The organism is Mucilaginibacter sp. 3215 (assembly GCF_050433785.1).
GTDB lineage: Bacteria > Bacteroidota > Bacteroidia > Sphingobacteriales > Sphingobacteriaceae > Mucilaginibacter.
Window position 1 is genome coordinate 1 of the sequence record NZ_JBNPWO010000013.1, and the last position, 57,671, is coordinate 57,671.

The window sequence follows — 57,671 nt, forward strand, 5'->3', positions numbered from 1 at the left end:
ACAGGCAATAAGCACTATAACTCGGTCGGCCACACTGCACGGTTCAGCAAATCTATGTCATTTCACCTTCAGAGGCCACGGATTTAAACACTCAGGATGACAATCTTTTTTTGATTATGTTATTGCTTCGTGCCTCCAATGAAGTGGTGGTTGGGGAATACTAAAAAGCAAAAGGACCGGAAAAATCTTCCAGTCCTTTTGTTTATATATAAACTGCAAACTGCCCAATGGCAACTGCAAACTGCTCTTATAAAGAGCTCGGTGCTAATTCCAAATGGTATTTCACCAGGTTATCTATAGGTGAGCGGATGATGTTGCCAACAACCATACCATTTTCGGTAACCACTTCTTCAAGCACATTGCGGAAGTTATAACCTACCGAGCCAATGCAGTTGAAAGTATATTTTTGATAATCAGGGTAGTGGGTAACCAGGTTGCGGAAAAAATCTTCGAACGAGGTGCGTACCAGGTTGCGTGAGTATTCGATGTGTACGTTGTTATCGTAAACAAATTTGCTGAAGCTTGCGCAAAAACGGTTTGCACGTGGCTGGGTGTAAACCTGCTCGTTGATATCATCAGGAGTAAGTTTGTAAGTTTCCCAGAAAAGGGCACGTACAGGCTCAGGCATGTATCCGCGCAGGTAATCTGTTAACAGCTTTTTGCCAATGTAGCAACCGCTGCCTTCATCACCCAGGATGTAAGCGCCCGAATCGATATTGTGTACAACTTCTTTACCATCATAAATGCAGGTATTGGTTCCGGTACCTAATATAGCGGCAAAGCCTTCGGTGTTGCCAAGCAGGGCGCGGGCAGCAGCAAGCAGGTCATGACCAATATTAACCTTTGCGCCAACGAAAACCACTTTCATGGCTTCTTCAACAATCTTACGCATTTCGGGGGTTGAGCAACCTGCACCGTAGTAATTTACCTCGGTGATCAGATTTTTTTCAAGATCGGTAGGCAAACTTTCGTTTAGTGATTGTATAATATACTCTGTACTTGAAAAGTATGGGTTATAACCCTCGGTATTAAAGTAAACTTTTTTTCCCTCTTCGGTAACCAGGCACCAATTTGTTTTGGTTGAGCCACCGTCAGCAATTATGATCATAAATTTTTGTTTTTTTAAAAATCGGTTAAAAGTAGGATTAACTTATTGTAAAAAAAACACTTTGTATTTCAAAAAATGAAAATTGCGATTTTTACGTAGATTACAGCTACTTTTTAATATAAATTAAACTTTAACTGGCGATTTTATGCCAATGTTATCAATAATTAATCAGGTCAACTATACCTTTTTTTAAATGTAAAGGTTACAGATAAGCAGTTTCCTTCGCCATTTAAAAACAGAGTAATTTACAATTGTACGTAATGTTACATTATTTAGCAAAATATTGAGTTTAATTAATGCTAAAACGTGTATTTTGTATTACATAAAGGATAGTGAATTGCCAGGATGGATGTGCGTAGCTTTAATACCTGGTACGTTTTGATGTAACCAGCCTATCATAAATTCTGAACCGGGCTCTTCGCTGGCAATGTGCCCTAATACAATCAATGAAAGTTTATCGCCTTTGGCTTGCGCATCCCGCACATATTCGGCGGTTTCCCACTCCGAAATCTCGCCGCAAATCAGTACATCGGGCTTTTTGGTGCTCATTTCGGTGATCTGCCTTTTGCCGCCTGCAGCTCCGGGTAGCAGCAGCACCTTTTGGCAGCTTTGTGATGGATTGCCTATGTAGCGTACCTTTTCAATTTTAAGTTTCTTTTTCAACGTTTCGATGAGGGAGCTTAACGGGGTTGATGGGATACTGAGCAGGTTCCCGGTTTCGGGCTTATAGTAGCTTACCCAATCAAGCTGTTTTAGTAAGCCAATGCCAACGCCATCGGGTTTAAGGCTGTGTATGGTATCATGGTTGCGCCAAACGGCAATGTTGTGCTTATCCAGCAGTTGTTTTTTATATTGATATACATCATCGTTGGCCAGCCAGTTGGTTTCATCGGCATGGTTATAAAAAGTTGGCTCATGCGCTATAATGAAATTAGCGCCTAAACTAATGGCCTTCTCAATGATGCCAATCGTGGCAAACATGGTGGTTACTATGCCGGTAACCACAATATCGGGGTTACCCGATTTTAAGGTATCCACCGTATTTGGAAACGGGGCGCCCGGTACCTGTTTCATAAACAGGTCGATGATTTGCCCTACCGTGATGTTTTCATCGGGCTTAACAAAGGTTATGGCATCCGCGGCAAATGGAGCCGACAGCAATGCGGCGGTACCTGCTAAAGCGCCTAACTGACCGATAAATTTACGACGGTTAGGATTATGGTTAATTGGGGAGGAGGTTGATTTCATGGTAATGATTGGATTTGATCAAAGATAGCACAGGTAAGTTAATTTAAGGATTTGTAATAATTGTGTGACATATTTATATCTTCGCATAAATTTAACGACCCCTAATCCGTGCAAAAACTTGCTAAGCTTATCACTAACAAACCTTTTGTTTATTCTTTATGGTTTGGCCTAAGTTTGTTTCTGGTAATTAAAGGTGTTTTGGCCCACCAGGGGTTCAACAATTACACCATCTTTAAGTATAACTTTTTAAATACCATCCATCAACATAACCTGTATGCTTATCAGCCCGAGCATTATTATGACCTGAACCACTACGGACCCGTATTTTCAATTATCATGGCACCATTTTCTATCCTGCCCGATAGTATCGGGGTTATTTTATGGGTGCTGTTTAACGCGTTTATTCTGTTTGAGGCAATTCAATTATTGCCGCTAAAAAAAGATCAGTATGTTATTGTGCTTTTGTTGTGCGCCCATGAATTGATGACGGCATCGGCCAACGTGCAGAGCAACCCCATGATAGCGGCGCTGATCATTTTGAGCTTTAACTTTATCAAACGCGAGCAGGATTTTTGGGCTGCATTGATGATAGCACTCGGTGCCTTTATAAAGCTGTATGGAATAGTTGGGCTGGCTTTCTTCTTTTTCTCGGCAAATAAGCCAAAGTTTGTGTTAAGCTTTATATTTTGGTCGGTAGTGTTGTTTGTTTTGCCGATGGCCATTTCATCGCCTTCTTTTATCATCCAAACATATCATGATTGGTATGCCGACCTGGTGGTCAAAAACTCGGGCAATCAACATTCGGTAATGCAGGAAATTTGCTTTACCGGTTTTATCCGCAAAGCTTTTCATTATGATGACCTTAAAAATATGTATGTAATAGGGCCGGCGCTGGTGATGTTTGCACTGTCATACCTGCGCATAGGTGCTTATAAAGTTGTGGAATACCAGCGGCTCATCCTTTCATCGGTGTTGATCTTTGCCGTTATCTTCAGCAGTTCGGCCGAATCATCAACCTATATCATCGCTTTTGTGGGTGTTGCAGTTTGGTTTATGAATTTAAACCGACCGGTTACCGGCTTCGAGATCTTCCTGTTGGTTTTGGCGCTGTTGATAACAAGTCTTTCCCCTTCAGATCTTTTTCCCTCCTTTATCCGTACCCAATATATTGTTCCTTATAAACTAAAATCAATACCCTGCTTTTTGATCTGGCTTAAAATAATTTACGAAACGCTTACCAGGGATTTTGCGGGCGAAAAGAAAAGTGTATTGAATACGGCCGCAGTTTAGAGGATTACTGATATGAAAACAATTCTACAGGGGCTAATTTTTGATGTAAACCCCGGAAAACTTGCAGATTAATAAATAATTTTTATGTTTGTAACATCAAAGTTACATTTGAGGAACTTGACACCTTTATTTAAATCTGATTACGGCAGTTACATTTTGTAACAAATTAGCGTAAGGTTATTTAAGTAAAAAGCGGTGCCTAAAAGGTATTCAAATATAAGCTTTAATTACTATACCACCTATTACAATTAAAAATCCATAGTATAACTATGACTTACCTTGCCGATAAGAAGATCTCTATTGTTATACCCTCTCATAACGAAGAAAAAAACATTAGTTATTTAATTGAGCAACTTCGTGAAACACTTTCGCCCACGGGATATGCCTATGAGCTGATCTTTGTTGACGACGGAAGCCGCGATAATACCCTGAATGAGTTAAAGATCAATGCCGAGCTGCATTCCAATGTATTTTATGTAGAACTTTCGCGCAACTTTGGTAAAGATTATGCTCTTAAGGCCGGTATTGCTATGGCGCAGGGCGATGCCGTGATAACAATGGATGCTGATTTGCAGCACCCGCCGCAACTGATCCTGAAGATGTTAAACCTTTGGGAAAATGGCTATGATATTGTTTACACCTATCGCGAAGGCGAAAACCCTCATGGCAAGGGTTATCAGAAAGTTACGTCAAAATTGTTTTATAAAGGCCTTAACATGCTTTCGGATATCAAGATGGAAAATGGTACCGCCGATTTCAGGCTGATTGACGAAAAGGTTGTGAAGCAGCTTAAGCTTATTGATGAGTACGAGATTTTTTTTCGGGGGATAATTAAATGGGCGGGTTATAAACAGGTTGGGATTCCATATGTACCATCAAAACGGCATACCGGCGAGGCAAGCTACTCGTTTGCAAAGCTGGTTAAACTTGCTGTAGGCAGCATTGTGGCGTTCAGTGCAAGGCCGCTTTACATTGTATCATTAATTGGGTTACTGGTTTCGTCACTGGCCATTTTGTATATACCATACGTGCTGGTAAGCTACTTTTTAGGTTACGCGGTTTCGGGCTGGGCTTCAATTATTGCTACTATTGCCTTTTTTGGCGGTTTGCAGCTGCTTGTAATGAGCGTTATTGGGGTTTATGTTGGGAAGATATTTATGCAATCCAAGCACCGCCCGCATTATATTATCCGGTCATCAAATGTTGTTATTGTAGATAATGATTTTATTAGGATTTGATGTGGAGGAGTTTGATATGCCGTTTGAGTACGGTAAATCAATAACTTTTGACGAGCAGCTTGAAATTTCGACAAGGGGTACCAACACAATACTCGATTTATTAAAAGACAGAGGCATAAAGGTTACCTTTTTTTGCACAGCTAATTACGCCAATCATAAGCCCGAAGTAATCAAAAAGATGGTAGCCGAAGGGCATGAGATAGCATCGCACGGGTATTATCATTCAGATTTTAAGGCCGAACATTTAAGGCAGTCGAAGCTGGTCTTGGAGGATATTTCCGGAACTGAAGTAACAGGCTTCCGCATGGCACGGATGATGCCTGTTGATGAGGCTGAAATAGCAAAAGCCGGCTATAGGTATAACTCGTCTATAAACCCAACCTGGCTGCCCGGGCGGTATAATAATTTTGATAAACCACGTACCTGGTTTTATGACCATGATGTGCTGCAGATCCCGGCTTCGGTTTCGCCGTTGGTACGTTTTCCGCTGTTTTGGCTAAGCTTTCATAATTTGCCGCTATCTTTATTAAAACGTATGGCTTCGGCAACGCATAAAAAAGACGGTTATCTGAACTTGTATTTCCACCCCTGGGAATTTACCGACCTGCACGATAAAGAAAAGTTCGGTTTCCCAGGCTATGTTTCCAAAAACTCGGGCGAAGCTTTTGTACGAAGGATAGCTGATTTTATCGATTGGGCAATGGACAAGGGTTACACCTTTGGACGGACGGACGGATTTTGTGAAACAATTAAAAACAAAAATAAACAAGAGCCCGTATTACATTAACAAGCTGTTAAGCAGCTTATAGCAAATCAATTACCAAATTGATTGTTATTTTCAGCATAATTTTGCATATTTGCACCGCAAAAAAATATACAGTATACCACGGGTTAGAAACCCTGTTTATATTTGTAGTTTAGACGCGATGGTCCTATAGCTCAGCTGGATAGAGCAACAGATTTCTAATCTGTAGGTCTTTGGTTCGAATCCAAATGGGATCACTTATAAGAAAAGCCGTTTCAGTTAACAGGAAACGGCTTTTTTCGTACATGGGGGCACTTTTGAGGGCCTGCCATATCTTGAATCGACAGTCGTCGTATCAGCTTGTCCCGGAACATAGTGGTCAAGTTCAACAGAATCTCCACCCATCAACGAGTATTGTATCGACTTTGTAGCCCCTGTAAAAGTCATTACTAAGTGAGTTCATATGTGCTATTTCCCGGGTAAGCGAGTTATAGACTATACGAAAGTCTGGTTCTTTTTTCAGTAAAGCACAGCAGTCGGCGCAAGCCCGAATTGCTTTTTAAAGGCAAAGGAAAAATGGGACAGATTTTCGAAGCCCAGCTCAAGATAAATGTCTTTGGGCTTTTGGCTTTGCTGGTGGATGAGAAAGTAAGCTTCTTCCAATCGCTTTTTTGTCAGCCAGCGTCCGGGCGTGTCGTTATAGATTTGCTGAAAGTCACGCTTGAAAGCGGATAGGCTTCTGCCCGTCAGAAACGCGAAGCGCTCCAAAGGGACATTAAACCTGAAGTTCCGGGTCATGAAGGCTTCGATGTCTATCTTTTGAGGCGCACCGAAGTTGAACAATACGGCAGCAAGGCCTGGGTCGTTTTTGAGCAGGATCAATAGCAGTTCCTCTCGCTTGAGATCTGCAAAAGCTTCCTCGATCTCGGCCTCACCCCTATAATAGGGTTCGAGGGAATGGATGAAGCTGGTGAGCAGCTGATCGTCTTTGACCGGCCGGATGGAATCGTCTGACGTGGCGATGCCGGTATCTACCCTGTGCCGGACTAAAAACCGTTTTAGAAAAGCTTCATCCAGCACGATGACGATCTTTTTAAAGTCACCGTCCTGCTGCTGCTTGGTGTAGCGTAGCAAATGGTTCTTGCGGGCGATGCAGCTGTCGCCGGGATGAAAGTGGTAATGCTTGTCGCCACTGTATGCCAGCATAGAGCCTTTTAGGAGGTACAGAAAGAAATGATCGGATATTACCTGTTCGGGAGATATTCCGGGACCTAAATGACAGGATTGCAGACTACTGGCGATCATGCTCAAAAATACTTAATTCAAAAGACTATCCGCACTTGCCAATATCACTTCTTCCTTACTGCGAGGATGCCAATTCAATACCCGCTGTGCCTTTTCGTTGGAAATGGCAATATAGAAGGATTCATCCAGCGGTTTCAGGTCGGCGATATTTCCGGCGTATTCGGGTCTTTCTTTCCGGATAAGCTCAGCCACGTCGTAAAGGCTCATGACTCCGATGGCTGTTGCCAGGAAGCGCTCGCCCGCTGCGGCCGGATGTGTCATTGCTTTGAGGTGAATATCGGCTACATCACGCACATCCACCACGCCAAAAGTGAAGGGCAGCGTTTCTTTGATCTGGCCATCCAATATGCCTTTCACAAAGCCGATAGAGGTGGAGAAGTCTTTTCCCAGGGCAGGGCCGAATACGCCTACCGGGTTTATTACGGTGAGTCCCATGCCGTCGCCCTCGCTGTTGATCCAGTCCCAGGCAGCTTTTTCGGCAATCGTTTTAGATTTAATGTAGGCGCGGTCTGTCAGTTCGGGGTCTGTCCAGTCTTCTTCCGTAAAGGTGTAGCCTTTGGGATCTTTGCTGTAGCCAATGGCAGCAAAGGATGAGGTTAATACCACGCGCTTCACACCGGCATAGCGAGCTGCTTTCAATACTCGTAACGCGCCGTCCCGCGCTGGTATAATAAGCTCATTGGCATCTTCGGGTTCTTCGGCAGGAAATGGGGAAGCTACGTGCAGCACATAGGTGCAGCCATCAGCTGCCCGGTTCCAGTTTTGGTCATTAGTCAGGTCTGCTTCCACAAAGGCGAGGTTTTCAAAGGATTTGATTCCGGCTCCTCTGAGCAGGTTAATTACTTCATCTTTTCTTTTTAAGGAGCGAAGGGTTGTTTTAACAGTGTAGCCTTGTTGTAAGAGTTGAAGGATACAATAGATGCCAATGAAGCCTGTGCCGCCTGTTACTAATACGGTTGGTTGTTTGATGTTATTTTCCATGTTGAATTTTCTTTTAACAAAGATGGCGCTAATGCGGCTTGCCTGTTTTGTTTAGAAGTTCAACTTTGTTTTGTTTAAAAGTCCAGAAAATTTGATTTTGCTTTAATTTGCTGACATTTATCGGGTAGCCCGCTTGGTCGGGAAATGTTCAGGGATGGGAATACCGGCCTGCAGCACGTGACTGACATTTTTTAATACGACCTCGTCAAACCCGCTTTTGTCAACCATTTCCACAATTTTGAAGCTATAGAATTGCTTTTTTAATACATCACATTCAACAGATAGTGCCAGCGCCAGCAATTGTAGCTTCCCAGGAGGAAAGTCCTTTTTATCTGATTCTATCCTGCTTAAGTCGCTCCGGTTCATTCCAAGTTCTGCGGATAAATATTCTTGTGAAAACTTTAATGTTGTCCTATACTTTTTGATCAACCTGCCAAAGCTCAAAGCGGCAGGTGGGAGGCTCTCTTTCCCGGAAGCGACGGTGTTAGGGTTTAGTGGCTCAATAGGTGCGTAGCTGCCGATGATTTTGAAAAGATCGGCGAACTGCCTGGCAGGGCGGTTTATATCGGATGTTTTAAGCTCATATCTGATCTTTCTATTCTCGCGTCTGATGGTTACAAAGCCTGCTTTTTTAAGATCGGTTATATGCTTCGTTAATTGCCCTGGGTTAAAAGGAAGAGAAAGCAATACCTCTTGAGATAGTATGTTGCCATTCGCGATAAGCGCTTTGAAGATAGATACCCTGATTGGAAGCGCCAGCAACCTGGCAAAGTTGCAAAGTTCCAGATCTGCTTTATTGATATCCATATTTGAACCGGGCATAGATACGATATTATAGAATATAAATTAATGTTGTTCCGGTTCTGCTTCGTGGGAATCCGGTATGCCCAGTTCTTTCACGAGGCGACCATAATGTCTGGCGAATCTGCTCCACATATTTTCATTTAATGTATACAAAGATCTTTTTCCATCGATGCTAACCGAGATCAATTCGGTTTTGATCAACTCCTTCAAATGGTGGGATACTGTAGATTGTGCGAACGGTAGAAATTCCACGAGCTCGCCTGTGGTAATCCCAGGTTTCCTTGCAATGATACGGATAATAGAGATCCTACCGGGATGCGACAGTGCTATGGATACATCTGAGATGAACTGGTCGGGATAACTGAACTCTTCTGTTTTCTTTTGTGCCATCGCTGTTTACAATTATTTGATCGTGCTAAAATAGAGTTTGTTTTTTGAATGTTGGAAGCTTCTTAGTCTATTTAACGTTGTCTATAATATCGATTATTCAATATATTCTTTTTGATAATATAAAGTTAACATGGTCTTAATTTATCGCCGATAATTTTGAGCGTCATTTAAGATTATGCAAAAGTTTACTCGGCTCTTTCCTTTCATTATTTTAAGTTTTTTAATAAGCTCCAATTCATTTGCACAGTCATTGGGTAAAATTGCCGGTAAGGTAATCGACCAAAAGACTGGTGAAACACTCATAGGTGCGACAGTTGGCTTACAGAGCGGCAGCAAGGGCGCTGCCACCAATGTGGAAGGCCGGTATATATTGAGTGGACTTCAGCCGGGCAAATACAGTATCGTTGTTAAATACATCGGTTACCAGAGCAAATCGGTTTCTGATGTGGAAGTTCAGGCAGGTGCAGTAACCGCGCTGGATGTCGCTTTGACCCAATCTTCAACGCAGGCACTTAATGAAGTTGTTGTGAAAGCTACTTACCGCCAGGCTTCAGTAAACGCCCTTTACGCAAGGCAGAAGAATAGTATACAATTAAGTGATGGTATATCTGCCGATATGATCCGTAAATCCCCTGACCGGAATACTGGTGACGTTTTGAAACGCGTCAGCGGAACAAGCGTGCAGGAGGGTAAATTCGTTGTTATCCGTGGTTTATCCGAAAGGTATAATAACAATATGATGAACGGGACAACGCTGCCAAGTTCCGAACCGGATAAAAAAGCTTTTGCTTTTGACATCATTCCTTCAAGTCTTGTCGATAATATTATCGTGTACAAAACGGCGACGCCCGATCTGCCCGGCGATTTTGCGGGTGGTACGATCAATACTATTACCAAAGATATTCCCGACAGCAGGTTCCTGGAAGTGGCGCTAAGTGTTGGCTATAATTCCAAAACTACTCTTAAGAATAACTTTATCGATGCGAGGCCTAACGGGAAATATGATTTCCTTGGATTCGATGACGGTTCAAGAAAGCTGCCTGCGGCTTATTCTAATGTGAAAAAAGACTATACATCCGGGACAACAAGTGCCGAAAAAATCGCTATAGCGCAGCAATTTCCCAATACTTTTTATTACAAAGAAGGGCAAATGAGCCTTCCTAATATTGGTTTTCAATTTTCCACGGGCAATTCCAAAATCAATACAAATGGCAATCGCCTGGGTTATAACTTCAGTCTGAACTACAGCAATGGGCACCGTGCATCATTTGGTGACAGAATTGGTTATACCGGGTTCAATGATGCATCGAAAGAGCTTCCCCTGTACAGCTTTGACCGTAATACCTATACCAACTATAAAAGCCTTGGCGGTTTGCTGAATTTCGCTTATACATTCGGAAAAAACAAAATTGCCTGGAGAAACCTTTACAACAACGATTTTTCTGTTGACTTCGAGCAAACCAACAATGCCCTGAATTTTGAGGCCGGTCAAACAGACCCGCTGCGCTACAAAGGTTACTCTGTGGAGACAACTCAAAACGGCATTTACACTTCTGCATTGGAAGGACAGCACACGCTGGGCAAAAAGAATATTATTTTTGACTGGAATGCTTCCTACGGTTTATCATACCGGAACCAGCCCGATCAAAGGATCGTAACCATCTATACACCTTTGAACCAGCCGGAATATATCTCATTATCCAGCGAAAACAGCCCCAAACCTAATGATCTGGGCCGTGTGTATTCTAAATTAAATGAAAATATTTACGGCGCGAAAGCAAACCTGGCAGTTCCGTTCAAGTGGCTTAATGAGTCGCAGAAATTGAAATTCGGTGGTCTTATTTCTCATCGTGACCGTGATTTCAGTATTGATGCGCTGGGATACACTGACGCCATCGGCTTCGGAAACAAGGCAATCCCGCTGACTGGTGGCTATACGATCTTCAATGTTTTCAGTCCTCAAAGTATCGCTCAAAACGGGATCGATCTGTCGCGCTTGGACCTTAGCTCCACCGATTACAAAGGAAAAGCCGATCAGGACGCCGGTTATGTGATGCTGGACAATAAGCTGAACAAAAAAATCCGTTTGGTTTGGGGGGCACGGGTTGAACGGTATGCGCAGTCGCTCAAACCGCTGGGCCAGACCGAACAGAAATATAATAATACAGATGTCCTGCCTTCAGGTAACCTGACCTATAGTTTATCGGAGAAGGTCAATTTACGCGCGGCGTACTTCAGGTCGGTAAACCGTCCGGAGTTCAGAGAGCTTGCCAGTTTTCGCTATTTTGACTACCAGACTAACTTTATTGCCAGCGGTAATCCGGATCTGCAGCGAAGTATAATTGATAACGCAGACCTTCGCTTTGAATATTATCCGTCAGGAGGGGAGATCATCTCGGTTTCGGCTTTTTACAAGAAATTTAAGAATCCGATCGAGCAGATCAATCAGGGTAACGATATTTTGACTTATCAGAATGCGCTCAATGCCAAGGATTTTGGTTTTGAGGCCGAGATGAGGAAGAAACTGAATTTCATTGCTGAGGGAAGTTTCTTGAATGATGTAACATTTTATGTGAATGCTTCCTACATCAATGCCAAGGTAAAGCTGGCTGATGGCCGTAACGCGTCTACCCCCCTCCAGGGACAGTCACCCTACCTGATCAACTCGGGCCTGTATTATACACCCGAAGGCAGTGATTTTTCATTCAACGTGCTTTATAACAGGATAGGGGAGCGTTTACGTTTCAGAGCTGTTACTGGTGGCGTGGATATCTATGAGAAACCGCGGAATGTGATTGATATGCAGCTAAGCAAGGCGTTATTTAAAAAGCATGCCGAGCTTAAACTGACCGTATCTGATCTGCTTGCGCAGCCCTTCGCATTGTATAATAATTACGGAAGCTCGGGGAGCACCGCATATAATGCTAAAGAGGATAAAATCATCCAGAGCCGTTATTCGGGTTTTGGAACAACCCTTTCGTTCAAATATAATTTCAGTTTTAAAAAATAATCACGCTATACAGTAAAAGGCCTTCAATTTATTATCAATTATTATTAACAATTATTATGAAAAAAACGTTGTATTTACTTGGCTCATTAGCCATGATAGGATTAGCATCCTGCTCAAAAAACGATGATCCGGGTAAAAATCCACCGGTTAATCCTCCTGCTGTTACCAAGATGGATGTGAGGGGAAAGATTACTAAAGACACACATTGGACCGCCGATATCACTTACAGGCTTCGCGGTTATGTTTACGTGGATAATAATGCAACTTTAACCATCGATCCGGGAACCAAAATTGTGAGCAATAAAGACTCAGCCGGTGTCCTTATCATTTATAAAGGAAGCAAGATCAATGCCGCCGGAACTGCTGATAAGCCAATTGTTTTCACTTCGGCGGAGGCTGATCCGAAACCAGGTAATTTCGGTGGCCTTGTGATCGTTGGATCGGCCACGGGTAATGGCAACCACGCTGTTTTGGAAGGTGGCGTAGATACCGAGCACCAGCCATTCGGCGGCACAAACGATGCTGATAATTCGGGGGTTTTACAATATGTACGTATTGAATATGCCGGTAAAGCGGTTAACCCTGGTGATGAAGTAAACGGCTTAAGTATGTATACCGTAGGTAGCGGTACCAAAATAGACCACATTGAAGTGCTTCGCGGCCTTGACGATGCTTACGAGTTTTTCGGGGGTTCATTTAATGCTAAATACCTGGTTGCCTATAACAACGCTGATGATGATTTTGATTTTGATGACGGATACCACGGTAAGATCCAATACGCGATCTCTGTTAAAGATCCGGCGTTTACTGATAATAAAGGTACCAGTGGTGATATTTCCAACAATTTTGAAGTGGATAACACAACAGATGCTAAAGGTTATTTGTTAACTCCTAACACATTCCCTTTGTTGTCGAACTTTACGGCTGTAGGGCCTAATAACGCCACAGGAGTATCTGCGGATTACGGTTACGGTATGCGCTGGAGAAGAGGTGCAAAATTTATTTTGGCTAATGCCATAGTAATGGGGGGGCAAAAAGCGGGCTTAGACCTGGATAATGACCCAACCGCGCAGTATTATATTGCCGGGACAAGCGGTTTAAAAAACAGCTTGTTACAGGCGGTAACTTCACCTTATAAAGTTGACAAATTGGCTACAGCTGGTTTATTGGACGCAGCAGGTTTGAAAGCTTTAGTTGAAGGCCGTGATGGCACAAAATCATTCACTGCTGCAGCAGATATTATGTTGACCGATCCGTTTAACAATGCTGCTCCAAACTTATTGCCTAAAGCAGGTTCACCGGCAATTGTTGCGGGCAAGTTTGATGGCTCCTTATCCGATTCATTCTTTGATAAAACCAACTATATAGGTGCGATCGATCCTGCTAATGACTGGTCGAAAGCTTCCTGGATAGTTTACGGAAAATAATCCGCAGGGTACTAAAGCAAAAGACCTTTTCAGTAATGGAAAGGTCTTTTTTTGCTATATGAAATAGTCAGCTTTGTTTGGATCACTAAGTTAACACGTAGTGAAAGGTGCTCTGCTTCATTGGCGGATTTTAGTGTTAATATCCAATTTCAACTGTTGCCTGGTAAGTATCCCGGTTAGCAACGTTATTGATGATAAAGTGTGCAACATCGGCCCTTGATATTTTGAGGCAGTTTTTAAGAAATGTATTAATAGCTATGCGATATGTGCCGGTAACGGCTTGGTTTGTAAGCTGCGGTGGTCTAATGATAGTCCAGCTAATGTTACTGCTTTTTATCACTGCCTCCATTTTGAGCAAATCGGTATACATATGTTTCAGCAGTTTTTGAACTACATATTTTTCAATAAGCCTGATATAAAATGGGAGTACGGGACTTATTTCAATTGCACTGGCCGAGATCAGGAACATGCGTTTTATGCCTTTTTGTTCCATCGCTTTTAAAACATTGGCATTGCCTTGCGAATATAAAGCTGTGGGTTTATCTGATCCGAAACCGCCGGCTACGCCTATTGCCGAAATCACAGCATCCTGGTTTTCAAAATGATTTTCAAATGCACCGGGTTGCATAACATCACCGCTTACTTTTTTTAGATTGGGGTGCTCGATTGCTAATTTGGCCGTGTTTCGTAATATTGCAGTAACCAAGTGTCCCGCCTGAAGGGCCTGTTCAACGCACTGCCTGCCAATGCCGCCGTTTGCGCCTACAATTACCAACTTATAAATAGGCGTGTTTTGTTGCATTTCCATTTTTTTTTGATTAACTAAATTTGAAAATGCTTAAAAAAACTATGCTGAAAAACAATATCAGTTGTACCGTAAAAAAGATATTAAGGTTCACCTTAATTTGGTCAACCCGTTCTGCTAAGTAAGCTTTGTCGTTACTCATAATCATTCGTAGCTTTTCGCCTTGCTTCCTTCCAAAAAATATCCCGTTTAGCATTAGAACCAAAACAATTCCCATTTTTATTCTAAACCATAGCTGTTCGCCAAATACGCCATGGGTTAAGGCCATCATGCCAATGCCTGTTATAACCAGCAGGGCGGCACCTATTCCAATCAGTGTTGATGACTTAGATGTACCTGCCAGTATACCTTTTGATTTTTCTGTATCATCATCAAAATGCTTCCAAAAGGTTTTAAATACTGTAAAATCAACAATGGTGGTGCCCGCCATTATAGTTAGCCCTGTTAAGTGTAATATTAATAGTGCTGGTAAAAAGAGTGAGGTATTCATTTGGTAAGATTGATTAAATTTATAAAATATACCATATGGTAGTAAACTAATGCAATATTATACCAAAAGAAAGTAAATAGCAAATATTGGAGACGTTTTTTTTAGATTTGATACCAAAAGGAAATAACACGTGAATAAAACAGTTGAATTGGTTAAGCTTTGGGGCGATTATGAGGAGCAAAATCCCGGTTGTAATTTGGATGATTTCTTCCGGCATCAGCTAATGGCCAAGGCAGCAGATGAGAAGAAAGCAACGCCCGACTGGCAATTAAGGCCGGGAATTAACGGCAAGCTCATGATTTTGATAAGACGGATAGGAAAGTACCATATGGTATATTCAAACAAAGCGCTTGAAGGTACAGGGCTTGATCAGATAGAGGAGTTCGGTATATTGGTTACTATTTTTAACCAGGTTAACCCAATAAAATCTGAAGCTATTTATAATAACATAATCGAACTATCAAGCGGTACCAATATGCTTAACAGGCTAAAAAAACGCGAACTGATAACCGAGTATGAAGATATTGATGATAAACGTATTAAGCGTTTAAAATTAACAGCCCTTGGAGAGGAAACTCTTGGAAAAGCCAAAGTACGTGTACTTGAAGTTGCGCGAATGATGACCAGTGCATTGAGCGAGGAAGATAAACAGCTTTGCTTTCAATTGCTTAACCCCATTAGCGAAAAGTTTGACGGAACCTTCCAAAAATTTAAAAGCAAAGGTTTTGACGAAATTTTTGAAGCGATGATGAAGTAATTTATTGGCTTTTTTAGCGGAAAGAAAAGGTTTGTGACCGTAATGCGGCATATGTTAATATTTGTTAAAAGTGTACAGGTTAATAATTTATGCGTATATTTAGTTAACCTGCTCACCTGTTAACTGAACCCGTCATGAAAACATTGAAACTTACCTCAACAGTAATATTGATGCTCTTGTCCATAAATCTGTTTGCCCAGCGTGTTAAAGGTATCGTTATTGATAAAACTACCTATTTGCCGGTGGCAAATGCTTTTATCAATACACCCGCATCAAAAAGTATAAGTAATGCCGAAGGGAAGTTTGTGTTGGCCAACGTAAAGCCCGGTGATACTTTAAGGATCACCAGCATAGGTTACAAGCCTTTTAAGCTTATAGTCAGTTTTTTAAAATTTGATACCTTAAGATGTTACATTGAGCCTGCGGCAACTGTTTTAAGTGAGGTAAAGATCAGGGCCAGGCGTAATGCCAGGGCCGATTCATTACGTAACAGGAGGGAGTTTGCCTCTGTTTTTGCCTGTCATAGCTCAACCATAAAAGATGCGTTTATAGCACGTCCGGCTGATCTTGATTTTGGTAAGCCCAGCAATCACATAAATGCGGATAAAAGTACAGCAACTATCTTGAGCATCAACTTGCTGTCGGTGATCGACATGTTGAATAAAAACAGAGCTCCGCAATCAAAGCTGCAAAAGATTTTGCTGAAAGATGAAGAAGATGAGTATGTGGACAGGTTTTTTTCGCCAGAAAAGGTGAGCTCAATAACTAATCTTAAAGGCGATTCGCTGCAAAACTTTATGAACCAATATCACCCCGAAATTAAAAAAGTGAAAAAAATGAGCGATTATGATATGATCAGTTATATTAAAAAAAGCTATGCCGAGTATCTCAAATCGGGTAGCAGGCAAACAGCTCCGCTTTTTGCAAAGTGAAAGGGTCTTATATTGTTAAGCTATACTGTGTTTTGAACAATAGGAAGTGTTGTTACCGAACGGTTTCGTTACCTTTCAATTACCAGGTATTTTTTGTTGCAGCTATAACAAAAATACCTTTTAACCGGCAGCCAAAATGTCAATAGCTTTAACAATGCCGGCCGGTGGATCCTTTGGCCGGTATTGGTTTGGCACTTTGGACAAAATGTATAGCTGTGCCTTTTTTTTGAAGGTTCATTTTCAGTATCTACAATATGCATAACATGAATACAATTAAACCCATTGTATCCTCATAAGCAGGTTTTTATTGATTAAATACCCAAAACTGAAACTATTACTTTTATGGAATAGTTTTTATGAGGCTTTGCTTTTATATTGTGTGCCTGTAAGCACGGGCGATTTTTGGTTAAACCTGTTCCATTCATCAATATTTACCATACCGGGAGCAGTTTCATAATGCTTTTTATTTGTTGGGCAGGTAACCACAAAACCTTTACGGGTTTGATTAATTACCGGGCGTGCACCACATTCTTTGCAAGGCTCACAATGGATATTGGGTTGAATTTGAATAGATTCGGACATTACGTTTTTTTAAAGGTTAAATGAACCCTTGCTACTGAGCAAGAGAATTTTTTTCATTATGAATTAGGGTTAGGGTTGTGTTGCTACAAAGATGCAAATAATATTTTTATTAAAAAAATGCAATTTGTGAAGCGTATTTCACAATTATATAACATGTTTATTAGCAAAAGTGTAAAGTTGAGTTATTTTGTGTGCATAATTGTGTAGCTGTTAGTTTATAACAGGCAAGTTTAAGTTGTGAGTTTTTTGTTTATTAACAACTTTTTTACACTTTGAGGTATTGAAGTCCTCCCATGAAAAAAATCATAAGCACACTGTTATCGTTATTAGTTTGTATTCATTTTGCATTTGCACAACCGCCATCTTCTTCGATAAAGCAATGGCAGGATCAGAAGTTTTCCATGTTTATCCATTTTGGTGGTATTTATTCAGTTTTGGGTGGTGTTTGGGATGGGAAGCCGGTTATCCGCGGCTTAAGTGAGCAAATCCAGGCCCATGCTGGTATTTACAGTGATACTTACGCCAACCTGGCCAAAAACTTTAACCCGATAAACTGGAATGCTGATAGTATTGCCCTGCTGGCTAAAGCGGCTGGGATGCGCTCTGTTGTACTAACTTCAAAACATCACGATGGATTTTGCATGTTTAAAACTGCAACTACCGATTTTAATGTGGTTGATGCTACTCCATTTAAACGTGATGTGGTAAAGGAAATGGCCGAAGCCTGTAAAAGGCATGGTCTGAGGTTTGGTTTGTATTTTTCGCTGATAGACTGGCATTATCCGCAAGCGTCGCCCATATCAAGTCATAATTCTGATTATATAACACCCGAGCATCATGAATATAACAAGAAGCAGGTAACCGAGTTGCTATCAAACTATGGTACTATATCCGAACTTTGGTTTGATATGGGGTCGCAAAGCCCTGAACAAAGTAAAGAGCTTTATCAATTGGTGCACCGCCTGCAGCCTGATTGTATGGTAAGCAGCCGTTTGGGTAATGATCAGGGCGATTTTGCCGTAATGGGTGATAATCAGTATCCCGATTATTCCATCGGAGTGCCCTGGCAGTCGCCCGCTTCATTTTTTGACGAAACCTGGGGCTACCGGTCGTGGCAAAAACGCGGAAGCGAGGATGAAAAGTATAAAGAGAAATTGGAAAGCCTGATCCGCGTGATTAGCAGGGGAGGGAATTACCTGCTTAATATCGGGCCCAAAGGAGATGGCTCAGTAGTTGGTTTTGAAAAGGATGTTTTATTGAAGATAGGGACCTGGCTCCATAAAAATGCCGAAGCTGTTTATGGCACAACTGCCGATCCCTTTTTTGCCTCTTTTGACTGGGGGAATATAACCAGTAAACCCAATAAGCTTTATCTTTTTGTAACCTCGGCACCCGCTGATGGCCTGATCACTTTACCCGGTCTGGAAGGCAGGATTAGTAATGTTTCTGTTTTGGGTGAACAACAATCGCTTAGCTTTAAACAGGCAACTGATGCCGCTGTGATAACCTTACCCGCAGGTTTTGACAGTGAAAAACAAATAAAAGTTATAGCGGTTGACGTTGCCGAAGGTTACAAAGTGCAACCTGTTCATATCCTGAGCAGCAGTTATGACCACATAAAACTGGATGAGCACAACGCTTATAATTATTATAGTTCATCGGGTATTGATTATAACAGCAATTATCAAAGTACGGTAAAGCAAGGCTGGACAATTAAGCCCAAACACAAAGGCAGGTATCAGCCTGCTATACAATATACCGACGAAGAAAAAGGCAGCATTGTTGACCTAAATGTAAATAATGTAACCACCACGCTCAAACTCGACAGCGACAGGAAGATGAAGTATAAACCCGATACGGCTAAAATAAAATGGGGGCCATTATATATAACCGGCCCATACTCCGCGGGCTTAGGAGGTTTAAATGGCAGCGCGGATAAAATCGATATCTCAAAACCTTTTACCAAAGACACCGATAAACCATGGCGGTCTGTAAATGACTATAAAAACGGGCAGCTGATTGATCTGCCTGCAGGCATGGATAATGCTTACTACATTTTGCAAAACATCAACGCAGGCAAGGATTTAATTTACGCGCAGGTTAAGATTACCAGCGGCGATGGCATAATTGTTTTGCTTAATGGGAGGCAACTGCTCATCAATAATAATCCGGGTAAGGCTGCCTCTGTAAGTCATGTAATCGGTTTGGATTTGATGCCTGGCAATAACCAGTTACTGATAAAAGTGTTCAACAACTTTAAAAAGAACATCCCTTTTGCGCTCACACATAGTATTCCACAAAATCTCTATATTAAAGATCTTGAACCTTTAACGTTTGAAGCAAATGAACTTTACCCGGTGAGTTTAAAGTTACATGATCCGGCATCGCCGCATCAAACTTTAAAGTTGCCTAATCTTGAAATCTGGTTTGCGAAAAAGTAAGAAAAACCGCCTTACGAAGGTTTCAAAACTTCGTAAGGCTTACTTACTCTCGTAAATTGTTACTTCAACAACACCTTGGTAGCGCCGTAACCAAATTTTTCTTTACGGGCATCCATAAAGGTTTGTACTTTTTTATGCCTGCCTAATTGTTTGTGCAGCTCATTACGCAGCGTGCCATTGCCACCACCGTGTATAAAAGTAATATCAGGTAGTTGATGAACAATAGCTGCATCAAGCGCTTTGTGAAAATGGGCCAGTTGAATCTCCATAATCTCAGCGCTGCTTAAAAACTGGTAATCGTCCCGCAGCTTTTCTATATGCAGGTCAACTTCGCTAACCGGCTTTTCAATCACTACTTTTTCGGTAGGGCTTTCAAAAAAGCTTTCCTTCAGTTTTTGAGCATCAATAATCAGTTCAGGCTCGTCGAGCCTGATGAGCCAGCCGGCCTGGTTAAGGAATGGAATGTTCTTTTTAGTGGTTGAGAAATCCTTGGCCTTAAACTTTTCATGTACAGCCAACGGTGCCGGTGGTTCAACGTTTTGTTTGGTACTGAATAAAACGCTGAAAATAAACTTTGGCCAAACCTGCAGATCGGCCAGTTGGGCGGAGTAGATATTTTCGGTTGATTTTGGCGCGATGATCCCTGCAAATTCGCCTTTAAATACCTGTTGCTTATCTGTGGTTAAAGTAGCCAGCAACTGAAACGAAGTTTCATTGATTAAATGAAAATGTACGACAGAACTTGCCCTGGTATCAGTAACCACGCCTATATAAACGCCTTTTTTTACAAATTCACCTGGTGTTAAGGGCTTTTCAGCCGTTATATTGTTGCTTTTTGTCGCCCCTGCCGGTTGGTAACCATGAACGTAAGTTACTTTACTGGCCAGTACCGGAATCTCAAAATCGTCTTCGCCGGTAACGCCTATCATCTGTTCGTCGATGATGCGCGTTACAAAACCTTCCATTTTTTCATCAACAAACCGAACAAAATCGCCTAATTTATATTTCATAGCATTATGTTATTGCAATGCAAAGTTAATTTATCCCGGCACATCTGTCCGGCTAATAAAACTTAGTTATTTTTAAGGTAAGTTTGATAAGCAATTGCGTGAAACAGCTTTTAAGAAATATATAAACCCTAACTATATACTTTTAACTTCATACCATGAGTAACAATACCCCTAAAACACTGGATAACGATTTGTTAAAACAGGTTTTTGTCCACAACCTGAACAGAATTTATTTTGGTAAGTGTTATCTTGATAAACATCTTGGGCACCTGAAAGGCCTCGCTTCTTTTACCGCATTGCAGCAAGCGATACAGGAGTTTTGGGACGATATCAAAAAACAGATAGAACGGATGAATAAGGTGTATACCCTGATTGATGAAATTCCATCGGATAAGAACTGTAACCCTATAAAGTCCATTGTTAAGGATGAGTTTTGCCTGGACGAAGAGCAAACTATACCTGTATTGCTGGATATGGATATTATGTTGTATCTGCAGTTACTTGAGCATATTAATATTACATCGTGCCATATGTTAATAATGGTGGCTCAACAGCTTAATTACACTGAAGCTCAACAATTACTTACCGAATGTAAAGATGAATCAATTGACAACGATGAGCTGTTTACGCTTATTAGCAAAGAATATATAATTGCAGATTAAGTATCTATAAAAAAGAAAGCCATCCGCATAGCGCAGATGGCTTAAATGTTAGTTATTTAATACCCCTATTAAAATAACTGGTAACAAAGTAAAAAAAAATATATCCGATACCGCAAAATATTTATTTATAAATAATCTTTGTGACAGCTTTGTTACAAAATAAGCTCTGATATAGCGATTTATCAACGATTTTTTGTTTTAAATTTTCCGATTAATGTTTCTTGCATATCGTTATTTAGTCCAATTAATTTAAATTGGCAACGAAATTTAAGACGTATGACCAAACCCATTATTTTATCTGCATTAGCCTGCATTGCATTTATACAGGTTAAGGCCCAAACCTTGTATATGCCACGCGATATACAAAAAGCATTTAAAAACGAAACGCGCTCGACTGATGGCCGCCCCGGCAAAAAGTACTGGCAAAATTATGGCCGTTATAATATCAGTATTACGGCTGTGCCTCAAAATCGTACTGTAAAAGGCACAGAACAGATCACTTATGTTAATAATAGTCCGGATACTTTAAAAAGGCTTAACATGAAGCTCATCCTGAACATTCATAAACCGGGTGCCGCCCGTTTTGGCGATGCAGGGGCTGACTATCTTACACCGGGCATTCAGTTTGATAGCTTTTCAATTAATGGCGAAGCAAAAAAAGTTGCATCAGGTTTAACAAATCAAATGGTTGGTTTAAGTAAGTCGTTGATGCCTCATGATTCTGTTAAGCTTGATATTGGCTGGCATTTTGAAATTTCGAAAGAAAGCGGCCGCGAAGGAATGATCGATTCAACTACCTGCTACCTGGCTTATTTTTATCCGCGGGTGTCGGTTTATGACGATTACAATGGCTGGGACAGGCTACCTTTTTTAGATGCCCAGGAATTTTACAACGACTTTAACGACTATACCCTGCACGTTACCGCGCCTAAAAACTACGTAGTTTGGGCTACCGGTACCCTGCAAAACCCTGAAGAGGTGCTTCAGCCTGAATATGCAAAACGATTGAAGGCTTCATTCACCAGTGATTCAACTATCAATATTGCATCGGCTGCTGAGCTTGCCGCCCATAAAGTAACGGCTCAAAAGGAGATGAACACCTGGACCTGGACCGCTAACGATATCAGCGATATGGCTGTAGGCATCAGTGATCATTATGTATGGGATGCAGCCAGCGTTGTGGTTGATGATGCAACAAACCGCCGGGCCAGTATGCAGGCTGCTTTTTTAGATAGCTCGGAAGATTTTCATCATGCGGTACAAAACGGCCGTAATTCATTAAGCTGGTTATCACATAACTGGCCGGGGGTACCCTACCCGTTCCCTAAAATGACGTCGTTCCAGGGCTTTGCAGATATGGAATACCCTATGATGGTTAACGATAGCCATACCAACGATGTGCGCTTTTCGCAGTTTGTGCAGGATCATGAAATAGCGCATACTTATTTCCCTTTTTATATGGGTATTAACGAAAGCCGTTATGCATTTATGGACGAGGGCTGGGCAACCACTTTTGAACTGTTGATTGGAACATCAGAAGTTGGCAAAGAAAAAGCTGAAGCATTGTATAAAAATTTCCGTGTTGACAGATGGATCCATGATGCTTCAACCGCCGAAGATCAGCCGGTCATTACACCATCGAGCGAATTGAGGGGTGGGTACGGTAATAACTCATACGGTAAGCCATCATTAAGTTATTTAGCTCTGAAAGACATGCTGGGCGATCAACTATTCAAAAAAGCCCTGCATGGATATATGGACCGCTGGCATGGCAAACACCCAATACCATGGGATTATTTTAACTCTATGAGTAATATTACAGGTAAAAACCTTGATTGGTTTTTCAATAACTGGTTCTTTACTAATTACTATATTGATCTGTCGATAAAAGGTGTAACTAAAACAGCCGTTGGTTATACAGTAGCAATTAAAAACGTGGGCGGTTTTGTAATTCCGTTTGATGTAAAAGTTACTTATGCTGATGGTTCGGCCGAAAGCATTCATCAAACCCCTGTGGTTTGGGAAAAAAATCAAAAGCAAATTTCGGTAGATATCAAAACCGCCAAAACCATTAAATCAGCTACTTTAGATGGCGGTATATTTATGGATGCTGATGACAGCAACAATACATGGAATAAATAATAAAAAAAACGCTTATAAATAATAAAACCCTGCCAACTGGCAGGGTTTTATTATTTTATGATAGTACTAAATATTATGCGTTTTGTACAGAATTGTTCCAGTCATTAGCAGTTGCTTTAGCTTTATCTTTTGCGCTTTCGGCGGCGTCGCTGGCTTTGCCTGCAATTTCATCGGCTTTTGATTGTACTGTGTCAACAGCTTTATCTTTAGCATCCCAAAGGTCGCTAACAGTTCCGCTAAACTTGGTTTTTGCTTTGTCAATTACATTGTTGCTGTAATCTTTGATTTCTCCGGCTGTTGTTTGCGCTTTCGTTTTGGCTGTATCAACCAAATCATTTATATAGTCTGCAATATCTCCTCTCAATTCAGTCCCTTTTTCAGGAGCTAACAATAAACCCAAAGCCGCGCCCGCCGCTGCACCTACCAATAGTGCTGCTATAATTTTTGCTTGATCTTTCATGTTCTTTCTTTGTTTTATATGTAGTCGATTTATGATATCATAGTTTAAACAACAACAATGCCAGTTTTATTTGAAAGTAACATTCAAATATTAAGTTGAAATACCCTGCAGGTTAATAAAAAAAATAAGTCAACAAAAAAGGCACTCAAAAAATTGAGTGCCTGGTAGGCTTAATGATTATATTATAATTATATAACTTTTACATTTACCGCGTTAAGACCTTTACGGCCGTTTTCAACTTCGTATTCAACGGTGTCGTTTTCACGAACTTCGTCAATAAGGCCTGTTGAATGAACAAAAATATCCGGACCACCATTGCTTGGTACTATAAATCCGAAACCTTTTGTTTCATTAAAAAATTTTACTGTTCCTTGATTTTGCATTATTTTATTTATTAATGCTGCCAAGGTAGTTATAATTTACCATAATCAGCAACAGCCAAAGGGTAATTTAGGTGTAAATCAAATCTGTGGGATAGTATTTTTCTTGTTAAATAATTGATGGTCAGGCTACTATTGCCAAATGGCCTCCCCGGATGAAGTCTTCCGAATCCTTTACTATTCCACGTATCTTTTTATCCAGTTCGTTAACAGTATGTTCTATTATATTAAAGTAACCAAAATCAATATTTCCATTCGCATGAGGTCTAATATGCCAAGCAGTGACGCTACCGGCCTCCGCAATTCGTGCGATTGTATGATAGCTATACGGTTAAGCGCCTCTTTTTGAATATTGATTTGCACTTCGCGCCTTTTGCGTGTAGTAGTTTACCAGGGCCGCTGTTAAAAACTAATCGCCTATGTGTTTAAAGAATATGTGGCATAATTAAACTTTTAGTTTTTTAAAGGTTTAAGTTTGCCGAAAAACTGGCTCGGTTTTATCTCATAAATTGAAAATTAATACATGAAGGCCTTTATATTCGACCTCAACGGCACTATGATCAATGACATGCCTTATCATACCAAAGCATGGCAATATCTTTTAAATACCGACCTTGGCGGTAGCTTTACCTGGGATGAAGTAAAACCACAGATGTACGGCAAAAATCAGGAAGTGCTGGTACGTATGTTTGGACCTAACCGCTTTACTACCGAAGAAATGGACAGACTTTCGTACCTTAAGGAACAGCGCTACCAGGATGAGTTTTTACCCCACCTGGCATTATTGCCCGGTTTGCATGAGTTTTTGGAAAAAGCTTATCAAAACGATATCCCCATGGCTATAGGTTCGGCCGCAATTCCTTTTAATATTGATTTTGTATTGGATAACCTTAACATCAGACATTATTTTAAAGCGATAGTAAGTGCCGATGATGTGGTGTTAAGTAAGCCCCATCCTGAAACGTTTTTGAAGGCTGCTGAACTGCTGGGTGCATTGCCTACAGATTGCATTGTGTTTGAAGATGTGCCTAAAGGCGCCGAAGCTGCCGCTAACGCAGGTATGAATGCTGTTGTACTTACCACAACACATCAGCAGGGTGAGTTTGAAGCGTTACAAAATGTAATTCACTTTGCCGATGATTTTACAGATAGCTTTATTAACGGCCTGGTGCAATAATCAGTAGGTTTTGTTATTTTATTGTTTGTTTTAACGTATTATTGTTCAGGATCCTATTTATAAACCTGATCTGAACCTTTTACGATGAAACTTAAATTCAGCCTGCTTTTGCTCCTGGCCGGTATGATCATCAGCTCATGCAGTGATCATATTTATGCGCCGGCCATGCACCATAGCGATATTGCTTATTTGCCTAAACCGGTATCTGCCGATGCTGTTAAATCAGCAAACTATATTTCGGGGGCGTTAGTAGTTGATGAAAGCCCTAATTACTCAGACGAGTTGGTGAGCGGACAGCTTAATTTTAGCCGCGCACATGTGTTTGATCATTTCAACCTGGCTTACGGTGCTTTTGGTACATTAGGAGATTATCATAACAGCGAATTGAAGCCGCAAGATCCCAACTATTTTAAAAATAAATTCTTTGGAGCGGCGGGAGGGAGGTTATCGGGCAACTTTTTTGTGAGCAGCGCACACGTCGATTTTCGCTTTATTGGTTTTGAAGCCGCCTATAGTCATGAGTTTGGTGATTACCTTAACTTTAGGAAGGCTGTCACCAATAAACCGGGCTTTTACACTGATCCGCGTGCCGGCCTGTTTACATTAGGTGGTACAACTGAGATCATATTTCATACCAATAAAGTTGCCAACCAGTTTGGTTTCCGGCTTTTTTGGGGCGGTACATTCGGAAATGATAATGTATACCGAAATAAAAACAGCGATTACGACTACAAGGTTTATAATCCTGGTATTGTAGCCGCTGCTTATTTTATGCAGATTAAAAACTTTATAGCCATTGTTGAAGCCGGCAATTATGTACAGCTAAGGCTTGGCTATAGGTTCAGATAGCTATTCAGAATAAACGCTGCCAACCCTGTCGCGCAGGTTATAGCCTGACGCCATCACTTCGCCATAAGCGCCTGCAGTGCGTACAGCTATCAGGTCACCGCGGAATGATTCGGGCAGGCTCACATCCTTCTGAAAACAATCCGTGCTTTCGCATATCGGCCCCACAACATCATACTTTAAACGTTCGGACTTTCCGGCTTCCGGACTTTCCGACATCCGACTTAAATTCTCTATCTGGTGATAAGCCTGGTAAAGCATCGGGCGGATCAGCTCGGTCATGCCGGCATCAAGGATCAGGAAGTTCTTTTTCTGTCCGTTTTTAACATACAATACACGCGATATAAGCGAAGCACTTTGGGCTACCAGTGCACGGCCAAGCTCAAAATGTACTTCTTGTCCCGGCTTAACATTCAGGAAGTTTTTAAACACCTGGAAGTAGGCTTCAAAATCAGCTATGTTGTTATCCGGGCTGTAATAATCAACTCCAAGGCCACCACCTGTATTGAGTACTTTGATAGGGAAACCGCGGTCTTCAAACCAGTCCTGCATCTCATTGATACGGGTGCAAAGGTTTTTATAAACCTCCAGGTCGGTAATTTGTGAGCCGATATGGAAGTGGATTCCTAAAAATTGCAGGTTATCACATTTGCGCAAAGCAGCAGCAACATCAGGTAATTGCCAAGTGTTGATGCCGAACTTATTTTCATCGAGTCCGGTGGTGATGAAATGGTGAGTATGTGCATCAACATTCGGGTTAATGCGGATAGCTACACCAGCTTTTTTGTTTTTTGCTTTAGCAAGGCCATCAATAATAAAAAGCTCCTGGATGGATTCGACATTAAAGCAGAAGATATCTGCATCAAGGGCCAGGTTTATTTCACGGTCTGATTTGCCTACACCTGCAAATACAACTTTGCTTTTATCAAAGCCATGATCAATAGCTGCCTGAACTTCATTGCCGCTCACGCAATCGGCGCCAAAGCCATAGGTTTGTATGGTGTCAATAACTTTTGGGTTAAAGTTGGCCTTCATGGCGTAATGCACATGGAAGCCGTGCTTTGCAGAAGCATCGCGGCAGGCACTCAGGGTGTTTTTAAGCACCTCGAGATCGTAGTAATAAAACGGAGTTTCTAAGCCGTTGAATTTATCTATAGTTTTACTTGTGAACATGGTAATATTTCATCAAATCATGCTGAACTATTGCATATCAGGGATTGCTTCGTTCCTTGCGATGACGTTTTAAATTAAAAATTTCAAATAAGGTAATTCCGAAATCGAAAATCCGATATCCGGAATTAAAACAGCCTGTTGTGTAAACTCCTTAAAGCCTCAACCTTATCCTCTGTTTTTACCAGTAACGACAGGTTGTGATCGCTGCCGCCGTATGATATCATCCTTAACGGGATATGTTTAACTGCTTCCAGCACCCGGGCTGCATAACCATGTTTTTCGGCCCCAAAATCACCTACCACGCAAATGATGGTATGGTTCACGTCTATCTCAACCGAGCCGTATGCATTCAGCTCTTTAGTGATATCGCCCAAATAAGTAGTGTCATCGATAGTTACCGAAACCGCTACTTCCGATGTGGTGATCATATCGATAGATGTTTTATAGCGTTCAAACACTTCAAATACCTTACGCAGGAAGCCATGGGCCAAAAGCATTCTGCTCGATTGGATCTTGATAGCTGTAATGGCATCTTTAGCGGCGATGGATTTGATCTTATCCTTTTCGCTGGTGATGGTGATCAGGGTACCTTTTGCCTGCGGATCCATGGTATTCAATAAACGAACGGGGATCTTATATTTTTGGGCGGGGAAAACACTTTGCGGGTGCAGGATCTTAGCGCCAAAATAAGCTAGCTCTGCAGCTTCATCAAACGAGAGCTGGGCAATCGGCTGCGTACCTTTTACAATCCGCGGATCGTTATTGTGCATCCCGTCGATATCTGTCCAGATCTGTACTTCCTCGCTGCGAATACCGGCACCAATTAATGATGCGGTATAGTCGCTGCCGCCGCGGCGCAGGTTATCTATCTCTCCATAAGCATTGCGGCAAATATAACCCTGGGTAATAAACAGGTTCACTTCAGGATGCTTATCAAGCAACGGGAGGAGGTTTTCGGTAATATGATCAACAATCGGCTCATTATCTTCGTCTATCTTCATAAAATCCAGGGCAGGCAGCAATACTGATGGGATACCTATCTCCTTTAAATAAACATGATAGAGGGTAGTTGAAAGCAGTTCGCCCTGTGCAACAATGATCTTATCTTCAATATGTGTGAAAAGATCATTAGCCAGGTTGCCGAGCAACGAAAAATGGTAGTCGATAACCTCTTTGCCCTGGGCTAAAAACTCGGGCTTCGCAAACAATTCCTTAATAAAAATTTCGTACTTATCCTTTAGGATAGTAATAAGCTGCACCGCCTTCTTCTTATCACCGGCGAGGTATGCTTGTCCAATTTCTACGAGGCTGTTTGTTGTGCCTGACACAGCCGATAGCACCACTACCTGGCGCTCGGCCGGGTTAATGATATCAAGCAGTGCTTTCATCCGGGCGGGGCTACCTACTGATGTCCCACCAAATTTTAAAACTTTCATTTTTATGTTGCTGTTAACCGTATATGATCGGTGTTCCTGAACATCAGCTTGCTGATATTCAAGCACCAATATTTGAGGCGCTAAAAATAGTGTTTTAAAACGCTTTAATGTAATGTGATTGGAATTTAAATTTGACGGGCCATATCATCCTTGAGCTTTGAGATCCGTGGTACTCTGATTGGTAAATGATATCCTCCCGTTGTTATTCGGGGTAAGATGTCGCCACTGTTACAAAATATTTTATCCCCTACCTTTTAACATATCAAGCGAGTAAAAACTGTCCCGCCAGTAAATACCTCCCTGTACAACGGTTATTATTGATGCTTTTAAAAAATACCAGGCCAGGAAGAACCCTGAAAAGGGGATCATAAATGCATACCACCATTTATTGGGCGGCACCAGCTCCATATAAATTATATGCACTATGAGCATAACAGAAGCCATGGTCCTGATAACCGGGGTGCCGAAAATGAACATCAATGGCATAGGCAATGCCACCGTTAATAGCATATTCAGTACGTTAACAATGGCTTGCGTAATACTGTACTTAGCCATAGCAAATGAGTTTTTCTGCACGCCGCGCCCAAGCTCACCAAGATTTCTATACCATTCCAGGCAAACGTAACCCTTACCGGCTAAAACATCCTGCCGTAAACCTTCCTTTTTTATCAATTGACCAAGTTGAAGATCATCATCCGGGCGCAGTTTTATGCGTACATGCGTGCCAATTTTTTCATAAGCCGTACGCCTGACCAAATTGAAAGCCCCTATGCCCGACGATGCTTTTGATTTCGGGTTTTTGGCCTCCCATGGTTTCATGGCAATCATGAGCATAATACTTAATGTGGCAAATACACTGTTTAAAATTGACGACCGGGAGATCAACTCAGGTAACATGGTTAAATGATCAACCTCGTGTTTAACTGCATAACCGACAGCCTGGTTAATAGCATCAGGATGAAAAACGATATCAGCATCGGCAAAAAGCATCCATTCTTCAGTACTGCTAAGGTAACCCTGGTAAAGTGCGTTGTTTTTACCAAGCCATCCGTCGGGTAAAGTGTCTATCGTAGTCACCTGAAGTTTGGATAGCGTAAGCTAAAATCTTTCAGGATGTCGGCGGTACGGTCGGTTGAGCGGTCGTTCACTACAATAAGGCGATGCTTAGGATAATTGATATGGCAAACGCTTTGCAAGGCTTTTTCAAGGTCTTCCTCCTCGTTTCGCACAGCTATAATGATGGCAAGGGGTGGGGGATTATCCATCACAGGCTGTCGGCTTACCTGTTTAATTTGTTTAAAGCCGATAAGCAGATAAAAGTTAAGCGCTAAGGTGGATACAAACAGTATCACGCTGTACCAGAATAATATCATGATAAATAGGTTTGGATAAAGGTGGGTAAAATCAGGAAACAATCACAACAAAAAGTGGCATATTGCATCACCAATTTTAACATCTATGGAAAACATCAGTCGCAAAAAATTTATTGCTTCGGCCGCGATAGCTGTTGCCGGCTTGCCTTTGGGTTTAAGTGCTTTGGCTAAGCCTTCATCTTTAGATTCCGGCGTTGCTGTTGGCAATCTCTCTCCGGGTGAAAAAATAAAAGTGAGTATATTTTCTAAACATATGCATTGGCTTAATTATGCCGATATGGCCGCTTTGGCTGCACAGCTTGGTTTTGACGGAATCGATCTTACCGTAAGGCCCGATGGCCATGTGCTGCCCGAACGTGTTGCCGACGACCTGCCTAAAGCGGTTGAATCTATTGAAAAAGCCGGGCTTAAGGTTTACACCGTAGTAACCAATATTAAAACTGCCGATGAAAAATACACCGAAGCGATCCTGAAAACGGCGTCGGCATTGGGCATTAAATATTACAGTACCGCCTGGTTTAATTATGATAAGGCTACCAGTGTACCGGCCAATATCAGGGTTATCAATAAACAACTGGCCGGCCTTGCCGGGCTCAATAAAAAGTATGGCATGCACGGCGGTTATCAAAACCACTCCGGCGACTTGTTTGGAGCATCGCAGTGGGATTTATGGCTGAGCCTTGAAGGACTTGATCCTAATTATATCGGTTGTCAGTACGATGTAAGGCATGCCACAACCGAAGGTGCCGATACCTGGCCTGTTACACTTGATCTGTTAAAGGCTTATTCCAAAACAATCAATGTAAAGGATTTTTACTGGGAGAAAAGGGGCGACAAATGGCAGGTGAAAAGTGTGCCATTAGGCGAGGGGATGGTTGATTTTAAGAAATACTTTGGCCTGCTGAAACAGTATAATATCAATGGCCCTATGAGCCTGCACTGCGAATATCCCTTAGGAGGTGCAGAGGATGGTAAACGTGAGCTGGCTATTAGTAAAGATGAGTTTTCGACCGCTTTAAAAAAAGATTTGACCAGATTGAGGGGGGGGCTGGCAGAGTATGATCTGTAAGTGCCGGTCAACGCCATTGCAGGTATAAATATCTGCGCTTGAACCTGCCAATTTTTTTACTCCCCTAAAACTTGTTTTATAACAAATTTGTTACTAAATTTAATAGCAGCATGCCCGTCGCTTGATCTCCCTGATCACCCCGGGTTGCTGATAACCAATTATTAAACTAAAAGGAGGGCTTTATGAATCTGGTTCATAAAATTGAACACTGGGGCGATACTCATCACCCTAAAGTTTTGGATATTATGCGTGTTATTCTTGGCGTATTTTTATTGGTGAAAGGCATAACCTTTATGGAAAATACCTCATACCTGCGTGGTATTATTACCGATCAGGATGTTATTGACGTATCGCCTGATATGCTGATGATCCTGGTGTACTATGTATCATTTGCCCACATGGTTGGCGGAATACTCATAGCCATGGGCATATTAACCCGTTTAGGCTGCATTATTCAGATCCCTATATTAGTGGGCGCGGTATTTTTAACAGGTATTTTCCAGGAGCCTATTAACGCCATGTTATGGCCATCAATTACAGCGCTGGCCCTGCTTATACTATTTACCATTTTAGGCTCTGGCCCATGGTCGTTAGATAAAGTCCTGTCGTTTAAGGGATAGTGCAGATATATTAAGAAGTAGGAGATCAAGAACCAGGAATCAAGAAAGGAATTGCTTAGAACTAAACGCCAAACTCTAAAACTCCCGACTTAGGGCTAAGATTTCGAACTCAAGATTTCTAACTTCCAATTAATATCCTTTAACAGCTTCATCCACATAACACCATAGCCAGCGCTCACCTGGTTCGGCAGATATAACTACTGGATGGCCGGTAGCATGGAAATGCTTAGTCATATGCGTATTAGGAGAACTATCACAGCAAAGCGTAACGCCGCAGGTTTGGCAGGTACGCAGGTGCATCCATGAGCTATGAGTTTTTATACACTCTTCGCAAACGTAATCCTTCGGTTCGGTAATGCTTTCAATAGCTTCAATATGGGCGCAGGTTTCTTCCATAAGTATAGGTAGTGTTTGATGATTTAAACTTCAGCAAGGTATTTATGTACAAAACTTATCGCCATTGAGCCTTCGCCTACGGCAGATGCCACGCGGTTCATGGCCCCGGCACGTACATCGCCTGCTGCAAATATGCCCGGGCAGCTTGTTTCCAACAGAAATGGATCACGTTTAAGCTTCCAAACTTTGTTAAAGTTCTCGTAACTGCGCAACTCCCGGCCGGTTTCAATAAAGTCTTTATTATTTTTAATGATGTCCAGCTTTATCCAGTCGGTATACGGCTTGGCACCAATAAATATATATAATGCGTTAGCAGTTTTAACTTCGCTTTCCTTGGTTTTGCAGTTTTGTATCGTAAGCTTTTCAAGGCAGTTAGTGCCTTCGGCCTCAATTACTTCGGTATTTGGCATAACCTTTATATTGGGCGTATCGGCAATCTGGTTGATCAGGTAGGCAGACATGGTTGCCGTCAAATCATCCCTGCGGATTATAATATGCACGTTTTTTGCAAATTTGGAAAGGTACATAGCGGCCTGCCCGGCCGAGTTACCTCCACCAATCACAAATACCTCTTTACCTGTACACGCCGAAGCTTCAGTAGTAGCCGCGCCATAGTAAATGCCGGCTCCGGTAAAGTTATCAACGCCTTTAACTTCCAGTTTACGGTAATCAACACCGGTAGTAATTACTACCGTACGGCTGATGATCTCCGGTCCGTCATCCAAGATAATAGTTTTGTAGCCGTCTTTTTGCCGGATATCGCTAACAGATTGAGGCGACAAAAACTCGGCACCCAAGCGCATAGCCTGACTTATAGCACGACGGGTAAGGTCGGCACCGCTTAAGCCCGCCGGGAAACCCAAATAATTTTCAATACGTGAGCTGGTACCGGCCTGTCCGCCCGGCGCTTTACGCTCAATCAATAAAGTTTTTAAGCCTTCTGATGAACCGTATACTGCAGCTGCTAATCCTGCCGGACCGGCGCCTATGATCACCACGTCATAAACATCAGTAAGCTGGGTAGGATTTTTGCCCATTTTATCGGCAATGTCCCTGATGGTTGGTTTTGTTAAACAGCTGCCATCCTCAAATATCACCATCGGCAAATCATCGGTTGTGCGGTTATTGATGGTAAGCAAACTGGCCGAATCGATATTTTTTTCGATATCAAACCAACGGTAAGGAATCAGGTTACCGGCTAAAAAATCTTTTATAACGTGCGATTGAGGCGAAAACTGGTAGCCAACGAGCTTCATACCCACAAATTCGGGTATGTAGTGGCTGTGCCAGTCATCAAGCAAGTCATTTATTACAGGATAAAGTTTTTCCTCTGGCGGGTTCCAGGGTTTCATCAGGTAATAATCAAGCTGTACATCGTTAATGGCTTTAATGGCGGCATCAGTATCGGAGTAGGCGGTAAGCAGTACCCGTTTAGCCTCGGGGAATACTTTTTTTGCCTTCTCCAAAAATTTAACGCCTTCCATTTCGGGCATGCGCTGGTCGCACAAAAATAAGGCGACCACCTCCGAACTGTTTTTCAGTTCAATAAGGGTATCATATGCCTCATTTGCCGATGTTGTGCTTAGTATTTTATATTCTTTGCCATACTGCGACTTTAAATCGCGGCTTATTGACCGCAAAACCTGCGGATCATCATCTATGGAAAATATTATCGGACGGCTCATAGGGTAAATATGCAGGCAAATTAACTAATATTTTTGGTAAAATCAGTTTTTTGCTAACCATTTATCGGGAAGCAAACTATAAACTCCGTATGCCCGGGTCTTGATTTTACCTTTATTGAACCGCGGTGCTGCTTCACAATACGCTGCACCACTTCAAGGCCCATACCGGTACCTTTGCCCATTTCTTTTGTGGTGAAGAACGGATCGTAGATCTGGCTGATATTATCTTCGGGTATGCCGGGCCCATCATCAATGATTCTTACTTCAACAAAGTCGTTATCTTTTTTTGTGCGGATGGTAAGTGTGCCTCTCTCATTTATTTCCATGGCATCAAGGGCATTATCAACCAGGTTGGTCCAAACCTGGTTAAGTTCGCCGATAAGCGCTTTCACTTCGGGCAGGGTTTCATCAAACTCTTCAATTACGGTAATATTTTCCTTCCTGATCTTGTACCCCAGCATGGTAATCGTGTTACGGATCCCTACGTGGATATCGGCATACTGCTTATCTTGCGCGCGGTCCATGTGGGTAAACGTTTTAACGGAACTTACCAATTCGGCAATACGTCGTGCCGATTCCTGGATATCTTCAATCATCTTTTCGCCCATAAGCTTGGCACTAAGCCAGCCCATAATGATGGGTACCGCATGTTCTGGAATGTGCGATTTTAGCGCCTCCAGATTTTCGGTAGTAAAGCTAAAGTCAACAAAACTTTCGGCTATATCATAGGCATCCTCAACACCGTTATCTTCCAGCCATTCTGATATTTCGTCTTCAAGCTGGGTACGCTGTTTTAGTGTAAGGCGGGTATAGCATTCCTTTTTATTCAGGATCCTAAACAGTTCGTCGGTCAAACCATCAACCTGCTCATCACTCGCCCTTATGGCAAACATATTTTTCAGATGGGCAGGCACCATACGCAGATGTTTTCTTAATGATAACGAGTCGCGCACAATGGCCGATGCCGGGTTATTAAGCTCATGCGCTAAACCGGCAGATAGCTTACCTAAAGCCATCATTTTATCATTTTGCTGCTGCATGGCGGTAAAATCGCGCACGCGGGTAGTCATGATATGTACCAGCGCCTGCGTAAGCTCAAAATGGTTCCGGATCATTTCCATGATTTCGGCTGTAGGGTAACTCAATACCGTCAGTTCGCCAACAGCCTGGGCATAGCCTTTGGCTATAAGGCCGCGGGAATAGGGCATATAACCGGTGATACTTCCTTTTTCAACCATGGTATAATCGCGACGCGAACCCTGCTGCATCATAAAGAAGCGCATGTTGCCTTCTATTATAAAATGCGGGCCTGTAAGATCCTGACCCGGCTCCATTAGGTATTCACCATCTTCAAATGTTAAGATCTCACTTTTATCAATCAGCCATTGCAGCTGATCGTCGGGTATATTGGCCAAAGCTTCAAAAGCTTTTAAGTCTGATACGCTTACCTGTAGTTCACTTACCTTTTGCATAATTTAAAAGTAGGGAATATTATTTAATGATGTAAAAATGAGGCAAAAAATTGCAATTAGGTGAACCTGTGCAGGATGGATTTTGTTTGTCTGTACCAGGATTTTGTCTGAACCGGGATTTAGGGGATTATTGGATTCCCGGGATTCGTGTCCTCACGAAACGCTTTGTTAATATGGAAAGTTGATGGCTTTGAAGGCGATCGTGGAGACACGATCGCAGGGGCAGAATATCGAATGGCTCGGTTAATCTTCAGGCAGCATTCAAAAATCCAGTAATCAGGAAAATCCTATAAATCCGGGTTCAATTCCATTTGCTCAAAAATACCCCGAAGGCTTCTTTATACTGATCCCCAACGGTAATGTTCACTTTACCTATCTGTAAAGCGTTGCGGGTAATGGAGTTGATTTTATTGAGCGATACAATGAATGAACGATGTACACGCATAAAACGTTTGGATGGCAGTTTTTCTTCCAAAGCTTTTAAACTGGTGAGGGAAAGCAATGGTTTTTCCTTATCCTGAAGATAGATTTTTACATAATCTTTCAAACCTTCAATGTACAAGATGTCATTAAGAGCGATCCTTACTAACTGGTATTCTATCTTTAAAAACAAGTACTCTTCCTCTTCGGGTTCAGCGGCAATTACGGTTGCAGGGCTGTTCGAGCGGTTCACCAGTTCAAAATAAGTTAGGGCTTTGTTTGAAGCATGCAAAAATTCTTCGTAGTTAAAGGGTTTGAGCAGGTAATCGAGGGCATCAACCCGGTAGCCTTCAATAGCAAACTGGTTGTAGGCGGTGGTGAAAATAATGCGGGGTTTATTTGATCCGCGACTGTCAACCACCCGGGCCAACTCCATGCCATTAAGGTTAGGCATTTGGATGTCCAGGAAAATAAGGTCAACCTTTTGATCCTGTAAGCCGACAAGTGCCTCAACGGCACTGCTGTAACGGCCGATGAGTTTCAGGAAAGGGGTTTGTTCGATAAAAGCACAAACCAGGCCTAGCGCAAGCGGCTCATCATCAACAGCTATGCAGTTAAGTATCATGACAGGTTAAGGATTAAGTGAACAGTATAGATATTGGCGGTTACATCCTCAGTAATATCCAGTTTATATTTTCCTGCATAGAGCAAATCAAGCCGGCGGATGGTATTTGTTAGGCCGATACCTTTATTTTCGCCAATGCTCGGATTATGATCTTTATAGATGCCATTCTCTACCTTTAACTCCAACTGGTTATCATGCTGATCGATAATGATGCGGATAGCACTCGGCTCTGTAGCGCTGATGCCGTGTTTAAAGGCGTTTTCTACAAAAGGTAAAAAAATCATTGGGGCCACGGTTACATCATTAGTGTGTGCAGGCGGAGTAAAGCTAACGGTTACTTTTTGGGTAAGGCGCAGTTCCATAAGGCTGATATAGTCTTTAATGAAAGCTATCTCCTGGCTTAATAATGCAGTGCCATGTTGTGTATCGTATAACACATATCGCATCATGCGCGAAAGCTGGTGTAGCGCCTTGCGCGATGTTTCGGCGTTAACATGGGTAAGCGCATAAATGTTATTGAGCGTATTGAAAAAGAAATGCGGGTTGATCTGGGCTTTCAGAAAAGATAATTCCGAGCTGATCTTATCCTGTTCCAGTGCCTGGCGCAGGCGGATATCCATCTGCCATTTTTGTATTGCCGTAATACTGGTACTGATACCTAAAACCAGGGCCACTATAACAGTGCCAAAAAAATCCCAGCCCCCGCGGTCCCTTGGTTTTGGCGGACGGTGCTGCCGGTGAAAAACGGCTTCCATATGCTCATGCATATGCAGCACCTTATCGGCCCAGCTATTGAGTAGCAAAAAAACAATTATCACTCCCACAACAACTATAAAGTACATCCCTATACGGTCATGCAATAAAAATCGCGGAACCAGTAATTTGCTGTTGAAGTAATAGGCAGCAACCAGTATAAAAAGGGTAACCGCCTGTTTGATCCAGAACTGGTACGGAAATTCAACATTCCAGGTAAGCGGCTGATAGAAGAACAACAGCAGTCCAAAAACTACCCATATTAAGATATGAATGAAGACGGTAACGGTATTGCTTTTTGATTTAAGGCTCATTGAACGGGTTTACAACACGGTGCACTACAAATAAATTTACAGATATAATTCAGCAATATTACAAATCAATAAGACTATAAGACAATTATAATCGCCCGGGAGGCAAAAATCACCGATGAGCGCTTTGATCTGATCTTTAAAGACTTCTATTAACCTTTCGTAGGGTAACAGTCCGCGTTTATAGGCAAAAAGCTGTATCCCGTCTATACATAAACAACGCCCGTCTATTCCGTTTTTTTCACTAAAAATAATGCTATTGTTTTGGGGCTGTTAATCAGCATAAAATGAAAATCCTATACTCCTTGGCAGTAATTATTGCCTTAGCGTTTATCAAACCGTTTAACGCAAAAGCCGACCCTGGCCGTACGGTTAAAGGTGTCGTAAAAGACTCTACCGGTTACGTGGTTGCGGGTACGAGCGTAAAAATGCTTACCGGTACCGACAGCACTACCGTTATTACGGGTGCCGATGGTACCTTTACATTTAACAATGTGGCAGTAAGCCAGTTTAGTTTAGTTTTTAGCTCGATAGGTTATGAACCACTCAGGCGCAGGTTTGTGTTGGCTAATGATAATAAGCCGGCTAATTTGCCGCCGGTTATCCTGAAAATAGAAACTACGATGTTAAAAACCGTAATTATTGCGGATGTGAACCCGGTAAAGCTTAAGGAAGATACTATTGAATTTAATGCCGATGCCTATAAGGTGCGCGATAATGCCCCTGTTGAAGATGTGATTAAAAAGCTGCCGGGCATGGATGTGGATAAGGACGGCAATATCACCGCTCAAGGCAAAAGCGTTACCAAAGTAAGGGTAAATGGGAAAGATTTTTTTGGAGGCGACGTTAAAACAGCTACAAAAAACCTGCCTGCAGATATCGTACAAAATATCCAGATCATAGATGATTATGGCGATCAGGCAAATCTTACCGGTGTAAAAACCGGCGAACCGGATAAGGTACTGAACATAACTATTAAGCAAAATAAAAACTATGGTTACTTTGGGCAGGCCAGCATAGGCGGCGGGCGGGATGCTATTCCCGGTGTCTCAAGCGATAAGGAGAGCAACAGGCATGTGGCTTCGGCCAATGTGTTTAGCTTTAATGGCAACAGACAGCTGGCTTTTTTGGGTAACCTTAACAACACCAATACCAATCTGTTTAGTTTTGGAGGTGGTGGTCCAAGAGGTGGCGGACCGGGTGGCCCTCCGGGATCAAACAGTAGCTCATCAAACGGGATCACTACAGCACGTTCGTTCGGGTTCAATTATCGCGATAGCTGGGGCAAAAAAATTACCGCTTATGGCAGTTACAGCTTTGCTGATAATTCGGTGAATACCATCAGCAGCACTATTCAAAATAACCTGTCGTCAACCAACCCGAGCACTAATACGCAAACCAATAACCAGCAGGACGAAAAGCTGAACCACCGGATAAATTTCAACATCGAATACAAGCCCGATACGGTAAACTATGTGAAGATTACCCCAACATATGCTTACGCCAGCACCAACACCACATCTGATGCAACCAGTTTGCTACTCAGAAATTCGGAAACGGTATCCAACTACAGTCTCGCAAACCTTAGTAAATCAACCGAGCCCAACTATGGTGTTAATGTGTTGTTTAATCACAAGTTTAATACTCATGGACGCAACTTCAGTGTAAATGTAGGCGCAGGAAGTTATACCATTAATAAATATCAAAACCCGGTTTACACCTACATTGATGGTGCCCGCAACGCACCTTTAAACCAGTTCATCAATACCGATAGCCGTACCGATAGTGTGGGGACTACAGTATCATACATGGAACCTATCAGCAAAAAAGGATACCTGGAGCTTAACTACGCTTACCATTACTCCTACACCACTGCTGACAGGGCCACCGATACCCTGGCCGATGATGGAAATATCAACCGATACGATTTGTTAAGCAATAACTATAATTCGACCTTTGTTACCAACAGGTTCGGGCTTAACTATCGTTTTATCGACAAAAAATACAATTATACCCTGGGCCTGGTAGCGCAACCTACGCTATTAAAAGGATCGTCGATAGTTGATGGCACACCATTTACTACTAATAACAATACGTTTAACTGGGCGCCTACTGCAAGGTTCATTTATAACTTTTCGCGCAGCCAATCGCTTAGTTTAAATTATAACGGCAGCAGCAATCAGCCTACTTATACGGAATTACAGCCGGTTACCGATTTCAGTAATGCATCATACCCGGTACAAGGTAACCCTGATCTGAAGCCGGAGTTTAATAATACCTTATCGTTAAAATACAATAAGTTCAATTTTGAAAGCGGGAACGTGTTTTTCAGTAACCTGTCGTTCATTAAAACAGATAATAAGATAGTAGCCAACACCATTACCTACCCCAGAAATTATGCACCAAACAGTAAACTTGCGGGAAGTATCTTAACCCAATATTTAAATGCCGATGGCTATTATTCGGCACAGGGATTTTACGTGTTCGCCAAGCCATGGCAAAAAAGAAAATATAATTTATTCATGATCGGTAACATTTCGTACAATAACAACGTCTCATATATTAGTAACGTTGACTCTGCTACCTATAACATGACAACCGAAAAGAATATAGCCAAAAACCTGGTATTATCTCAAGGCGCACGCTTTAGGGTAAGCATCACCGACGTTATTGATGCCGAAGCAAGCACTACCTATAGCGTTAATACCTCAAGCAACTCCATCAAACAGGCAAACGTTAACAGCAATTTCCAAACCCTTAACCTTGGCCTTAACGGCAAAAGCTATTTTAAAGACTGGACGCTGAGCTATGATTATTCAAAAATGATTTATTACGGCTATACCGGTGCTACCAATCCTAATATTTTGAATACTTACGTGGAGCGCCGCTTTTTAAAAGGCAATGCCGGTACCCTGCGTTTTTCGGTAATGGATGTGTTTAATGAAAACACCGGTTATACAACCACTCAAAACGGCAGCTACATCACTCAAACCAACAGTAACCGTTTGGGTCGTTACTACCTGTTAACCTTTACACTTAAGTTGCAAAAATTTGCCGGCAAAAGACCAACGATGGAACGTGGCGGACCAGGTGGTCCACCTCCTGGCGGCGGCCCCGGCGGACCGCCACCGTTTTAATGAACGGCAAGGTTCAAAATATTAAAAACCTTCCCATCCCTGAGAAAGATGGAGAGTTCAGATCAAAAACGTGATGATCTGAGATTTAGTTGATGTTATCATCAAATAACTGCAGGGCGTTCCGAGGTGAGATACGGAACGCCCCTTTTTTATTAATTATACGTTAATGCACCGCTCGGGGTTTTATGATATTTAAGATTTCAATTAAATATTGCTTATTTTCTTTACGCTCTTATTAATATTATGAATTATTAACGGCAATTAAATAGTTAATACATCATCTTTTAATTAATTAAAAAATGATAATTTATTCCCGCCTTAAAGCTGCCCTGTTTAATTGAATAATTTCCCGATGTTTTATCGCCGCTATTTATCGTTGCAGGAATTGCATAAGAAGCATTGATCTCAAATGCTTTGTTGATGATTAAACCGGTTCTTATCGGAAATCCCAGCCAATTTTTATCGAACGATAACAAGTTATTATTTGAGGCCGATGTGCTTGTCGAACTGATTACCTGAGTGTATTTGGCAAAACTTACAGTTATGCCTATACCTCCATAAAATTTTACTGCATTATTGTTGTATAAGTAATAAATAAATTGCGGATATGCAGTTATATTACGCTGATCAAAATGATATTTTATTTTGGGCTTATCAGGTTGACCATAATAAAGATCGGCCATTGTTTCGTTAGAGCTTGTCCAATACATCAGTTCAGCTCTGAACACGGCCCGGCCAATTTTGGCATTTGTGTAAAAGTTAACGCCTGCCGAAAATGTTGGGCCATACGTTGTTTTACTGTCGGTAGCATTTCGAAACGGTAATTCGCCCCCGAATTTAAATTTACTGCCAGATACGCCTGCGCCAATAAAGAAATCAAAGGATGATAGTGTTTCGTAGTGCGTATTGTCTACAGGCATGTCGTTTATCATTTGTGATATTTTCCTTAAAACAGGAGTTTTATAGCTGGCCTGTTCAATTTCTTGTTTTAACTCTGTCGATGAAGGGTTATATTTTGTGCCCAGATCATATAACTGGGGTATAAATTCATTTTCGATGTGGGTAACAGGCCCCATGTCGGGAATAAAATATTGTTTAAATAACAACTCAAAGGTTGTGCCGGCCTTATTGTCGGCTATAAAATACCGCATTTTAATTGCATCGTTATAGGAATAAAGAGAAACGTTAGGCCCTTTTTGCTGCAGTTTCAAGAATATAATATCCTGCTTTTTACTTGAATCGCGGCCGCGCGACAATTTTGAAATATTTGTTTCATCAGTACTAACAAAACCACTGTAACGCTGATACGCTACCGAGTTGATGATTTCAAAATAGGTGATATCATTGGGCGTAAAGTTTTTTACTTCGGCCTCGTTTAACGTGGTTTTGAAATTGATAACTGTCGGGTTGGCATCCCACTCTTTTTCGTTAATAAACCCCCGGATGGTTTGGCCGTTAATAGTAATAACATAGCCGGGCTTGTAGTGGGTTTGAGCCTTTGAAAAAAATGAAAATAAGATTAATAGTGAAATTAAAATACACTTAGGTTTCATTGCAAATTGGTTCGGGTTTAATTGGTAGTTGAAGATAATGTTAAAAAAAGAACAAATTATACACTTTTCTAAAAAATAAGCTTTTTTTACATTTTTTAATTACATTTAGCCATTTATTTGTAAATAAAACTGAATGAAGCCGCTTTTACTTAAAGTTTCTGCCGATCCTGCGCATTCCTTTAGCGTAAGGCATGATGTATTACCGGATATCAATAACCGCTGGCATTGCCACCCCGAACTGGAGCTGATTTATTTCATCAAAGGTGGCGGAACGCAGTTTATAGGCGATAGCATTAAACAGTTTGAAGACGGCGATATGGTATTGGTTGGATCAAACCTGCCTCATTACTGGCGCTTTGACGACATGTACTTTAATAATGGCAACGAACAGGTGCCGGTTGATACCATCGTGGTACATTTTTGCGAAAACTTTTGGGGAGATCAGTTTCTTCAGCTCCCGGAAAATAAGCTAATAAAAGTACTGCTTGAACGTTCAAAACGTGGCTTGCAAATAACAGGTGAAATAAAAAAGCAGGTGGCCTCTATTTTAGCCACTATGCTCAATACCGATGGAGCCGAAAGGATCATCATGCTGCTTAAAGCATTGAACACCATAGCAGGCAGCTCACCGCTTAACTATCTAACTTCAATTGGCTTCAAATACGATCATAACGAATCGGAAAGCGACAGGCTCAATAACATTTATGAGTACTCGGTACGTAACTTCCGCAAAAAGATCTACCTGGAAGAAATTGCCGATATCGCCGGCGTGAGCGCGAACTCGTTTTGCAGGTACTTTAAATCAAAAACCCGTAAAACCTACTCGCAGTTTGTAATCGAGATAAAAGTGGGTTACGCCTGCAAACTCCTGATTGAAAACAAGCTCAACATCAAACAGCTTTGCTACGATAGTGGGTTCAATAATTTCTCCACTTTTCACAAGCATTTTAAGCAGGTAACGGGCAAAAGTCCGCTGATGTATCAGAAGGAGTTTACGAAGAAGGCATAATTTTTTGTTGTCGTAAAATAGTGGTTTTGATTGTATTAAAAAAACAGCTCATGACAGTGCAGCAGCCCCTTAGTGTTTTTTTCTATAAATAAGGATGAAAATAATTCTATTATCCTTTCCCGGAAATAAATTTCTAAATTCACGGTGATATAGCTCCCGTTTTGCGCACTTACTATTAAACGCACTGATCATGACACATGAGATAGTTTTTGATAAACCGGCCGCCCGAAGGGAAAAACTCATTACGGAGCTTTACCAAAGCGCTTTCCCAACAGTGGCTAAATATATAAGTAAGATGGGCGGTTCTTTTGATGACGCGAAAGATATTTTTCAGGATGCCCTTGTTATTTATTATGAAAAGGCAGTGAACAGTGATCTGTCCCTGCACAACAGTGAAAAGGCTTACCTGTTGGGTATTGCCAAACATCTTTGGTTCAAAAAGTTTAAGGGTGACCGCCATAACCTGCCGCTTGATAGTTGTACTAAAGATTTTGATGTTACAGATGAAACTGAAGATCAACCATCGGGGGTTAAACTAATGAGATACCTGGAAACCGCCGGTAAAAAATGCATGGAGTTGCTAAGCGCTTTTTATTATCATAAGCTGCCCATGAAGGATCTCGCGGATTTGTTTGGCTACGCGGGCGAGCGATCGGCTACTGTGCAGAAGTATAAATGTATTGAAAAAGTAAGGGAAACAGTTAAAGAACAGTCACTGGCTTATGAGGACTTCATTGAATGAGATCAAGGAAATTGACGATCATGTGCTTGGGCAAACTGCACCTGATGAGGTACTGTTGTTCGAGGCCAAACTGATCATCAATCCTGGCCTTACGTATAAGGTGATGTGGCATAAACAAACTCTGGCCCTGGTGCAGCAATATGGCCGTAACAGCCTTAAGGCCGAAATTGAAACCGTACATCAAAAGTTATTCAGCCTGCCTGAGTATGCGGGTTTCAGGCAAAAGATCATGCGTTTGTTCCGTAAACGCTAAACATTAAATTTTATGAATATTAATCAAAATGAGTTCCGCAGATATGCGGTAGGGCATCGCCGTGTCCAAAGTTTACATGTTGACAGGTTTATTGCGCAGGTAAATAACAGCAAAATAAGCATGGGCATGACACCCTATATTATGGAAGAGCGGCAGCTCAACATCTCGCAAATGGATGTTTTTTCGAGGCTGATGATGGACAGGATTATTTTTCTGGGCACTGCGATAGATGAACAGGTGGCTAACATCATCCAGGCGCAATTGCTTTTCCTGCAATCGGCCGACGCCAAAAAGGATATCCAGATCTATATCAATTCACCGGGTGGTTCGGTATATGCCGGACTGGGGATTTATGACACCATGCAGTTTATATCGCCTGATGTGGCTACTATCTGTACCGGTATGGCCGCTTCAATGGCTTCGACATTACTTTGCGCCGGCGCCAACGGCAAACGGGCTGCCTTGCCGCATTCACGGGTAATGTTGCACCAGCCATCAGGTGGAGCGCAGGGGCAGGAATCGGACATTGAAATTGCTGCCCGGCAGATCTCTAAAATGAAGCGAGAACTGTATGAGATCACAGCCAAACACAGTGGGCAAAGCTATGACAGGGTTTATGAAGTATCCGACAGGGACTACTGGATGATAGCTAAAGAAGCGAAAGCTTTTGGTATGATAGACGAGGTTTTGGGAGCGAAGGAGGATTGATTAGCATATTGAAGACTTACGAAGTTTAATTGCTTCGTAAGTTTGGCTATTTAAATCACTTATTCAATGCATCCACCTTATCAAAAAACTCATTTTGCAATTTGATGGTACTGGTATCGGCCTTAATCGCTTTAAGCGCTTGTACAAAGCTGGCTATTTCATGCTCTGCTATAAATTTGCCGAATTCGGGTGTGGCTTTGGCTCCTTCACCGGCATAGTGGTTAGGGTAGGCGGCATACCACCATATAGGCGTGTAAATATTAGCCAGGTTTAAACGATGTTGATTATCGCCCGATTGTGATGCTGCCCGGTCCATTTTCATCAGGTCGGGGCGATAGTACAACATTGATGCGGTTTCGCTTTCACCCGCGTGCTGGTCGCCTTCAATAGCCGACTTGTGCATTTTCCGATATTGGTCATTATACTCCTTGTCGCCACTGTGCGGATCATAAAAATATACAGCATAGTTGTGGCGTTTGTTCAGCAGTGATTGCATAAAGAACTGGATAAACTCCGGGTTACCTCCATGGCCATTTAGTATTACTATTTTATCAAATCCGTTTCGAGCAATTTCATCGCAGGTAGCTTCCAGTAAATCCCAGATCACTTTGCTTGGCAGCGCAAACGTTCCGGGCTGATGACGGGCCTCATTGATCTGCCCGTAAAAATAATCGGGAAATACAACTGCATATTCCGACTTAACAGCATGGGCAGCCCACTCACGCACATGGATCAGATCGGTGCCTAAAGGGGAGTGAGGGCCGTGTTTTTCCAGGATCCCAATGGGCAGGATGCAGGTTTTCGACGATTTTTCGAGTGCAGCAGGAAAATCTGAGGCAACAAGCTCGTCCCAGCGCGCAGGTATTTGCTGGGCAAAGGAATAAGCAGGAAGCAGCAGCGCTACAAACAGTAATAAGTAAGTTTTCATAAATTATAGGTTTAATAACAGGTTATAGCAAACTGTATTTGAACTGAAATTTACGAACTTAAAATGTTGTTTTTCAATAGGTAATTTAAAAATTACAATGAAGAGGTTAATGGACATTGGGCAATGAGTAGCAGAAAATAGCCCCTTTTTCCTTGTCGTTTTCAACCCAGATCCGGCCATTCATTTTTTCGGTAAAATCTTTACAGATCATGAGCGCTACGCCTGCGCCTTTTTCCTTTTCGTTACTGTACTGCATGTTGGCTTTAAAATTAAAGAGCAACTTTAGCTTATCGGGCGAAATACCTTTTCCTTCGTCCTGTACACAAACAGTTACATCGTTGTCATCGCTTGATGCACCTATAGTAATAGTTGAATTATCTGGCGAAAACTTAATGGCGTTATGTATAAAATTGCGGTGGATAAACTGTACCAGCTCTTTGTCGGCATGAATAACAATGGCCGGGTCCACTTTGATTACGAACCTAAGCCCGCGGTCTTTACCCATTAAGTAAAATGGTTGTATTGCCTCATCTATAAGGTCCTTTAAAGGCAGGGGAACAGCTTTGTAATTAAAGCCCGACAATTGCTGTTTGATCCATTGCAATATGTTTTCAAAAATCTCCAGCGAAATATTTGAAGAATGCTCCATGGTATCTACCAATTCCATCAATTCTTCCCGTGTAAAAGTATCGGCGTCTTTAAGTACCGTTGCCAGTGTTTTGAGTGCACCTATTGGCTGCCTGAAATCATGCGCAAGAATAGATACCAGCCGGTTGTTGAATTCATGATCTATTTGCAGCTTTTCGTTTCGTAGCTGTACGGTGTGATTAAGTTCTTCCAATGTTTGGCCATGCTTTTTCTTCAGGTTGTACAGTCGGTAAGTAAATATTACGGTAATGGCGGTTATCACAAATAAAACACCAAGTACAATCGCAAGCACCTGCCTGTTTTGGCTCCGGATGGTTATAGCTTCCAGTTCCTGGTCTTTCAGGGCATAATCAATATAATCAAAACCTGTTGTATTAGTGTACTTCTCCTCGTCGTCATATAGTTTCAGCAATTTTGAACTGTAGCGCTGTACTTCGGGCAGATTATTTTGAGCAATATAAATATCATATAATTTTTTCCCGAAGACTTTTTCATAATAGTGATAGCCGCTTTTTTCGGCGATAAAAAGTCCCTGTTTGTAGTATTCAATAGCTTTGGGAACATTATTTTCGAAGTACAAGTCGCCAAGGTTCATGACTATATCAAGGCTCAGGTAATAAAGCTCCATGGCCAAACCATTATCTACTGCTTTTTGTAAAAGCGCCACACCTTGTTCACGCTTGTTGCTTTGAAGGTATAGCAATCCCTGTACCTGGTCTGCTTCAACGAGCATACGTTTATCTTTATACCTTGTGCCAATTTCGCGTGCTTTATCAAGGTAAACTTCAACCGAATCTTTGGGGATTTGCTCGGGGTATAGGAGCAGGTAATTGCACAGCACCAACGCCACGATCGAGTCGCGCTGCAGGGTTTTACCAATGTTTAATGCCCGCTTAAAAAAGTTTATCGCTTTTTTATCTTCCTTGTTCTCGTTAAACACAAGGCCAATGTTCATTAACCCCTGTACAACGTTTGAGGTATCATTTAATTCTTTGTAAAGGTTATAAGCCTCGTTATAATAGCGCAGTGAAAGCTGTAGATTGCCTTTAAGATCATAAACAATGCCTATAACATTTAGTGCATCGGCCTTTCCAGCCTTATAGCCAAGCCGTTCAGCTATAGTTCTTGCCTTTTTAGCATAATTGAAAGCACTGTCGATATTTTGCTCATACATAAGCATCCCCAGCCTGTTAAGCGTATTCACATACTGTATGCTATCATGCGTTAAGGGCAAGTCTTTTTTTAGTTTATTAACCTCCCTGAATTGGCCGAAACATTCAGATACAGCAAGCAACAGTAATACTAAAAAGCTTACGTTTTTTTTCATTAATTAATATTTGCAAAACGGACTAACGGTTCATGATATAGCCTAAAGCTATTATACGGATAAAAAGTGGTATGGTTGAAGAATGTTAAATAAAATAGGCTCAGGTACAGTTAGTTTTGACTGTTATTCAAAAATATTAAACCTTCTGCAGGTAATATAGGCATAAAGGTGAAATAAAAAAACGATTCAGAAAAATGTTATAACGAATCGGGATTAGGAATAAAGTTCATAAATGCCTGGAACTTGGCATAATAGTTTTGCATATTTAACTGGTAATAATAAGCACCGCGTTTTGAGCCTGCTTTATCCTTATCGGCCAGTTTAATGAGTAAACCGGTTGCCAGCACTCTTTTACTAAAATTACGTTTATCAATAGTGGTATTAAACACGCTTTCGTAAAGAGTTTGCAATTGCGGGATAGTAAACTTGGTGGGCAAAAGCTCAAACAGGATAGGGTGCATAGCTGCTTTGTAGCGGATGCGTTTGCGGGCCTGCTCAACCATTTCCTGCTGGTCAAATATCAATTTGGGGGCACGTTTAAGCTGAAACCACTCGGCATGGTAATCATCACTGATCTGGGCTTCATATTTATGGATGTCAACCAGTGCAAAGTATGCTACAGATACTGTACGCTCAATAGGGTCACGCTGGGGTTGCCCAAAAGTATATAATTGTTCAAGGTACACGCCTTCCAAACCGGTTAATTGCTTTAAAATGCGGTTGGCACTTTGATCAAGACTTTCATCTGGCTGAACAAAGCCACCCATCAGGCTCCAGTTTCCCTTTTCGGGTTGAAAGCCTCTTTTTATCAATAGGATCTTTAAAACTTCGCCATCAAAGCCAAAAATGATACAATCAACAGCTAATAATAACCTTGTTTGCTTGGAGTACTTGAGCATTTAAAACAGTAATAATTTTATGGTAAAAACAAATATAGAATAACATTCGATATAAGCTTGCAAATTTGCTGTGTTACACCCGTTAAAAAAGCATTAATTTACAATTGTTAGTCAAATGTGTAAATTAATTGTGCTTTTTACAATAATAATGGACACTTATTCATTATTTATTCGCCCCATGCCGATATTACCAGCATGCGGTTGCCGCCGTGGTTACGATGCTCGCACAAATAAATTCCCTGCCACATGCCTAAAGCCAGTCTTCCGTTGCGGATAGGAATAGTTACCGAACTGCCCAGCATCGCAGCTTTCAGGTGGGCAGGCATATCATCAGGCCCTTCATCATCGTGTAAATAATCCGGGTCGTTTTCGGGTACGGTTTTACTGAAATACATTTCAAAATCCTGCCTTACGGTTGGGTCGGCATTTTCATTAACGGTTAATGATGCCGAAGTATGTTGGATAAATACCTGGCAGATACCGGTTTTTAATTCGTGTATTTGAGGCAGGGCATTAATTACTTCGGCCGTGATGAGATGAAAACCTCTTTTGCGCTCCCTAAGCTGAATGATTTGCTGAAATATTTTCATAAACAGTTTGCTTTATAACAGTGTTGCAAACATATCTATAAAGATTGTTCCGTTTTGTTTTGAATGGTGTGGCAATTAAAAATTGTTTGCAGGTTTGCATTGCTTATGCAGCAATGGCAGGATTAAGACCACTTTCGGCTGCGAACAGGCGATTAATGAAAGCCTTTATCTTTTCGATGAAACTTTTCCTGACCGGTTTTTCAAGCATTTGAATTTGATCATCGTCCGAAGGCTTTGGGGTATCGGCATCCTGCATCTCTTCCAAAACAATTTCACGGATCTCAGGGTCACGGTTTACGATCTCATCCAGTTCGGTGAGCTCGTTAAAGGTGGCTATACCGTTTTTTTGCCGTTTAATAAGTATTTCAAAACGGTCCTGGTTGAAAGTACGCCTTTCCAGTTGCTTGCCGTGTCTCATGATATATACAGTAATCTCTATTAAGAACTCAAATTAAGTGCCATGTATTTATAGTGTTGGTATTCAATTGATTACTTTATTTTTTAATGCGGCGATTTGCATCGTTATGATACATTTATTGTTCGTTTTCGTGCAGGGTTACTAAGTAAAGGCATGCCTCTTAAACAACCTCAAATTATAGGCTATGGTTGGAAAGCCATTTATCTGCTTGATCCGGATGGATATCAGTTGTGCTTCCACTGGCCTGTACCATAATATTATAACCGCTCATAGTGAGATTCCGGCCCGTCTGCTGCAAGGGGAACTGTTCCGTAGAAAGTGAGTATTTTGCCTTCTATCCTGAAAAATTTGATGCTGTTGCTGGAGGTATCATTGTCATACATGATCTGCTCATGTGCATTGTCATATTTACGGGTACGGTAAGTGCCGCTGTTTATCAGGGTGTCTTTTTTAAATCGTTTGTAGGTACTGGCAGTAAAAACAATAATGTTGCCGTTGCCTGCCTTTATCGAATTAAGATCTTTGGGAGGTTCGCAGTAACAACTGGTGCCGCGGTACTCCCAGCTGCCAATCAACTGATTATTATTAGGGGTATCGTCTTTTTTACAGCCCGACAAAACGGCGAGTATGCCAAATAAAAATAGCTTTTTCATAGCATAAGGTTTATAATACTTTACGTTAATACCAGGCAAAACGCTACAAATTAGCTTCGGTTAGTAACACTTTCAATACACAATTTGCAGGCATCAATTAATTGATAACTTTGGTATAAACCAATGTATTTCCTATAAAATTATGAAACAGCATGACTTATCAAGGCGCAGGTTTATTGGCAGCAGCGCACTTGCCGTGGCGGGGCTTTTAGCATTTTCAAGATCATCATTTGCAAGCCTGGGTTCGAGGCGGGCCGATAAACCCAACTCGCGCATTAACGGTGTACAAATAGGCGTGATCACGTACTCATTCCGGAGCATGCCGGGCACAATTGAAGATTTACTGAAGTACTGTATCGTCTGTAATATTAACGCCATTGAACTTATGGGCGATGCCGCCGAAATGTATGCCGGCGCCCCTAAACATGAAACCGGCGAAGACTGGGCTACATTTGGAAAAAAGATAGCCGAATGGCGTGTCTTGGCTCCAATGGATAAATTTAAGGAGATCAGGAAGATGTACCATGATGCCGGGGTCAATATTTATGCCTGGAAACCTAATGCCCTCGGTACTAAAAACAGCGATGCCGAAATTGATTATGCCTTTAATGCAGGGAAAGCTTTGGGTGTAAATCAGGTAACTGTTGAGTTGCCTGATGAGGTTCAAACCAAACGCCTTGGTGATATAGCCGCCAAACATAAAATGATGGTTGGCTACCATGCCCACACCCAGGCAACGCCAACCCTTTGGGACACCGCTCTGGCCCAGTCAAAGTATAACGGAATTAATTTGGATATTGGCCATTATGTGGCAGGTACCAGCAGTAGCCCGGTTCCCTTTATTGAAAAATATCATGACCGTATAACCAGCATGCACATCAAAGATCGTAAGTTTTATGACGGTCCCAACCAGCCCTGGGGGCAGGGCGATACTCCAATAAAGGAAGTATTGCAACTGCTTAAAAATAATCACTATAAATTCCCGGCCACCATTGAGCTGGAGTATAAAATCCCTGAAGGATCAGATGCGGTAAAGGAGGTGAAAATTTGCCGCCAATTTGCTGCCGATGCGCTGGCATAAACTATTGTATGGTTTGTCCGTGATATGAATGCTTCTTGTTTTGTAAATTTATATTTATTTGAATATAAATATGGATAACTCATGTAAACTAAAGCTGGAATGGATTCCTGCCGCCTATAGCGGAATAGCAAAACATGGCTTTAAAGATACATCGGCTGATAAGCTTAAACAAAAGCAACCTGTAAACGGGATTTATCAAAGCGGCACAGGCTTTACAAAGCACAAGGTTTACCGGCGAAAATCATAGGAGATCGCTTTGTTGATGTTCGGCATATAAGCCTATCTTTATCAAATGGAATCTAAAATATTTTCATACAGAGCAGATGGTATTATACTTGCCCCGGTTGACGATCAGCTAAGTATCAGCCCGGTATTTGATCGCAAAGAATTGCTGTGCAAACTGAAGGAACTTTTTAACGATGATGACTATAAAGTTGATGAACGTGCCCTCGATTATAAAATTAAAGATGGCCAACTTTACATTGAAGGTGTAGTAACGAAACATGTCCCGGCAAAATCGATAGGATTTATGGGCGGAAAGTAGTTAATTGCCATACTCCGGCCTTATTTTTATGCTTGTTTTATTTTTTTCGGATCAGTAAAAGGTGTCCCTTTGCTAAACCCGTTTAATCGAGCCTGTTTACCCTGTAATTTAATGCTGCAGTTGTGCCTCCGGTTACATCAATGGTAACGCCTGTAATCTGGCCAGCCAGATCTGATGCCAGAAAAACCGCGGTATTGGCAATATCGGCCATTAAGGGCAGTTTTTTGAGCATCGTATCAGCTTCCATTTTTTTAAGGATAGGATCCATAACATCGGGCATGGTGTCAATGGCGTTTTTAAACACGCGCGAATCGGGCGAGCCTCCCGATCGGATGTTAACCACGCGGATACCGTAAGTACCCAGCTCAGATGCCAGTGTGCGCGAAAAGCTTTCAACGCCGCTGCAAGCCGGGCCAAAGCCACCTGTGTGAGGATAGCCTATGCCTCCCGGGGTAGCTGTAAGCGATAAAATTACTCCCGATTTTTGTTTCATCATCATCTTGCCAGCTGCAATGGCCGTCATGAAGCGGGTTTGCATCGTAAGCGTAATCGGCTTTACAAAATCTTCGGCCGATATTTCGGTAAGTGGTACATTCTGCACAACGTCAACTCCAACGGCGTTAAACGAGATATCAATCGTCCCTGCGCTGCTTACCACTTGCTGTAAATGCCGATCAATTGCTTTTTCGTCAAATGCATCTACAATTGCTATTTCAGCCAATCCCCCTGCAGCAATAATTTCATCGAATATCTTTCTAATTGACCCGGGGTTAGGTCCGGTTAGAAATACGCGCGCGCCGGCGCCGGCCAGTGCCTTTGCAACAGCACCGCCTAATGAACCGCCAGCACCGTAAATTACCGCGTTTTTATTTTGGAGCATCATGATGGTAGTTTTATTTAAAGATAGTTTTAAAAACACCGGCTACATAACAAAACTAATTGTAAATGATGTTTGAGGGAAGGGGAAAAGATGACAATTACGGGGGTGGGACAAGAAAAGGAATATGCCAAATTAAACACAGATGAACTTACCAGGTAAATTTAAGACCCAATAGAGGCTATTGAGTTATATCCTTTGATTAGGTTAGATTGTGTTTGATTGCTTGCCATATTAACGTTTGCTAAAAGGGGATCTAATGGCAATCAGCAAACAAACGTAAACGGCTTATTTATAAGCTTCAGGCCATTTTGATAATATACAGTTGCTTAATCTTAAGCCCCTGCCTTTTTTCTGATCCTTAACAAACCATTGGCAGTGGTGGCATAAATAATACCTTTTGAATCTTGCACTATCTGGTAAATAGTAAAACCAGGGAGCGGCGAATTGTTGTTGTGGTAATTTTCCCAGCCACTATTCAAGTCAAACCTGGCAATGCCCGATTCGTCTGTACCCAGCCACAAAACATGCTCAAACTTATCATACAACATGGTATTAACATGGTTAGCAGGCATGCCCGAGTTTTTATCATTATAATGCAGCCAGTTACCATTAAACTTTAGTACGGCTATACCTTCTTTATCACTATCATTTTCACCAGTTTGTTTATTACAATCAACCAGTGAGAAGTAAACATTTCCTTTTTCATCCTCCACCGCGCCCGAAATACTGGCATTTTTCAGCGGAGTGTTGTTAAGGCTGTTAAATGAGGTGATAACGCTTTTATCAATCATGATGGTGCCTTTTGACGTACCTATCCAAAGCCGTTTTTGACTATCTACATAAGCAAAAAGTACATTGCTTGAGGGCATTTCAGGCATCGATTTTTTGTTTATTACTACTACTTTATCTTTCCTTTTTACAACAAGACCGTTTTGAGTGGTGAAAAGTAATTCGCCATTGCGGCTGTTCAGCACCTGGTTAACCCCACCTGCCAAAAATTGCTTAAAATCAAACAGCTGCCAGCCACCGCTGCCGTACATAAATATTTTATTATCGTAATAAACCCATTTATTATTATCCCTGTCGATGGTCACTTCCTTTATGTTAGCATCTGACGGGAATGGCGAATTATATTCATTAACCGGGATAAACGTTGTTCCCTCAAAGCGGGTCATTCCTTTTTCGGTAGCATACCATAACAGATCCGATTGATCCATAGCAGCTGATTTGGCGATGTTATCAACCAGGGGCGAGTTATATTTTGTCCATACCGTAAAGTCGTAGTTTTTTAATGATGGATTGGTGTAGGTGAAAGTTTTATTGTAAATGGTTGGATCGCCGGCTGGTTTCATTTCGGCAAGATCCAGCCTCTGTACCTGGCCATAAACGCCGCCGCTTATAAAGCGAAAGATCACATTTACAGATGAGGCTACTGGTTTGCCATCTACCTTGGCCGGCTTCCAGATACAACCGTTCAGGTAGGTGATCAACTCGTTGGTGAGGGCGCTTTTGCTCGCATCATTATGGCTAAGCACGCAGCTAAAACCCCGCTCATCCACCAAAACCTGGAACGTTATGGAACCCGTAGCTTCTTTTAGCAGATAACGGTTATTGATCCTCGCAGAAACAAAATCAATGGCAAGCTGGTCGCAACTGGCCTTGGGATCGCCGCAGTCCATGCAATAATTGGTGATATTGCACATCTCAACCTTTTGCAAAAAAAGATTTTGTGCAAACAGGGCCGATGGTAAAATAAAGATAAACAGGCAGATAAATAAAACTCTGCGGATTTTAGTTGGGGATAACAATGCCAGCATTACGCTTATAAATAAAAGAAAGCAAACCCGAAACTCCAAGCGAATGATAGTTAAATAATGTTAAACAAAGATACAAATCCTAAATGAGGATAATATGAAGCAGTTTGCATTTGACTTGCCTGCTATAAAACATTTAAAATATGATAAATGTTATTTTAAAACCAATTATCCTGGAGCACGGATTTATTACATTTTAGGTCCTTTAATATTTAATTAACATGAAAGTCGAAAAATCAAAGAGCGCCGAAGCGCAAATGCTGATTCGCAAGCCTGTTGCTGAAGTGTTTAACGCTTTTATTGATCCGTATGTTACCACGCAATTTTGGTTTACCCAATCAACAGGTAAACTGGAAACCGGAAAACAAGTTATCTGGTCATGGGAAATGTATGGTGTATCATCGGTAGTGGTTCCGATAGTTATTAAAGAAAACGAATTGATCACCGTTGAATGGGGATCGCCTGCTACAACTGTTGATTTTAATTTTAAACCTATGGGCGGGGATGCTACATATGTAGAGATTCAGAATTATGGGTTCAATCAAACGGGAGATGAATTAATTGCTGCTATCAAAGATTCTACAGGAGGTTTCACAACGGTATTGGATGGATTGAAAGCCTGGCTGGAGTACGGGATCCATTTAAATTTGGTGGAAGATAAATTCCCGCAAGGAAAGTAACAGCAGTTGTTTTTAGCACAGATACACTAAAATCTTTTACTTTTGCACCATGAGCTACGAAGAATTGAGTGAATACTTTAGTAATGTTACGTTACCCCAGGAATTAAGGCTTGACCGCGCTACAACTCAGCTCCATGTTGCCGATTTTGTTAAGCAATTATTGAAGAATATGAAAAACTATCCTGATAATTGGCGTCACCAATACCAGTTAATGAGGATCAAACACGCCCTTGAAAACCCCTACAATGGCCCGGAAATTCCAAGATTCTAAGAAAACAGGTCGTTTTCGCCTAAATAACTCCTGATCATTTTTAAAATAGGTTCGCCCAGGTCTGTTGCTTTTGCATCACCAAAACTTTTTAACTGCGAAAGCTGGTTTAATGACCGTGGTAGTTTCGAAGTAATATCCCGCAGCATGTTTTCGGACACCAGCGTATGTTCAGGGATCTTACGTTCAAAACTGGTTTCTTTACGCCAGTTGAGCAACTGCTTGTAAAGTTCAGGGTTAACAATTTCCTTCTCCTTTGGCAGCGCTTTTGGGTTCCAGTTTTTATATACCGGTTTGTAACTTATCCCGGCCTCCTGTACTGATGATAAAACATCCCTGCCCGATGTGGCAATGGGCAGGCGTACAAAGGCTGCCGTTTTTGCTTTTAGGTTTACCAATAAATGATTTAGGCTATCATAAAACTCGGCAGGAGGGTTGGTGTTATTTACAGCGGTGTAAAAACTGTTAATAGCTTCTGAAAAAACATTCAATTTAGGTAGAAAATAGTTGGCTGCATTTTTTAGCCTGCCTATAAATGGTACATTGCTCGAGATGAGCTGATCATCAGGTAAAGCACCCAGTTCCTTCCTGATAAAACGGTCGCCGATGGCTTTAATTTCAGTTTCCCAGCTGTGATCGGTTTTGCTGATGTTTTCGGATAAGGGACTGTTTTTAATCGCCCCGTTTAGCATGATGGTTTTAAGTTGCCTCCATGCACCGGTGAGCATCGAAAAATCAAAAATGTCCTTCATTTCTTCCAGGGCTATTTGCCGGATAGTACTTTCCAGCAAATTTTCATCGGGTATGGAGATAGCTGCATTTTGCATAAAGCTGATGATCTCCGGATCGGTGCGGATATTTTGGGGGCGTACAGGCGATTTCAGGATCATGCCCTCGAGCGAGCGGCAACGGCTTAGTGCGACGTAAGCCTGCCCGAATGCGAAGGCCGCATCAACATCAATAACAGCTTTTTCAAACGTAAGTCCCTGGCTTTTGTGTATGGTGATGGCCCAGGCCAGCCTAAGCGGATATTGGCTAAATGAACCGTTATTTTGTTCATTTACTTTCTGCTCATTTTCAGCCAATGCATATTTTACGTTTTGCCAGGTTTCTGGGATCACTTCAAACTCGGTGCCGTCGTCAAGGAAACTAAGGCGAATATTACCCGGTCCCATTGCAACGATGCGCCCCGTTCGGCCGTTATAATATTGCTTTTTACCCGAGCTGTCATTTTTAATGAACATCACTTGTGCCTCAACTTTCAAAACAAGCTCATCTTCGGCGGGGTAGGCATCTTTGGGGAAATCGCCGGTTACGGTGGCTTTAAAAGTGTGGGTTTCACCATCAAGTTCCATTAAACGCTGCTGGTTAATTTCGTTAACAAGTTGGTTATGGGTAGATAGGGTTACATAATCTTTAAGCCAGTTGGCATTCAGATTAGGGTTATAATGTGCGTTAAGCTTGTCCAGCATTTCGTTGTTGGCGTAGCCATTGCGAATACTGTTCAGGATCTCCACAAATACCGGATCTTTTTGGCGGTAAACCTGTGTAAGTTCAAATGTTAACACCGGAAATTTTTGGAATGCAAGGCTATCAAAAAAATAAGGCCCTTTGTAAAAGTTTCTGAGTACCGGCCAGTCTTTTTCATAAACCGGGGGGAGCTGAAACAAGTCGCCGATCATCAATAACTGTACACCGCCAAAAGGTCGCGCCGATCCTTTAACCTGGCGTAATACGGTATCAATGTAATCAAGGGTATCGGCCCGCACCATACTGATCTCATCAATAATAAGCAGATCCAGGCATTTTAATATGTTTGATTTTTCGAGGCTTACCTGCCTGAGCAGGATGCTATGATTGTTATGATCGGTTACAGGCACCTGCGGCCCGAAAGGCACCTGGAAAAAGGAATGAATGGTTACGCCGCCGGCATTAATAGCTGCCACTGCGGTAGGCGCTACAACTGCCAGATTTTT

55 protein-coding genes and 1 tRNA gene (1 of these 56 running past the window's edge) are annotated in these 57,671 nt (G+C 41.8%); 25 read left to right on the forward strand and 31 right to left on the reverse strand.

Annotation, left to right across the window (positions count from 1 at the left end; translation table 11 throughout):
* Window positions 1-247: 247 nt before the first annotated feature.
* Together ABIC84_RS19150 and ABIC84_RS19155 are read right to left on the reverse strand one after the other, a co-directional pair.
* Window positions 248-1,108 (reverse strand): N-acetylglucosamine kinase, encoded by an 861-nt coding sequence (locus tag ABIC84_RS19150; protein ID WP_112652617.1) that lies wholly within the window; start codon window positions 1,106-1,108, stop codon window positions 248-250.
* 318 nt (window positions 1,109-1,426) lie between these two features.
* Window positions 1,427-2,356 carry a Nif3-like dinuclear metal center hexameric protein gene (locus ABIC84_RS19155; protein WP_429264570.1) on the reverse strand — a complete coding sequence of 310 codons (930 nt, stop codon included), beginning with the start codon at window positions 2,354-2,356 and terminating at the stop codon, window positions 1,427-1,429.
* A gap of 108 nt (window positions 2,357-2,464) precedes the next feature.
* Between ABIC84_RS19155 and ABIC84_RS19160 the strand changes: the two genes are divergently transcribed.
* From ABIC84_RS19160 to ABIC84_RS19175, 4 genes are all read left to right on the forward strand, one after another.
* On the forward strand, window positions 2,465-3,646 hold the full coding sequence (locus tag ABIC84_RS19160) for a glycosyltransferase family 87 protein (protein WP_429264571.1): 1,182 nt from the start codon (window positions 2,465-2,467) through the stop codon (window positions 3,644-3,646).
* Between the two features lie 269 nt (window positions 3,647-3,915).
* A complete protein-coding gene (locus ABIC84_RS19165; RefSeq protein WP_429264572.1) occupies window positions 3,916-4,884 on the forward strand; it encodes a glycosyltransferase family 2 protein in 969 nt (322 codons plus the stop codon).
* Window positions 4,865-5,671: a polysaccharide deacetylase family protein gene (locus ABIC84_RS19170; protein ID WP_429264573.1), complete on the forward strand. Its 807-nt coding sequence runs from the start codon at window positions 4,865-4,867 to the stop codon at window positions 5,669-5,671. Before ABIC84_RS19165 ends, ABIC84_RS19170 begins: the two co-directional genes overlap by 20 nt.
* Before the next feature lie 141 nt (window positions 5,672-5,812).
* Window positions 5,813-5,886 (forward strand) — tRNA-Arg (locus ABIC84_RS19175).
* 262 nt (window positions 5,887-6,148) lie between these two features.
* Here the strand turns inward: ABIC84_RS19175 and ABIC84_RS19180 are convergent.
* The 4 genes from ABIC84_RS19180 to ABIC84_RS19195 all read right to left on the reverse strand — a co-directional run bounded on the left by ABIC84_RS19180 (window position 6,149) and on the right by ABIC84_RS19195 (window position 9,109).
* Entirely contained in the window at window positions 6,149-6,835 is a 687-nt protein-coding gene (locus ABIC84_RS19180; protein ID WP_426585685.1) for a helix-turn-helix domain-containing protein, read from the reverse strand.
* Between the two features lie 111 nt (window positions 6,836-6,946).
* Entirely contained in the window at window positions 6,947-7,915 is a 969-nt protein-coding gene (locus ABIC84_RS19185; protein ID WP_426585687.1) for an SDR family oxidoreductase, read from the reverse strand.
* Window positions 7,916-8,032: 117 nt separating this feature from the next.
* Entirely contained in the window at window positions 8,033-8,737 is a 705-nt protein-coding gene (locus ABIC84_RS19190; RefSeq protein ID WP_429264574.1) for a helix-turn-helix domain-containing protein, read from the reverse strand.
* Between the two features lie 24 nt (window positions 8,738-8,761).
* Entirely contained in the window at window positions 8,762-9,109 is a 348-nt protein-coding gene (locus ABIC84_RS19195; protein WP_429264575.1) for an ArsR/SmtB family transcription factor, read from the reverse strand.
* Window positions 9,110-9,284: 175 nt separating this feature from the next.
* On the opposite strand from ABIC84_RS19195, the gene ABIC84_RS19200 reads away from it, so the two are divergent.
* Both ABIC84_RS19200 and ABIC84_RS19205 read left to right on the forward strand, forming a co-directional pair.
* Complete coding sequence (locus tag ABIC84_RS19200; RefSeq protein ID WP_429264576.1) at window positions 9,285-12,119, forward strand: TonB-dependent receptor domain-containing protein; 2,835 nt, start codon at window positions 9,285-9,287, stop codon at window positions 12,117-12,119.
* Between the two features lie 56 nt (window positions 12,120-12,175).
* Window positions 12,176-13,546, forward strand: coding sequence for a hypothetical protein (locus tag ABIC84_RS19205; protein WP_429264577.1), 1,371 nt, complete (start codon window positions 12,176-12,178; stop codon window positions 13,544-13,546).
* Between the two features lie 136 nt (window positions 13,547-13,682).
* On the opposite strand, the gene ABIC84_RS19210 is transcribed toward ABIC84_RS19205, so the two are convergent.
* Window positions 13,683-14,354 (reverse strand): NAD(P)-dependent oxidoreductase, encoded by a 672-nt coding sequence (locus ABIC84_RS19210; protein ID WP_188833890.1) that lies wholly within the window; start codon window positions 14,352-14,354, stop codon window positions 13,683-13,685.
* Between the two features lie 10 nt (window positions 14,355-14,364).
* The gene (locus ABIC84_RS19215; RefSeq protein WP_139160048.1) at window positions 14,365-14,841 is read right to left on the reverse strand and encodes a DUF2214 family protein; all 477 of its coding nucleotides are present in this window, start codon (window positions 14,839-14,841) and stop codon (window positions 14,365-14,367) included.
* A 130-nt stretch (window positions 14,842-14,971) separates the two neighbouring features.
* Between ABIC84_RS19215 and ABIC84_RS19220 the strand changes: the two genes are divergently transcribed.
* Window positions 14,972-15,598 carry a MarR family winged helix-turn-helix transcriptional regulator gene (locus ABIC84_RS19220; protein ID WP_090533354.1) on the forward strand — a complete coding sequence of 209 codons (627 nt, stop codon included), beginning with the start codon at window positions 14,972-14,974 and terminating at the stop codon, window positions 15,596-15,598.
* Window positions 15,599-15,732: 134 nt separating this feature from the next.
* A complete protein-coding gene (locus tag ABIC84_RS19225; protein ID WP_429264578.1) occupies window positions 15,733-16,530 on the forward strand; it encodes a carboxypeptidase-like regulatory domain-containing protein in 798 nt (265 codons plus the stop codon).
* A 354-nt stretch (window positions 16,531-16,884) separates the two neighbouring features.
* Here ABIC84_RS19225 and ABIC84_RS19230 read toward each other — a convergent pair whose 3' ends face one another.
* The gene (locus ABIC84_RS19230; RefSeq protein ID WP_090533348.1) at window positions 16,885-17,112 is read right to left on the reverse strand and encodes a hypothetical protein; all 228 of its coding nucleotides are present in this window, start codon (window positions 17,110-17,112) and stop codon (window positions 16,885-16,887) included.
* A gap of 293 nt (window positions 17,113-17,405) precedes the next feature.
* Between ABIC84_RS19230 and ABIC84_RS19235 the strand changes: the two genes are divergently transcribed.
* A complete protein-coding gene (locus ABIC84_RS19235) occupies window positions 17,406-19,553 on the forward strand; it encodes an alpha-L-fucosidase (protein WP_429264579.1) in 2,148 nt (715 codons plus the stop codon).
* A gap of 59 nt (window positions 19,554-19,612) precedes the next feature.
* Here the strand turns inward: ABIC84_RS19235 and ABIC84_RS19240 are convergent, their stop codons facing one another.
* Window positions 19,613-20,563, reverse strand: coding sequence for a Smr/MutS family protein (locus tag ABIC84_RS19240; protein WP_354486354.1), 951 nt, complete (start codon window positions 20,561-20,563; stop codon window positions 19,613-19,615).
* 155 nt (window positions 20,564-20,718) lie between these two features.
* On the opposite strand from ABIC84_RS19240, the gene ABIC84_RS19245 reads away from it, so the two are divergent.
* Together ABIC84_RS19245 and ABIC84_RS19250 are read left to right on the forward strand one after the other, a co-directional pair.
* A complete protein-coding gene (locus ABIC84_RS19245) occupies window positions 20,719-21,225 on the forward strand; it encodes a DUF892 family protein (RefSeq protein WP_176628602.1) in 507 nt (168 codons plus the stop codon).
* Between the two features lie 276 nt (window positions 21,226-21,501).
* On the forward strand, window positions 21,502-23,367 hold the full coding sequence (locus ABIC84_RS19250) for a M1 family metallopeptidase (protein ID WP_429264580.1): 1,866 nt from the start codon (window positions 21,502-21,504) through the stop codon (window positions 23,365-23,367).
* Between the two features lie 73 nt (window positions 23,368-23,440).
* Here ABIC84_RS19250 and ABIC84_RS19255 read toward each other — a convergent pair whose 3' ends face one another.
* On the reverse strand, window positions 23,441-23,827 hold the full coding sequence (locus ABIC84_RS19255) for a YtxH domain-containing protein (protein ID WP_090533337.1): 387 nt from the start codon (window positions 23,825-23,827) through the stop codon (window positions 23,441-23,443).
* Window positions 23,828-24,015: 188 nt separating this feature from the next.
* Window positions 24,016-24,210 carry a cold-shock protein gene (locus ABIC84_RS19260; protein WP_090533335.1) on the reverse strand — a complete coding sequence of 65 codons (195 nt, stop codon included), beginning with the start codon at window positions 24,208-24,210 and terminating at the stop codon, window positions 24,016-24,018.
* 520 nt (window positions 24,211-24,730) lie between these two features.
* Here ABIC84_RS19260 and ABIC84_RS19265 point away from each other — a divergent pair.
* Together ABIC84_RS19265 and ABIC84_RS19270 are read left to right on the forward strand one after the other, a co-directional pair.
* A complete protein-coding gene (locus ABIC84_RS19265) occupies window positions 24,731-25,384 on the forward strand; it encodes an HAD family hydrolase (RefSeq protein WP_429264581.1) in 654 nt (217 codons plus the stop codon).
* A gap of 84 nt (window positions 25,385-25,468) precedes the next feature.
* A complete protein-coding gene (locus tag ABIC84_RS19270; protein WP_426585717.1) occupies window positions 25,469-26,233 on the forward strand; it encodes a hypothetical protein in 765 nt (254 codons plus the stop codon).
* Here ABIC84_RS19270 and lysA read toward each other — a convergent pair whose 3' ends face one another.
* From lysA to ABIC84_RS19290, 4 genes are all read right to left on the reverse strand, one after another.
* Window positions 26,234-27,403 (reverse strand): diaminopimelate decarboxylase, encoded by a 1,170-nt coding sequence (lysA, locus tag ABIC84_RS19275; protein ID WP_426585719.1) that lies wholly within the window; start codon window positions 27,401-27,403, stop codon window positions 26,234-26,236.
* 125 nt (window positions 27,404-27,528) lie between these two features.
* Window positions 27,529-28,839, reverse strand: coding sequence for an aspartate kinase (locus ABIC84_RS19280; RefSeq protein WP_426585721.1), 1,311 nt, complete (start codon window positions 28,837-28,839; stop codon window positions 27,529-27,531).
* A gap of 240 nt (window positions 28,840-29,079) precedes the next feature.
* Window positions 29,080-29,916 carry a glycosyltransferase gene (locus ABIC84_RS19285; protein ID WP_429264582.1) on the reverse strand — a complete coding sequence of 279 codons (837 nt, stop codon included), beginning with the start codon at window positions 29,914-29,916 and terminating at the stop codon, window positions 29,080-29,082.
* The gene (locus ABIC84_RS19290) at window positions 29,913-30,212 is read right to left on the reverse strand and encodes a glycosyltransferase (protein WP_429264583.1); all 300 of its coding nucleotides are present in this window, start codon (window positions 30,210-30,212) and stop codon (window positions 29,913-29,915) included. Before ABIC84_RS19290 ends, ABIC84_RS19285 begins: the two co-directional genes overlap by 4 nt.
* A gap of 85 nt (window positions 30,213-30,297) precedes the next feature.
* Between ABIC84_RS19290 and ABIC84_RS19295 the strand changes: the two genes are divergently transcribed.
* Window positions 30,298-31,281 carry a sugar phosphate isomerase/epimerase family protein gene (locus tag ABIC84_RS19295; RefSeq protein WP_429264584.1) on the forward strand — a complete coding sequence of 328 codons (984 nt, stop codon included), beginning with the start codon at window positions 30,298-30,300 and terminating at the stop codon, window positions 31,279-31,281.
* Between the two features lie 182 nt (window positions 31,282-31,463).
* Window positions 31,464-31,901 carry a DoxX family protein gene (locus ABIC84_RS19300; RefSeq protein WP_429264585.1) on the forward strand — a complete coding sequence of 146 codons (438 nt, stop codon included), beginning with the start codon at window positions 31,464-31,466 and terminating at the stop codon, window positions 31,899-31,901.
* 129 nt (window positions 31,902-32,030) lie between these two features.
* On the opposite strand, the gene ABIC84_RS19305 is transcribed toward ABIC84_RS19300, so the two are convergent.
* From ABIC84_RS19305 to ABIC84_RS19325, 5 genes are all read right to left on the reverse strand, one after another.
* On the reverse strand, window positions 32,031-32,297 hold the full coding sequence (locus ABIC84_RS19305) for a UBP-type zinc finger domain-containing protein (RefSeq protein ID WP_429264586.1): 267 nt from the start codon (window positions 32,295-32,297) through the stop codon (window positions 32,031-32,033).
* A gap of 23 nt (window positions 32,298-32,320) precedes the next feature.
* Window positions 32,321-33,982: an FAD-dependent oxidoreductase gene (locus tag ABIC84_RS19310; RefSeq protein WP_426585730.1), complete on the reverse strand. Its 1,662-nt coding sequence runs from the start codon at window positions 33,980-33,982 to the stop codon at window positions 32,321-32,323.
* A 53-nt stretch (window positions 33,983-34,035) separates the two neighbouring features.
* A complete protein-coding gene (locus tag ABIC84_RS19315) occupies window positions 34,036-35,454 on the reverse strand; it encodes an ATP-binding protein (protein WP_090533309.1) in 1,419 nt (472 codons plus the stop codon).
* A gap of 301 nt (window positions 35,455-35,755) precedes the next feature.
* On the reverse strand, window positions 35,756-36,499 hold the full coding sequence (locus ABIC84_RS19320) for a LytR/AlgR family response regulator transcription factor (protein WP_426585733.1): 744 nt from the start codon (window positions 36,497-36,499) through the stop codon (window positions 35,756-35,758).
* Window positions 36,496-37,566: a sensor histidine kinase gene (locus ABIC84_RS19325; protein WP_426585735.1), complete on the reverse strand. Its 1,071-nt coding sequence runs from the start codon at window positions 37,564-37,566 to the stop codon at window positions 36,496-36,498. Before ABIC84_RS19325 ends, ABIC84_RS19320 begins: the two co-directional genes overlap by 4 nt.
* Window positions 37,567-37,850: 284 nt before the next feature.
* Between ABIC84_RS19325 and ABIC84_RS19330 the strand changes: the two genes are divergently transcribed.
* On the forward strand, window positions 37,851-40,700 hold the full coding sequence (locus ABIC84_RS19330) for a TonB-dependent receptor (RefSeq protein ID WP_429264587.1): 2,850 nt from the start codon (window positions 37,851-37,853) through the stop codon (window positions 40,698-40,700).
* Between the two features lie 284 nt (window positions 40,701-40,984).
* On the opposite strand, the gene ABIC84_RS19335 is transcribed toward ABIC84_RS19330, so the two are convergent.
* Window positions 40,985-42,253 carry an outer membrane beta-barrel protein gene (locus tag ABIC84_RS19335; protein WP_429264588.1) on the reverse strand — a complete coding sequence of 423 codons (1,269 nt, stop codon included), beginning with the start codon at window positions 42,251-42,253 and terminating at the stop codon, window positions 40,985-40,987.
* A gap of 133 nt (window positions 42,254-42,386) precedes the next feature.
* On the opposite strand from ABIC84_RS19335, the gene ABIC84_RS19340 reads away from it, so the two are divergent.
* From ABIC84_RS19340 to ABIC84_RS19355, 4 genes are all read left to right on the forward strand, one after another.
* On the forward strand, window positions 42,387-43,262 hold the full coding sequence (locus ABIC84_RS19340; protein WP_429264589.1) for an AraC family transcriptional regulator: 876 nt from the start codon (window positions 42,387-42,389) through the stop codon (window positions 43,260-43,262).
* 190 nt (window positions 43,263-43,452) lie between these two features.
* Window positions 43,453-44,004 carry an RNA polymerase sigma factor gene (locus tag ABIC84_RS19345; RefSeq protein WP_429264590.1) on the forward strand — a complete coding sequence of 184 codons (552 nt, stop codon included), beginning with the start codon at window positions 43,453-43,455 and terminating at the stop codon, window positions 44,002-44,004.
* Window positions 43,985-44,257: a hypothetical protein gene (locus tag ABIC84_RS19350; RefSeq protein ID WP_429264591.1), complete on the forward strand. Its 273-nt coding sequence runs from the start codon at window positions 43,985-43,987 to the stop codon at window positions 44,255-44,257. Before ABIC84_RS19345 ends, ABIC84_RS19350 begins: the two co-directional genes overlap by 20 nt.
* A 12-nt stretch (window positions 44,258-44,269) precedes the next feature.
* Window positions 44,270-44,965: an ATP-dependent Clp protease proteolytic subunit gene (locus tag ABIC84_RS19355; protein ID WP_426585745.1), complete on the forward strand. Its 696-nt coding sequence runs from the start codon at window positions 44,270-44,272 to the stop codon at window positions 44,963-44,965.
* A 55-nt stretch (window positions 44,966-45,020) separates the two neighbouring features.
* Here the strand turns inward: ABIC84_RS19355 and ABIC84_RS19360 are convergent, their stop codons facing one another.
* The 6 genes from ABIC84_RS19360 to ABIC84_RS19385 form a co-directional block, all read right to left on the reverse strand.
* Window positions 45,021-45,893, reverse strand: a complete 873-nt coding sequence (locus ABIC84_RS19360) for a creatininase family protein (protein ID WP_429264592.1) — start codon at window positions 45,891-45,893, stop codon at window positions 45,021-45,023.
* Between the two features lie 106 nt (window positions 45,894-45,999).
* A complete protein-coding gene (locus ABIC84_RS19365) occupies window positions 46,000-47,868 on the reverse strand; it encodes a tetratricopeptide repeat-containing sensor histidine kinase (protein WP_429264593.1) in 1,869 nt (622 codons plus the stop codon).
* Between the two features lie 197 nt (window positions 47,869-48,065).
* Window positions 48,066-48,767: an NUDIX hydrolase gene (locus ABIC84_RS19370; protein ID WP_090533328.1), complete on the reverse strand. Its 702-nt coding sequence runs from the start codon at window positions 48,765-48,767 to the stop codon at window positions 48,066-48,068.
* A gap of 167 nt (window positions 48,768-48,934) precedes the next feature.
* Window positions 48,935-49,357: a secondary thiamine-phosphate synthase enzyme YjbQ gene (locus ABIC84_RS19375; RefSeq protein ID WP_429264594.1), complete on the reverse strand. Its 423-nt coding sequence runs from the start codon at window positions 49,355-49,357 to the stop codon at window positions 48,935-48,937.
* A 103-nt stretch (window positions 49,358-49,460) separates the two neighbouring features.
* Window positions 49,461-49,775: a hypothetical protein gene (locus tag ABIC84_RS19380; RefSeq protein WP_426585754.1), complete on the reverse strand. Its 315-nt coding sequence runs from the start codon at window positions 49,773-49,775 to the stop codon at window positions 49,461-49,463.
* 257 nt (window positions 49,776-50,032) lie between these two features.
* Complete coding sequence (locus ABIC84_RS19385; protein WP_429264595.1) at window positions 50,033-50,428, reverse strand: hypothetical protein; 396 nt, start codon at window positions 50,426-50,428, stop codon at window positions 50,033-50,035.
* 142 nt (window positions 50,429-50,570) lie between these two features.
* Here ABIC84_RS19385 and ABIC84_RS19390 point away from each other — a divergent pair, with 142 nt between their 5' ends.
* The 3 genes from ABIC84_RS19390 (at window position 50,571) to ABIC84_RS19400 (ending at window position 52,053) form a co-directional block, all read left to right on the forward strand.
* On the forward strand, window positions 50,571-51,509 hold the full coding sequence (locus tag ABIC84_RS19390; RefSeq protein WP_429264596.1) for a sugar phosphate isomerase/epimerase family protein: 939 nt from the start codon (window positions 50,571-50,573) through the stop codon (window positions 51,507-51,509).
* Window positions 51,510-51,579: 70 nt separating this feature from the next.
* Window positions 51,580-51,756 carry a hypothetical protein gene (locus tag ABIC84_RS19395; RefSeq protein WP_429264597.1) on the forward strand — a complete coding sequence of 59 codons (177 nt, stop codon included), beginning with the start codon at window positions 51,580-51,582 and terminating at the stop codon, window positions 51,754-51,756.
* A gap of 45 nt (window positions 51,757-51,801) precedes the next feature.
* On the forward strand, window positions 51,802-52,053 hold the full coding sequence (locus tag ABIC84_RS19400) for a hypothetical protein (protein WP_429264598.1): 252 nt from the start codon (window positions 51,802-51,804) through the stop codon (window positions 52,051-52,053).
* Window positions 52,054-52,135: 82 nt separating this feature from the next.
* Here ABIC84_RS19400 and ABIC84_RS19405 read toward each other — a convergent pair whose 3' ends face one another.
* Window positions 52,136-52,936, reverse strand: coding sequence for an SDR family NAD(P)-dependent oxidoreductase (locus ABIC84_RS19405; RefSeq protein ID WP_429264599.1), 801 nt, complete (start codon window positions 52,934-52,936; stop codon window positions 52,136-52,138).
* A 329-nt stretch (window positions 52,937-53,265) separates the two neighbouring features.
* Window positions 53,266-54,750: a ligand-binding sensor domain-containing protein gene (locus tag ABIC84_RS19410; protein ID WP_429264600.1), complete on the reverse strand. Its 1,485-nt coding sequence runs from the start codon at window positions 54,748-54,750 to the stop codon at window positions 53,266-53,268.
* A gap of 218 nt (window positions 54,751-54,968) precedes the next feature.
* Here ABIC84_RS19410 and ABIC84_RS19415 point away from each other — a divergent pair, with 218 nt between their 5' ends.
* Entirely contained in the window at window positions 54,969-55,427 is a 459-nt protein-coding gene (locus tag ABIC84_RS19415) for an SRPBCC family protein (RefSeq protein ID WP_429264601.1), read from the forward strand.
* A gap of 49 nt (window positions 55,428-55,476) precedes the next feature.
* Entirely contained in the window at window positions 55,477-55,698 is a 222-nt protein-coding gene (locus tag ABIC84_RS19420) for a DUF6965 family protein (protein WP_112575124.1), read from the forward strand.
* Here ABIC84_RS19420 and ABIC84_RS19425 read toward each other — a convergent pair.
* Window positions 55,695-57,671 carry the 3' portion of an AAA family ATPase gene (locus ABIC84_RS19425; protein WP_429264602.1) on the reverse strand. Its footprint extends 129 nt past the window's final position, so 1,977 of the gene's 2,106 nt are visible here — the last part of the coding sequence; its start codon lies off the right edge, out of view; its stop codon occupies window positions 55,695-55,697. The genes ABIC84_RS19420 and ABIC84_RS19425 overlap by 4 nt on opposite strands.

Coding starts and splice junctions, on each gene's coding strand:
- ABIC84_RS19310 (WP_426585730.1), bottom strand. CDS start 33,982: ATGAGCCGTCCGATAATATTTTCCATAGATGATGATCCGCAGGTTTTG.
- ABIC84_RS19375 (WP_429264594.1), bottom strand. CDS start 49,357: ATGAAAATATTTCAGCAAATCATTCAGCTTAGGGAGCGCAAAAGAGGT.
- ABIC84_RS19335 (WP_429264588.1), bottom strand. CDS start 42,253: ATGAAACCTAAGTGTATTTTAATTTCACTATTAATCTTATTTTCATTT.
- ABIC84_RS19215 (WP_139160048.1), bottom strand. CDS start 14,841: ATGAATACCTCACTCTTTTTACCAGCACTATTAATATTACACTTAACA.
- ABIC84_RS19270 (WP_426585717.1), top strand. CDS start 25,469: ATGAAACTTAAATTCAGCCTGCTTTTGCTCCTGGCCGGTATGATCATC.
- ABIC84_RS19360 (WP_429264592.1), bottom strand. CDS start 45,893: ATGAAAACTTACTTATTACTGTTTGTAGCGCTGCTGCTTCCTGCTTAT.
- ABIC84_RS19195 (WP_429264575.1), bottom strand. CDS start 9,109: ATGGCACAAAAGAAAACAGAAGAGTTCAGTTATCCCGACCAGTTCATC.
- ABIC84_RS19235 (WP_429264579.1), top strand. CDS start 17,406: ATGAAAAAAATCATAAGCACACTGTTATCGTTATTAGTTTGTATTCAT.
- ABIC84_RS19205 (WP_429264577.1), top strand. CDS start 12,176: ATGAAAAAAACGTTGTATTTACTTGGCTCATTAGCCATGATAGGATTA.
- ABIC84_RS19295 (WP_429264584.1), top strand. CDS start 30,298: ATGGAAAACATCAGTCGCAAAAAATTTATTGCTTCGGCCGCGATAGCT.
- ABIC84_RS19255 (WP_090533337.1), bottom strand. CDS start 23,827: ATGAAAGATCAAGCAAAAATTATAGCAGCACTATTGGTAGGTGCAGCG.
- ABIC84_RS19260 (WP_090533335.1), bottom strand. CDS start 24,210: ATGCAAAATCAAGGAACAGTAAAATTTTTTAATGAAACAAAAGGTTTC.
- ABIC84_RS19280 (WP_426585721.1), bottom strand. CDS start 28,839: ATGAAAGTTTTAAAATTTGGTGGGACATCAGTAGGTAGCCCCGCCCGG.
- ABIC84_RS19230 (WP_090533348.1), bottom strand. CDS start 17,112: ATGTCCGAATCTATTCAAATTCAACCCAATATCCATTGTGAGCCTTGC.
- ABIC84_RS19210 (WP_188833890.1), bottom strand. CDS start 14,354: ATGGAAATGCAACAAAACACGCCTATTTATAAGTTGGTAATTGTAGGC.
- ABIC84_RS19385 (WP_429264595.1), bottom strand. CDS start 50,428: ATGAAAAAGCTATTTTTATTTGGCATACTCGCCGTTTTGTCGGGCTGT.
- ABIC84_RS19240 (WP_354486354.1), bottom strand. CDS start 20,563: ATGAAATATAAATTAGGCGATTTTGTTCGGTTTGTTGATGAAAAAATG.
- ABIC84_RS19330 (WP_429264587.1), top strand. CDS start 37,851: ATGAAAATCCTATACTCCTTGGCAGTAATTATTGCCTTAGCGTTTATC.
- ABIC84_RS19415 (WP_429264601.1), top strand. CDS start 54,969: ATGAAAGTCGAAAAATCAAAGAGCGCCGAAGCGCAAATGCTGATTCGC.
- ABIC84_RS19400 (WP_429264598.1), top strand. CDS start 51,802: ATGGAATCTAAAATATTTTCATACAGAGCAGATGGTATTATACTTGCC.
- ABIC84_RS19265 (WP_429264581.1), top strand. CDS start 24,731: ATGAAGGCCTTTATATTCGACCTCAACGGCACTATGATCAATGACATG.
- ABIC84_RS19190 (WP_429264574.1), bottom strand. CDS start 8,737: ATGCCCGGTTCAAATATGGATATCAATAAAGCAGATCTGGAACTTTGC.
- ABIC84_RS19395 (WP_429264597.1), top strand. CDS start 51,580: ATGGATAACTCATGTAAACTAAAGCTGGAATGGATTCCTGCCGCCTAT.
- ABIC84_RS19300 (WP_429264585.1), top strand. CDS start 31,464: ATGAATCTGGTTCATAAAATTGAACACTGGGGCGATACTCATCACCCT.
- ABIC84_RS19315 (WP_090533309.1), bottom strand. CDS start 35,454: ATGCAAAAGGTAAGTGAACTACAGGTAAGCGTATCAGACTTAAAAGCT.
- ABIC84_RS19340 (WP_429264589.1), top strand. CDS start 42,387: ATGAAGCCGCTTTTACTTAAAGTTTCTGCCGATCCTGCGCATTCCTTT.
- ABIC84_RS19185 (WP_426585687.1), bottom strand. CDS start 7,915: ATGGAAAATAACATCAAACAACCAACCGTATTAGTAACAGGCGGCACA.
- ABIC84_RS19155 (WP_429264570.1), bottom strand. CDS start 2,356: ATGAAATCAACCTCCTCCCCAATTAACCATAATCCTAACCGTCGTAAA.
- ABIC84_RS19370 (WP_090533328.1), bottom strand. CDS start 48,767: ATGCTCAAGTACTCCAAGCAAACAAGGTTATTATTAGCTGTTGATTGT.
- ABIC84_RS19180 (WP_426585685.1), bottom strand. CDS start 6,835: ATGCTGGCATACAGTGGCGACAAGCATTACCACTTTCATCCCGGCGAC.
- ABIC84_RS19225 (WP_429264578.1), top strand. CDS start 15,733: ATGAAAACATTGAAACTTACCTCAACAGTAATATTGATGCTCTTGTCC.
- ABIC84_RS19320 (WP_426585733.1), bottom strand. CDS start 36,499: ATGATACTTAACTGCATAGCTGTTGATGATGAGCCGCTTGCGCTAGGC.
- ABIC84_RS19345 (WP_429264590.1), top strand. CDS start 43,453: ATGACACATGAGATAGTTTTTGATAAACCGGCCGCCCGAAGGGAAAAA.
- ABIC84_RS19410 (WP_429264600.1), bottom strand. CDS start 54,750: ATGCTGGCATTGTTATCCCCAACTAAAATCCGCAGAGTTTTATTTATC.
- ABIC84_RS19390 (WP_429264596.1), top strand. CDS start 50,571: ATGAAACAGCATGACTTATCAAGGCGCAGGTTTATTGGCAGCAGCGCA.
- ABIC84_RS19350 (WP_429264591.1), top strand. CDS start 43,985: ATGAGGACTTCATTGAATGAGATCAAGGAAATTGACGATCATGTGCTT.
- ABIC84_RS19380 (WP_426585754.1), bottom strand. CDS start 49,775: ATGAGACACGGCAAGCAACTGGAAAGGCGTACTTTCAACCAGGACCGT.
- ABIC84_RS19290 (WP_429264583.1), bottom strand. CDS start 30,212: ATGATATTATTCTGGTACAGCGTGATACTGTTTGTATCCACCTTAGCG.
- ABIC84_RS19325 (WP_426585735.1), bottom strand. CDS start 37,566: ATGAGCCTTAAATCAAAAAGCAATACCGTTACCGTCTTCATTCATATC.
- ABIC84_RS19365 (WP_429264593.1), bottom strand. CDS start 47,868: ATGAAAAAAAACGTAAGCTTTTTAGTATTACTGTTGCTTGCTGTATCT.
- ABIC84_RS19405 (WP_429264599.1), bottom strand. CDS start 52,936: ATGATGCTCCAAAATAAAAACGCGGTAATTTACGGTGCTGGCGGTTCA.
- ABIC84_RS19250 (WP_429264580.1), top strand. CDS start 21,502: ATGACCAAACCCATTATTTTATCTGCATTAGCCTGCATTGCATTTATA.
- ABIC84_RS19170 (WP_429264573.1), top strand. CDS start 4,865: ATGATTTTATTAGGATTTGATGTGGAGGAGTTTGATATGCCGTTTGAG.
- ABIC84_RS19355 (WP_426585745.1), top strand. CDS start 44,270: ATGAATATTAATCAAAATGAGTTCCGCAGATATGCGGTAGGGCATCGC.
- lysA (WP_426585719.1), bottom strand. CDS start 27,403: ATGTTCACAAGTAAAACTATAGATAAATTCAACGGCTTAGAAACTCCG.
- ABIC84_RS19305 (WP_429264586.1), bottom strand. CDS start 32,297: ATGGAAGAAACCTGCGCCCATATTGAAGCTATTGAAAGCATTACCGAA.
- ABIC84_RS19150 (WP_112652617.1), bottom strand. CDS start 1,108: ATGATCATAATTGCTGACGGTGGCTCAACCAAAACAAATTGGTGCCTG.
- ABIC84_RS19420 (WP_112575124.1), top strand. CDS start 55,477: ATGAGCTACGAAGAATTGAGTGAATACTTTAGTAATGTTACGTTACCC.
- ABIC84_RS19165 (WP_429264572.1), top strand. CDS start 3,916: ATGACTTACCTTGCCGATAAGAAGATCTCTATTGTTATACCCTCTCAT.
- ABIC84_RS19200 (WP_429264576.1), top strand. CDS start 9,285: ATGCAAAAGTTTACTCGGCTCTTTCCTTTCATTATTTTAAGTTTTTTA.
- ABIC84_RS19245 (WP_176628602.1), top strand. CDS start 20,719: ATGAGTAACAATACCCCTAAAACACTGGATAACGATTTGTTAAAACAG.